This is a genomic window from Sutterella wadsworthensis 2_1_59BFAA (assembly GCF_000297775.1).
Classification (GTDB): Bacteria; Pseudomonadota; Gammaproteobacteria; order Burkholderiales; family Burkholderiaceae_F; genus Sutterella; species Sutterella wadsworthensis_A.
The window spans coordinates 196071-253416 of record NZ_JH815514.1 but is presented as its reverse complement, the minus strand read 5'-3'; the positions used below and the strand labels follow the sequence as shown (position 1 = coordinate 253416).

Annotated in this window: 49 protein-coding genes (2 of these 49 only partly in view); 22 read left to right on the top strand and 27 right to left on the bottom strand. The window is 60.9% G+C overall.

Features of this window, described 5'->3' with window-relative positions:
• A protein-coding gene (locus HMPREF9465_RS03255) for a PTS sugar transporter subunit IIA (RefSeq protein WP_005434101.1) crosses the window boundary here: on the bottom strand, positions 1-50 show its start. It extends 388 nt beyond the left edge of the window; only the first 50 of its 438 coding nucleotides appear in the window; the start codon lies at positions 48-50; the stop codon falls past the left edge of the window.
• A gap of 85 nt (positions 51-135) precedes the next feature.
• On the opposite strand from HMPREF9465_RS03255, the gene HMPREF9465_RS03250 reads away from it, so the two are divergent.
• Positions 136-516: a DUF1840 domain-containing protein gene (locus HMPREF9465_RS03250; RefSeq protein WP_005434100.1), complete on the top strand. Its 381-nt coding sequence runs from the start codon at positions 136-138 to the stop codon at positions 514-516.
• A gap of 33 nt (positions 517-549) precedes the next feature.
• On the opposite strand, the gene HMPREF9465_RS03245 is transcribed toward HMPREF9465_RS03250, so the two are convergent.
• Genes HMPREF9465_RS03245 through fmt form a run of 7 tightly spaced genes read right to left on the bottom strand, consistent with a single transcriptional unit; the run spans position 550 to position 9531 of the window.
• Entirely contained in the window at positions 550-2022 is a 1473-nt protein-coding gene (locus HMPREF9465_RS03245; protein ID WP_005434099.1) for a TrkH family potassium uptake protein, read from the bottom strand.
• Between the two features lie 14 nt (positions 2023-2036).
• Positions 2037-3446 carry a Trk system potassium transporter TrkA gene (trkA, locus tag HMPREF9465_RS03240; RefSeq protein WP_005434098.1) on the bottom strand — a complete coding sequence of 470 codons (1410 nt, stop codon included), beginning with the start codon at positions 3444-3446 and terminating at the stop codon, positions 2037-2039.
• Entirely contained in the window at positions 3443-4351 is a 909-nt protein-coding gene (locus tag HMPREF9465_RS03235) for a response regulator (RefSeq protein ID WP_005434097.1), read from the bottom strand. The genes trkA and HMPREF9465_RS03235 overlap by 4 nt, the downstream gene beginning before the upstream one ends.
• An 8-nt stretch (positions 4352-4359) precedes the next feature.
• Positions 4360-6621, bottom strand: a complete 2262-nt coding sequence (locus tag HMPREF9465_RS03230; RefSeq protein WP_005434096.1) for an ATP-binding protein — start codon at positions 6619-6621, stop codon at positions 4360-4362.
• Between the two features lie 9 nt (positions 6622-6630).
• The gene (locus tag HMPREF9465_RS03225) at positions 6631-7236 is read right to left on the bottom strand and encodes a DUF4390 domain-containing protein (protein ID WP_005434095.1); all 606 of its coding nucleotides are present in this window, start codon (positions 7234-7236) and stop codon (positions 6631-6633) included.
• A gap of 1 nt (position 7237) precedes the next feature.
• Positions 7238-8578 carry a 16S rRNA (cytosine(967)-C(5))-methyltransferase RsmB gene (gene rsmB, locus HMPREF9465_RS03220; RefSeq protein WP_005434094.1) on the bottom strand — a complete coding sequence of 447 codons (1341 nt, stop codon included), beginning with the start codon at positions 8576-8578 and terminating at the stop codon, positions 7238-7240.
• Positions 8575-9531 carry a methionyl-tRNA formyltransferase gene (gene fmt / locus HMPREF9465_RS03215; protein WP_005434093.1) on the bottom strand — a complete coding sequence of 319 codons (957 nt, stop codon included), beginning with the start codon at positions 9529-9531 and terminating at the stop codon, positions 8575-8577. Before fmt ends, rsmB begins: the two co-directional genes overlap by 4 nt.
• A gap of 109 nt (positions 9532-9640) precedes the next feature.
• Here fmt and HMPREF9465_RS03210 point away from each other — a divergent pair, with 109 nt between their 5' ends.
• A complete protein-coding gene (locus HMPREF9465_RS03210) occupies positions 9641-10540 on the top strand; it encodes an alpha/beta fold hydrolase (protein ID WP_005434092.1) in 900 nt (299 codons plus the stop codon).
• Positions 10541-10561: 21 nt separating this feature from the next.
• On the opposite strand, the gene def is transcribed toward HMPREF9465_RS03210, so the two are convergent.
• A complete protein-coding gene (gene def, locus HMPREF9465_RS03205) occupies positions 10562-11074 on the bottom strand; it encodes a peptide deformylase (RefSeq protein ID WP_005434091.1) in 513 nt (170 codons plus the stop codon).
• 101 nt (positions 11075-11175) lie between these two features.
• Between def and HMPREF9465_RS03200 the strand changes: the two genes are divergently transcribed.
• Complete coding sequence (locus tag HMPREF9465_RS03200; RefSeq protein WP_005434090.1) at positions 11176-12072, top strand: DNA-processing protein DprA; 897 nt, start codon at positions 11176-11178, stop codon at positions 12070-12072.
• A gap of 165 nt (positions 12073-12237) precedes the next feature.
• Positions 12238-14796: a DNA topoisomerase III gene (locus HMPREF9465_RS03195; protein WP_005434089.1), complete on the top strand. Its 2559-nt coding sequence runs from the start codon at positions 12238-12240 to the stop codon at positions 14794-14796.
• A gap of 79 nt (positions 14797-14875) precedes the next feature.
• On the opposite strand, the gene HMPREF9465_RS03190 is transcribed toward HMPREF9465_RS03195, so the two are convergent.
• Positions 14876-16207 (bottom strand): hemolysin family protein, encoded by a 1332-nt coding sequence (locus HMPREF9465_RS03190; RefSeq protein WP_005434088.1) that lies wholly within the window; start codon positions 16205-16207, stop codon positions 14876-14878.
• Between the two features lie 294 nt (positions 16208-16501).
• Between HMPREF9465_RS03190 and HMPREF9465_RS03185 the strand changes: the two genes are divergently transcribed.
• The 6 genes from HMPREF9465_RS03185 to HMPREF9465_RS03160 all read left to right on the top strand — a co-directional run bounded on the left by HMPREF9465_RS03185 (position 16502) and on the right by HMPREF9465_RS03160 (position 24457).
• Entirely contained in the window at positions 16502-17524 is a 1023-nt protein-coding gene (locus HMPREF9465_RS03185; RefSeq protein ID WP_005434087.1) for an amino acid ABC transporter substrate-binding protein, read from the top strand.
• Positions 17525-17617: 93 nt separating this feature from the next.
• Complete coding sequence (locus tag HMPREF9465_RS03180) at positions 17618-18793, top strand: amino acid ABC transporter permease (RefSeq protein WP_005434086.1); 1176 nt, start codon at positions 17618-17620, stop codon at positions 18791-18793.
• A 10-nt stretch (positions 18794-18803) separates the two neighbouring features.
• Entirely contained in the window at positions 18804-19898 is a 1095-nt protein-coding gene (locus tag HMPREF9465_RS03175; RefSeq protein ID WP_005434085.1) for an amino acid ABC transporter permease, read from the top strand.
• 42 nt (positions 19899-19940) lie between these two features.
• The gene (locus HMPREF9465_RS03170) at positions 19941-20405 is read left to right on the top strand and encodes an AtaL-like protein (protein WP_005434084.1); all 465 of its coding nucleotides are present in this window, start codon (positions 19941-19943) and stop codon (positions 20403-20405) included.
• Positions 20406-20465: 60 nt separating this feature from the next.
• Positions 20466-22727, top strand: a complete 2262-nt coding sequence (locus HMPREF9465_RS03165) for a Tex family protein (protein ID WP_005434083.1) — start codon at positions 20466-20468, stop codon at positions 22725-22727.
• Positions 22728-22852: 125 nt separating this feature from the next.
• Positions 22853-24457 carry a peptide chain release factor 3 gene (locus HMPREF9465_RS03160; protein ID WP_005434082.1) on the top strand — a complete coding sequence of 535 codons (1605 nt, stop codon included), beginning with the start codon at positions 22853-22855 and terminating at the stop codon, positions 24455-24457.
• Positions 24458-24528: 71 nt separating this feature from the next.
• Here HMPREF9465_RS03160 and hydF read toward each other — a convergent pair whose 3' ends face one another.
• The 8 genes from hydF to HMPREF9465_RS03120 all read right to left on the bottom strand — a co-directional run bounded on the left by hydF (position 24529) and on the right by HMPREF9465_RS03120 (position 35362).
• The gene (gene hydF / locus HMPREF9465_RS03155) at positions 24529-25761 is read right to left on the bottom strand and encodes a [FeFe] hydrogenase H-cluster maturation GTPase HydF (RefSeq protein WP_038006338.1); all 1233 of its coding nucleotides are present in this window, start codon (positions 25759-25761) and stop codon (positions 24529-24531) included.
• Between the two features lie 128 nt (positions 25762-25889).
• On the bottom strand, positions 25890-26558 hold the full coding sequence (locus tag HMPREF9465_RS03150; protein WP_005434078.1) for a cytochrome b/b6 domain-containing protein: 669 nt from the start codon (positions 26556-26558) through the stop codon (positions 25890-25892).
• Complete coding sequence (locus HMPREF9465_RS03145; protein WP_005434077.1) at positions 26551-26907, bottom strand: iron hydrogenase small subunit; 357 nt, start codon at positions 26905-26907, stop codon at positions 26551-26553. The genes HMPREF9465_RS03150 and HMPREF9465_RS03145 overlap by 8 nt, the downstream gene beginning before the upstream one ends.
• 22 nt (positions 26908-26929) lie before the next feature.
• Entirely contained in the window at positions 26930-28288 is a 1359-nt protein-coding gene (locus HMPREF9465_RS03140; protein ID WP_005434075.1) for a [Fe-Fe] hydrogenase large subunit C-terminal domain-containing protein, read from the bottom strand.
• Between the two features lie 464 nt (positions 28289-28752).
• Positions 28753-30069 carry a coproporphyrinogen III oxidase family protein gene (locus HMPREF9465_RS03135; protein WP_005434073.1) on the bottom strand — a complete coding sequence of 439 codons (1317 nt, stop codon included), beginning with the start codon at positions 30067-30069 and terminating at the stop codon, positions 28753-28755.
• Positions 30070-30183: 114 nt separating this feature from the next.
• Positions 30184-32013 carry an AMP-dependent synthetase/ligase gene (locus HMPREF9465_RS03130; protein WP_005434071.1) on the bottom strand — a complete coding sequence of 610 codons (1830 nt, stop codon included), beginning with the start codon at positions 32011-32013 and terminating at the stop codon, positions 30184-30186.
• A gap of 159 nt (positions 32014-32172) precedes the next feature.
• A complete protein-coding gene (locus HMPREF9465_RS03125; protein WP_005434069.1) occupies positions 32173-33999 on the bottom strand; it encodes an ATP-binding cassette domain-containing protein in 1827 nt (608 codons plus the stop codon).
• A 16-nt stretch (positions 34000-34015) separates the two neighbouring features.
• The gene (locus tag HMPREF9465_RS03120; RefSeq protein WP_051008975.1) at positions 34016-35362 is read right to left on the bottom strand and encodes a penicillin-binding protein activator; all 1347 of its coding nucleotides are present in this window, start codon (positions 35360-35362) and stop codon (positions 34016-34018) included.
• A 106-nt stretch (positions 35363-35468) separates the two neighbouring features.
• On the opposite strand from HMPREF9465_RS03120, the gene rsmI reads away from it, so the two are divergent.
• Positions 35469-36368, top strand: coding sequence for a 16S rRNA (cytidine(1402)-2'-O)-methyltransferase (rsmI, locus tag HMPREF9465_RS03115; RefSeq protein WP_005434062.1), 900 nt, complete (start codon positions 35469-35471; stop codon positions 36366-36368).
• A gap of 255 nt (positions 36369-36623) precedes the next feature.
• Here rsmI and HMPREF9465_RS03110 read toward each other — a convergent pair whose 3' ends face one another.
• The 3 genes from HMPREF9465_RS03110 to HMPREF9465_RS03100 form a co-directional block, all read right to left on the bottom strand.
• The gene (locus tag HMPREF9465_RS03110) at positions 36624-37070 is read right to left on the bottom strand and encodes a CBS domain-containing protein (protein ID WP_005434060.1); all 447 of its coding nucleotides are present in this window, start codon (positions 37068-37070) and stop codon (positions 36624-36626) included.
• A gap of 108 nt (positions 37071-37178) precedes the next feature.
• A complete protein-coding gene (ttcA, locus tag HMPREF9465_RS03105) occupies positions 37179-38126 on the bottom strand; it encodes a tRNA 2-thiocytidine(32) synthetase TtcA (RefSeq protein WP_038006336.1) in 948 nt (315 codons plus the stop codon).
• Positions 38127-38130: 4 nt separating this feature from the next.
• Entirely contained in the window at positions 38131-38469 is a 339-nt protein-coding gene (locus HMPREF9465_RS03100; RefSeq protein WP_231289330.1) for a dihydroneopterin aldolase, read from the bottom strand.
• Between the two features lie 114 nt (positions 38470-38583).
• On the opposite strand from HMPREF9465_RS03100, the gene HMPREF9465_RS12675 reads away from it, so the two are divergent.
• Positions 38584-38775, top strand: coding sequence for a DUF2905 domain-containing protein (locus HMPREF9465_RS12675; protein ID WP_005434053.1), 192 nt, complete (start codon positions 38584-38586; stop codon positions 38773-38775).
• Here the strand turns inward: HMPREF9465_RS12675 and HMPREF9465_RS03095 are convergent.
• Entirely contained in the window at positions 38734-39867 is a 1134-nt protein-coding gene (locus HMPREF9465_RS03095; protein ID WP_005434051.1) for a CCA tRNA nucleotidyltransferase, read from the bottom strand. The two genes, HMPREF9465_RS12675 and HMPREF9465_RS03095, sit on opposite strands and share 42 nt — an antisense overlap.
• Before the next feature lie 32 nt (positions 39868-39899).
• A complete protein-coding gene (locus HMPREF9465_RS12190; protein ID WP_196793846.1) occupies positions 39900-41876 on the bottom strand; it encodes a lytic transglycosylase domain-containing protein in 1977 nt (658 codons plus the stop codon).
• A gap of 116 nt (positions 41877-41992) precedes the next feature.
• Here HMPREF9465_RS12190 and HMPREF9465_RS03085 point away from each other — a divergent pair, with 116 nt between their 5' ends.
• Positions 41993-42580 (top strand): 5-formyltetrahydrofolate cyclo-ligase, encoded by a 588-nt coding sequence (locus tag HMPREF9465_RS03085; RefSeq protein ID WP_005434047.1) that lies wholly within the window; start codon positions 41993-41995, stop codon positions 42578-42580.
• 43 nt (positions 42581-42623) lie between these two features.
• Here HMPREF9465_RS03085 and HMPREF9465_RS03080 read toward each other — a convergent pair whose 3' ends face one another.
• Together HMPREF9465_RS03080 and metK are read right to left on the bottom strand one after the other, a co-directional pair.
• A complete protein-coding gene (locus HMPREF9465_RS03080) occupies positions 42624-43922 on the bottom strand; it encodes a tryptophan--tRNA ligase (protein WP_005434034.1) in 1299 nt (432 codons plus the stop codon).
• A gap of 151 nt (positions 43923-44073) precedes the next feature.
• Entirely contained in the window at positions 44074-45255 is a 1182-nt protein-coding gene (gene metK, locus HMPREF9465_RS03075) for a methionine adenosyltransferase (protein WP_005434033.1), read from the bottom strand.
• Between the two features lie 695 nt (positions 45256-45950).
• Between metK and HMPREF9465_RS03070 the strand changes: the two genes are divergently transcribed.
• The 9 genes from HMPREF9465_RS03070 to slmA all read left to right on the top strand — a co-directional run bounded on the left by HMPREF9465_RS03070 (position 45951) and on the right by slmA (position 54745).
• Entirely contained in the window at positions 45951-46823 is an 873-nt protein-coding gene (locus tag HMPREF9465_RS03070; protein ID WP_005434029.1) for a lysophospholipid acyltransferase family protein, read from the top strand.
• On the top strand, positions 46820-47698 hold the full coding sequence (locus HMPREF9465_RS03065; protein WP_005434027.1) for a lysophospholipid acyltransferase family protein: 879 nt from the start codon (positions 46820-46822) through the stop codon (positions 47696-47698). Before HMPREF9465_RS03070 ends, HMPREF9465_RS03065 begins: the two co-directional genes overlap by 4 nt.
• 25 nt (positions 47699-47723) lie before the next feature.
• Positions 47724-48599, top strand: a complete 876-nt coding sequence (dapF, locus tag HMPREF9465_RS03060) for a diaminopimelate epimerase (protein WP_005434026.1) — start codon at positions 47724-47726, stop codon at positions 48597-48599.
• Between the two features lie 3 nt (positions 48600-48602).
• Complete coding sequence (locus HMPREF9465_RS03055) at positions 48603-49826, top strand: class I SAM-dependent rRNA methyltransferase (protein ID WP_005434024.1); 1224 nt, start codon at positions 48603-48605, stop codon at positions 49824-49826.
• A gap of 70 nt (positions 49827-49896) precedes the next feature.
• Positions 49897-50889, top strand: a complete 993-nt coding sequence (locus HMPREF9465_RS03050; RefSeq protein ID WP_038006334.1) for a CobW family GTP-binding protein — start codon at positions 49897-49899, stop codon at positions 50887-50889.
• A 165-nt stretch (positions 50890-51054) separates the two neighbouring features.
• Complete coding sequence (gene dksA / locus HMPREF9465_RS03045) at positions 51055-51474, top strand: RNA polymerase-binding protein DksA (protein ID WP_005434006.1); 420 nt, start codon at positions 51055-51057, stop codon at positions 51472-51474.
• 132 nt (positions 51475-51606) lie between these two features.
• Entirely contained in the window at positions 51607-52347 is a 741-nt protein-coding gene (locus HMPREF9465_RS03040; protein WP_005434004.1) for a pyrimidine 5'-nucleotidase, read from the top strand.
• Entirely contained in the window at positions 52310-54088 is a 1779-nt protein-coding gene (gene sppA / locus HMPREF9465_RS03035; RefSeq protein ID WP_005433998.1) for a signal peptide peptidase SppA, read from the top strand. Before HMPREF9465_RS03040 ends, sppA begins: the two co-directional genes overlap by 38 nt.
• 45 nt (positions 54089-54133) lie before the next feature.
• Entirely contained in the window at positions 54134-54745 is a 612-nt protein-coding gene (slmA, locus tag HMPREF9465_RS03030) for a nucleoid occlusion factor SlmA (protein WP_005433996.1), read from the top strand.
• Positions 54746-54815: 70 nt separating this feature from the next.
• Here the strand turns inward: slmA and HMPREF9465_RS03025 are convergent, their stop codons facing one another.
• Positions 54816-56345, bottom strand: a complete 1530-nt coding sequence (locus HMPREF9465_RS03025; protein ID WP_005433995.1) for a S41 family peptidase — start codon at positions 56343-56345, stop codon at positions 54816-54818.
• Between the two features lie 55 nt (positions 56346-56400).
• A protein-coding gene (locus HMPREF9465_RS03020) for a murein hydrolase activator EnvC family protein (RefSeq protein ID WP_005433994.1) crosses the window boundary here: on the bottom strand, positions 56401-57346 show its 3' portion. The gene runs 317 nt beyond the window's last position; the window shows 946 of its 1263 coding nt (coding positions 318-1263); the start codon falls outside the window, past its right edge — the gene reads right to left on this strand; it ends in the stop codon at positions 56401-56403.

Below are 57346 nucleotides of genomic sequence, written 5' to 3'. Positions count from 1 at the left end.
AATGCGCTGGCCAGCGGCTCGTGGGCGATGATGCAGATCCCTGCAGACACAGAAGGCTCCGTTAGGTACGATAAAATCCAGTGGGTATGTTATGCGAAGTAGTGTAACCCAAGGTTGTGATCGGGAGTGTCTTCTATGTCTCTGGTGCTTTTTTCATGCCGTGCCACAGGGCCGTTCATTATGTTCGAGGAAACGGCCAGGCGGGTCTTCAAGGTGCTCGGCCGCCCGTGGACCGAAACAGGCGCCTTCTCCTGCGACGAGCTGCCCGAAATCCTGAGGATCCTTGATGAGGAGGCCCGCAAGGACAAGGAGCGCCTTGCGCAGATCGAGGCCGAGCGGGAAAGGAAGCTTCGCGAGTCGACCTACGACGAGGAGCTCCGCATGCGCGAGGAGGAGAAGGAGGAGAAGAGGAACTCCGTCGAGAAGATCAATTTCTTTCAGCGCGTCGTGCCTCTCCAGTCGATGATCAAGCGCGCCATCAAGCACGGCGACGCCATCATGTGGGGCCGTCCGTAGGACTGCACGTCGCAGGCGGCCTCACCGCCTGCATCAGATTCGCCAGAAGTTCCGCGTGAAGATCGCGAACACGGTGAAGATCTCCAGGCGCCCGATGAGCATCAGGAAGGAGCAGACGGACAGCTGGATGTCGCTCAGGTCCGCATAGTTTCCCGTCGGGCCGACGCCGCCGAGGCCCGGGCCGATGTTCGAAAGCATGGCCCATGCGGCGCTGATGGCGTCCCCGGGGGGGAGTCCCGCCAGAAGCAGAACGGCTGCGCCGATCACGAAGGACGTGAGCCAGACCATGAAGTAGGCCAGCACGGCGATGCAGACTTTTTCGTCGATCGGCGTCTTGTTGAGCGTGAGCGGAACCACCGCCTTCGGATAAAGCAGCTTCGTCATTTCCCTTCGGATCATGCCGAGGATGATCAGCAGGCGCACCATCTTGATGCCGCCGCCCGTCGAGCCTGCGCACGTCGAGAACGCTGCGGCGACCAGCAGGAGGACGGGCAGGCCGAGCGGCCAGGAGGCGTAGTCGACCGTTGCGTAGCCCGTCGTCGTGATGACGGAGACCACTGAGAAGAGCGCGTGGCGCACGGTTTCGGCCGACGTTTCGTAGACGTGCGCGTCGGCGAGCACGATGATCGTGAGGGCCGACATCAGGGCGGCCGTTGCAATCCAGGCCTTCGCCTCCGCGTCCTGCAGGTAGATCAGGAAGTTCCTGCGCCTCCATACCATGAAGTGGAGGGAGAAGTTGAAGCCGCTGATCAGCATGAAGACGATGGCGACCGCATCGACGGCGGGACTGTTGAAGTATGCGAAGCTTGCGTCATGCGTGCCGATGCCCGAGAGGCTGACGGTCGTCATCATGTGCATGATGGCGTCTTCCCATTCCATGCCTGCCAGATGGTAGGAGATCGCGCAGGCGACGGAGACGCCGAGATAGATGATGTAGAGCGCCTTGGCCGTGTCGGCGATGCGGGGCGTCAGGCGGTGCTCCTTGAGGGGGCCCGTCGTCTCGGCCTTGATGATCTGCGAGCCGCCCACGCCGAGCAGCGGGAGAATGGCCACGGACAGCACGATGAGGCCCATGCCGCCGATCCACGAGAGGAAGCAGCGCCAGCCGTTCAGTGATACGGGAAGCTTGTCGAGTCCCGTGAAGACCGTTGCGCCCGTCGTCGTGAGGCAGGACATCATCTCGAAGTAGAGCTGTGCAAAGCTCATGTCGGGGCGTTCGATGATGAAGGGAATCGTGCCGAAGAGCGGCACGGAGGTCCATATCAGTGTCACGAGAAGAAAGCCGTGCCTTGAAGTCAGCTCCCGCCGCCAGCGACGGGTCAGAAGCATCAGGACCACGCCCGTGGCGAGCGTGATGAGAAAACACGTCAGAAAGCTGTCCGCCGCGCCGTCCTGCTTTGAGACGGAGAGCGTGAACGGAATGAGCAGCGCCGCGGCGAGCCAGATGAAGACGGGCCCAGAGGCATTGAGCACCGGCAGCAGCAGATAGCGGATCGTGTTGAACATGGCGTCAGGCCTCCTTAGAAGAAGCCGACATTGACCGTGAAGAGTCGTTCGATCTTCGGGATGAGCTTCTTGGAGGGCACGAAGACGATCACGTGGTCCTCCGCCTCGATGACGGTGTCCTTGTCGCCCATCAGTACGAGCGCGTTTTCATCGTTGCCGCGGATCAGGGCTCCGATGGCGCAGCCTTCGGGCAGCGAGATGCTGCCAATGCGCCTGCCGACGACCTTGGAGCTTCTGCGGTCGCCGTGGGCGACGATTTCGAGCGCTTCGGCCGCGCCGCGTCTCAGGCTGTAGGCGGCCGCCACGTCGCCGCGGCGCACGTGGCGGATCAGCTCGCCGAGCGCGGCGGTGGTGGTCGACAGCGTGATGTCGATCTGGCTGCCCTGCATGAGGTCGCCGTAGGCCTTGCGGTTGACGAGCGCAATGGTCTTGCCTGCGCCGAGCTTCTTGGCCAGAAGAGCGCCGAGGATGTTGTTCTCGTCGTTTTCGGACACGGCAATGAACAGGTCGCACGTCTCGATGCCTGCGGCGTCAAGCACGTCCTCGCTGGTGAAGTCGCCCTCGATCAGCATGGCGGCATCGCCGAGCTCGCGGGAGAGGCGCTTCACGACGTTGCGGTCATTCTCCAGAATCCTGATGTCGAAGTTGCCGCCCGGACGGTTTTCGCCGGTCTTGAGCATGCGCGCGAGATTGAGGGTGAAGCTGGGCTTTCCCGCAATCATGATGCTGTGCACGGGGCGCTCGCGATGGCGCAGCTCCGCCATGACGCGCCTGGCGTGTCTGGTGTCGCACAGACAGATGACCTCGTCGCCTGCCTCGACAATGGTGGAGGCGTTCACCTCCAGACGGCGGTTGCGGCGGAAGATGGCCACGATGCGTGCGGGAACCTGAGGCAGATGCGTGAAGAGTTCACGGATCGGGCGGCCCACCAGCGGACTGCCCGACTTGGCGCGCACGGCGATGAGGCTTGCAAGCCCTTCTCCGAATTCCTGAACCTGAATGGCTTCGGGAAAGTCAATGAGCTTGATGAGATAGCTCACGAGCGCCTGCTCGGGCCAGATGATGGACGTTGCTTCAAAGCCTTCCTCGCCCAAAATGCGGGGATAGTCTCGAAGCTCGTTGTTGCGGACGCGGGCGATGCGGGTCGGAATGTTGAAGATGCGGGCGCAGAGCATCGTTACGACGAGGTTCGTCTCGTCGCTCGAGGTGACGGCGATCAGCATGTCCGTATCGGCCGCGCCTGCATCGGTCAGCACCTGCGGGCTGGTGGCGTTGCCCACGACGCCGCGCAGGTCGAATCTCGATTGCAGGGATCCGATGCGCTCGGCGTCCTGGTCAACGACGGTGATGTCGTTGGCTTCGGAGACCAGACTCTCGGCGACCGAGCTGCCGATGCGGCCTGCGCCCACAATCAGGATTTTCATGAGTCGTCCGAGCCGTTATTCACGTCGGTGGTTTTCTGATGGATCTGGAAGCACTTCTTGTTGTCGGGAGTGTCCGAGGTCTCCTCGGAAAGATCTTCCATCGTGTCGCCAGCCGCCATGTGATCGGATTCATCCTTTCTGGTGGTTTTCTTGAGCTCCAGGCCGAGCTGGCGAATCTTGCGGTAGAGGTGAGTGCGCTCCAGACCCGCATGCTTGGCAAGCATCGTGACCGAGCCGCCGTAGAACTGGGCGACGCGGGTGATGTAGGCGCGTTCAAGACTGTCGCGAAGCTCACGCAGCGGCAGGTTGAGGTTGAACTCGAAATGGAGTTCGGGAACGTCGATGATCGGCAGGCGGGCCTGAGGACCGATGCGAAGCGGCACGTCCGTGAGAATGAAGTGGTCGCAGAACCTGGACTTGTCGTTGAGGTTGGCGAGCGAAACATTCAGAGGGGAGCAGGAAGCTTTTTTCCAGCCCGCCAGAGCGACGCTGGCGGCCTTGGCCTGTTCGTTTTCGCGGGGACGCGAAACCTTTTCGTGCTCCCAGAACTGGATCATCTGCTTGCACGTCTTCAGAAGCTGCTGCATCGAGATCGGCTTCTCGAGGAAGTCCATTGCACCGAAGCGCGTGGCCTCCATTGCGGTTTCAATGGTGCCGTGGCCTGACATCATCACGATGGGGCACCTGACGGTGTTATGCGAATACCACTCCTTGAGCAGGGAAATGCCGTCCATGTCGGGCATCCAGATGTCAAGGAGAATCAGGTCGAAGTCGTGCTTGCCAACTAGGCTCTGAGCGATTTTGGCATTTTCTGCGGTCAGGACTTGGTAGCCCTCGTCCTCCAGAATCTCTGAAAGGAGCTCGCGGATGCCGTATTCATCGTCAACGATCAAGACTGTATGCATGTTGTGGCTCAGTTGGAAATTGGGTTGTGCTCTAGTCGAGAGACTTTGAAGACAATTTCGACAGATGCGCCGAGAATCTCGCCGGTTTCTTCGTTGCTGCGGTTCTTGAGCTTGATGGCGGCGCCGTGGTCGTCAAGGATCTTCTTCACGATCGGCAGGCCGAGCCCCGTTCCCGTCGGCTTGGTTGTCACATAGGGGTCAAAGGCAGCATTCAGGATTTTATCCGTAAAGCCGGGCCCATTATCCTCAATAGAGAGTTTAACAGCGCCGATTGCGCCTGCATGGTATTGGGATTCCAGCGCTTCCGTTCTGATCGAAATGCGAACGAGCTCACCTTCCGTCACGGCCTCGAGGCTGTTGGAAATCAAATTGTGGAACACCTGCCTGAGTTGGGCGGGGTCCGCGTCGATCTCCGGCAGCCCCTCTCCGGGGACGAAGCTGATGGCGTGACCTGCATCGTGGTAAAGCTGCAGGACGGTTTCCATGAACTCGTTGAGGTTCAGCGGGACAAGGGATGCGGCGGGCATGCGCGCGTACTCCCTGAAGTCGTTGACCATCTGCCTGAGCGTGTCGACCTGCTCGATGATGGTGTTGGTCGTCCTCTGGAGAAGCTGCAGGTCCTTTTCCTCGGTCAGCTTGGCGTGAAGCTTCCAGGCCAGCCTTTCGGCGGAAAGCCTGATGGGCGTGAGCGGATTCTTGATCTCGTGCGCAAGGCGGCGGGCGACCTCGCCCCAGGCGGTGGCTCGCTGCGCCTTCATGAGGGCGGTCACGTCGTCGAAGACGAGCACGGACCCCGTCTGGGTGCCGAGTTGCATGAGCGTAGTTTTCAGGTAGAGCGGAATCGTCACGCCGTTCTGTTCAAGCTCGAAGTCGAGGGGTTCGGGGGCCGTGCCGATGCTCTCCCTGTGCTGATATTCCTCGAGGGTCGAAACGAATTCGGGCAGCGTATCGCGAAGGGAGGCGCCCGTCATCACGTTCTGCTCGCCCATGATGCGGCGTGCCGCCTGATTGGCCGTGACGACCGTGTACCAGTGGTCCACGACCACGACGCCCGACGAAATGTTGCCGAGCACGCGCTCCAGAAACGCCTGGGCCTGCTCGGCCTGCAGGCGCTGCAGCTCGAGGCCGCGTCTGGCTTCGGACACTTCCTTGATCATCGAGTTGAAGGAGCGGGTCAGCACGTTGATTTCGTCGCCGCCCTGGAACTCGCGGATCGGCATGAAGTCGCCCGTGGCCACGCGTCTGGTGCCTTCGGCAAGTTGCATGACGGGCGACGTCGTCCTGCGTGCAAAGGACAGCGCAGCGAGAACGCTCGCGAAGACGGCGAGCAGGACGATGAGCGAGAGCGTCAGCGCGTAAAGCGTGGCCATGGAGCTCTGGCTGTAGGCCAGCTGCTGGTACTCGCGGTAGCCTGCGACGAGCGTGGCCGCATGAAGCCCGATCGTCTTGTCGACGGGCTGGGTCAGCTGCAGGAAGAGCTGCTGGCTGCTGGCGGTCTTGGCAAGCAGTCCCGTGGTCTTGAAGTCGGAGAGGGACGGAGCGTGCAGCGTCGAAATGGGGATGATGACGCGTATGCGTAGGTCGCTTGAGCCGCCTGTCGCTTCAGGAGCCTCGAAAAGCGTGTCGCCGTCGACGATGCTGTAGATGCCCGTCGTCTTGGCGGTCTTGAGCTGGAGCTGCGAGGGCAGGTCGGGCATCAGCACGTTGATGCGGGAGCCTGCAGCCGCCACGGCGGAGCCCGTGCTTGTGAGGACAAGAGCCTCGGTTCCCGAATGCGGCTCCAGAAGCTTGAGCAGGTCGTGTAGCATCAGGGAGTCGGGCGTCCCGGCGAGTGCATCCGCGAAGTCACGTGCCAGCTCCTGCGTGGACTGTTCCTGCTTGGCGAGCATCTCCTGCGTGATGCGAACGCCTGCGTCGAGCGAGGCCTCCACGCGTGGAGAGAAGGAGTCCTGAAGCGAGCGGCTGATGAAGGCCGTGGAGATCGCATAGACAGTCAGCGTCGGCACCACGCTGATGAGGGCCGTCGTGAGCGCAAGCTTCGCCGTCATGTGCGAGCCGTACTGCTTTGAGCGCTGGCGTCTTGCCAGACGCAGGCACAGCGTCGTCACGACGCAAAAAAGGACGGCGGCGATGACGGCGTTCAGGACGAGCAGGAACGGGAAGTACCTGTCGAACAGCTTGGGATTGAAGAGACTGATCGCCAGCCCGAGCATGGCGATGCTCGCAAAGGAGATGGCGATCAGGGTGCTGTAGCGTAACCAGCGGGGCATGGCTGTCTCTTACTCCGCGGGAGCGATGACTTCCGCAGGAATCGGAAGTTCTATCCAGTCGCTGGTGAGCGTCCAGTCGCTACTGCCCGTGTTGACGACCTGCATCGGCTTGGGAAGCTTGTCCGTGTCCAGATAGAAGCGCAGTTCGGCCGCGTAGTCCTCCGCATTGCGCACGGCGTTCGAGGGACCGACGCGCCAGCGCCTGATGTTCTTGATGTAGGGCAGGGCCTGTTCAAGCGTGTCGAAGGAGAGCGAAAGCCCGTTGTAGGAGAGGCGGTAACGGCGCGTGAGCGGATCGAACGCCAGACGGATCATGAAGCGGCAGCGGATCGTGGCCTTGTCGATCCAGTACCACCGCTCCTTGTAGAGCCTGAATTCGTGAACGAAATAGAGCGCAATGCCCCTGTGAAGCGCCTCGGAGAGCGCCTGAGGCAGGTCAAACTCAAAGGAGGAGCTCAGGAAGAGGCCCGACCGCTCGCCAGGTTCGTCAAGCGTGAGCGCGGCGCGCATGAAGGTCGCGTCGGCCGCCCGCGCCTCGGGCGCGGTCATGGACGAAGCGCCGAGCGCCGCGAGCAGCGCAAGTTTCAGGGTCTGGCGTCGGGTCGCTTTGTACATGTCAGGCTTGCTTTTCCAAAAGGGCATAGAAGAAGCCGTCATGCACGGTGGGCAGCTGGGCGTCGGAGCGCCATTCTCCCGATTCCTCGGGCAGAAGAGTCAGCATGCCGTCATTGCCTGCAAACAGGGGAACGAGACGGGCGTCGGGCGTTGCGGCCAGGAATGCCTTCATCTGTCCCGTGCCTTCTTCGGGGAAGATCGAGCACGTGGCGTAGAGCATCCTGCCGCCCTTGCGGAGCAGGGGCCAGAGCGTCTTGAGGAGCCTCTTCTGTTCTGAGGCGAGCTTCTTGATGTCGTCGGGGCGACGGAGCCACGGCGTGTCGGGCTGGCGGCGCACCACGCCGCTTGCCGTGCACGGCGCGTCAAGCAGAATGGCGTCGAAGGGCTTGCCGTCCCACCAGCTTGCCGTGTCGCCGGCGTCAGCCGTTCGAATGTCGGCCTTGAGTTTGAGTCGGTCGAGAGTCTCGCGAACCTTGACGGCTCGGGCGGGATCGATCTCCAGCGCAGTCATGGCGCAGTCCGCGCGCTCGAGAATGTGGGCGGTCTTGCCGCCGGGAGCCGAGCAGGCGTCCAGCACCCGGTCGCCCGCCTTCACGGGCAACAGATGCGCAGCAAGCTGCGTTCCTGCATCTTGAACGGAACTCAGCCCGTCGGCAAAGCCGGGAATGCGGTCGACGGGGACGGGCGTGACGAGTTCGATGGCCTCGGGGCCGACTCGGCGGGCTTCAAGCCCTGCAGCCTTCAGCCGGTCAAGATAGTCTTCGACGGTCATGAGGCGGACGTTGACGCGCAGCGTCATCGGAGGATGACGCGTGCCCAGCTCCAGAATGCGGTCCGCATCCTTTGGATAAATCGTGCGGATGCGGCCAATCCACCAAGCGGGAGCATTGAAGCGGACCTCGTCGCGGGAGGCGATCTTCTTTTCCAGTTCATCCTTCTTGCGCAGATAGCGGCGGAGCACGGCGTTGATGAAGCCTGAGGCGGCACGGGTCTGCGGGTTCGCCTTGGCCGCCGTGACCGTTTCGGACACGACGGTGAAGACTGCGAGCCTGCCGAGCGAGAAGGCGGCGAAGGCGGTCTCGAGCACGGAGAGCACCTCGGCCGAGGGCTGGCGGCTGCAAAGCAGTCCGACGAGTGCGGTCGTTCTCGCGCAGCGGCGCACGCTCTCATAGATGAGCGCCTGTGCGGCGGGACGGCTTTCCAGCGGGACGTTGAGAAGCGCAGGTCGGATGACGGAGTTGAGCGAGGCGCCTGCGCGCAGCTGCGTGCGTGCGGAGGCGACGGCGCTCACGATTTTGGAAAAAGGCGCCTGCTTGTGCGGCGCGGACGCGGCGATGCTCACTTGACGACCTCACCAACGGTAAAGGGCAGGCTCTGAAGGAAGGGACCGAAGGCCATCTTGGGCTTGCCGGGCTTCTGCAGAACCGTGGCGCGAAGAGCGCCTTCGCCGCAGGCGATCACAAGACCATTCGTCGTGTCGAGCACTTCGCCGGGATGACCAGAGAGCTCGAGCGCTTCGGCCTGCCAGATCTTGACGGGGACGCCGTCCTTGTCGAATACAGTTCCCGGGAAGGGATTGAATGCGCGAACCTTGTTGGCGAGGACTTTTGCGGGAAGGGTCCAGTCGATGACGGCTTCCGTCTTCAGAAGCTTCTCGGCATAGGTGACGCCTTCCTCGGGCTGGGGCGTCCAGTCGAGTTCGTCCGGCGTCCTGAGGGATTCGACGAGGAGCTCTGCGCCGAGTTCGGCCAGGCGCATCATGAGCGTGTCGGAGGTGTCCTCCTGCGTGATGGGCGTGCGCACGGTGCGGATCATCGGACCCGTGTCAAGGCCCAGCTCCATCTTCATGAGCACGACGCCGCTTTCCGCATCTCCGGACTCGATGGCGCGCGCAACGGGCGCGGCGCCGCGCCAGCGGGGCAGAAGGCTGCCGTGGATGTTGATGGCGCGGATGTCGCCGTTGCGGCCGATGCCCTTGGCGCAGTCGAGAACAGCCTGCGGAAGAATGAGGCCGTATGCGGCCACGACGAGCAGGTCGGCGCCGACGGCCTTGAGGTCCGCGTGAATGCGGGCGGACTCTTCGGGTGCCTTCTTCAGGCTCAGCGTGACCGGCGTGATGACGGGAATGCCGTGCTCAAGGGCGAGCTTCTTGACGGGCGAGGGAGTGAGCTTCATGCCGCGGCCGCTCGGGCGGTCGGGCTGCGAGAGAACGAGGGCGATCTCGTGTCCCGCGTCAATGAGGTGCTTGAGCGCGACGGCCGCGAAGTCGGGCGTGCCTGCAAAAATGATCTTCATACGTTTGGACTCCGGCGACGCTGGATGGGGAGCGTTTTCAAGTGTCAAAATACAATGATGGTACTAGTGTACGGTACTTTAGGCAGAGAGGCGCAAAGAGAGAAACGACGTGGACGCACTTTATTACAACGGATTCAAGCTGGCCTACCGGCGCTATGGCGCCTCGGATGCGCCCGCCGTCGTGCTGATCATGGGCCTTGGCATGTCGAGCGCCGCTTGGCCGACAAGCCTCATCGCACACCTTGTGCGGGAAGGCTTTCAGGTCATCACGCCCGACAACCGCGACTGCGGGGAGAGCTCCCGCTGCACGGACATGAAGGCGGACGGAAGAAACGTGGCCTCAGCCGTGGCGCAGGCGCTTCTGCGCCGAAAGGTGACGAGCGCCTACGCGCTTGAGGACATGGCGCTCGACGTGGAGCGCCTCCTCAATCACCTGTCGATACGCAGGGCGCACATCGTCGGCATCTCCATGGGCGGCATGATCGCACAGGTGGCGGCCGTGCAATCCCCCAATCGCGTGGCATCGCTCACGTCGATCGCCTCCGCTTCGGGCAACCCGAGAACGGGATTCGGTCGTCTCAATGCGGTCTGGACTCTTCTGAGAAAGCCCGACAATCTGAATACGGAGGAAGGACTGAGGGATTACTTCGCCCGCGTGTTCACCACCCTTTCAGGGCCGGCGTACAAGCCGTCGGGCGAGGAACTCGAGAGCATGCTGGGCATGCTGGGGAGCCTGCACTACGATCCTGACGGAACGGCGCGGCAGCTGCTGGCCATTCTGGCGAGTGGGGACAGGTCCTGGCAGCTCAGGCGTCTGGCGGCGCCCTCGCTGATCATTCACGGCACGGCGGATCCGCTTCTGCCGCTTGCGGCAGGCAGGGAGACCGCAGATCTGATTCCCAACGCACGCTTCGAGGTGATCGAGGGCATGGGGCATCAGCTCCCCGAGGCTCTGGTGCCCGAACTTGGCGCGCTCATCGCGGAGCACTGCCACAGGCATCCTGCCTGACGCGGCCTGCGCCGCTCAGGCTCAGGCCTGCTTGTCGTTCTTGCGAAGCTTGCGCAGCTTCGTCTTGGCGCGGTCCTTCTTGAGGCGGCTGAGATGGTCGATGAAGACCGTGCCGTCAAGGTGGTCAAGCTCATGCTGCAGGCAAACGGCGAGAAGGCCGGTGGCCTCGATTTCGAAAGGTTTGCCGTCAAGGTCTTGGGCGCACACGGTGACGCCATCGGGGCGGCTCACCTTTTCATAAAGTCCCTTGAGGGAAAGGCAGCCTTCTTCGAATTCGGCAAGCTCCTCCGTGTGGGACTTGATGTAGGGATTGACGAGGACGAGAAGGTTGTTCTTCTCGTCGGTGATGTCGATGACCACGATGCGCTTGAGGCTGCCCACCTGATTGGCCGCGAGCCCGACGCCGGGGGCCGCATACATGGTTTCGGCCATGTCGGCGGCAAGCTTGCGGAGCTCGTCGTTGAACTCGGTGACGGGCTCGGCCTTGGCAGCCAGAACGGGATCGGGATATTGGATAATGGGCAGAAGAGCCACGAGACGCTCCTAGAAAGAGTTGAACTTGTAAAACCGTCTATTTTAGATCAGAACTGCCGTCCGGACTCAAGAGGGCGGGCGGATTCACCACGGGAAGGGACATGACGCCTGAAACGGGCCGCGAGGCCGAATGTTGGATCAAGCTTTCTCTGCTTACTGTGCTTTCGGTGCCTGAGATCCTCAGGCTCCTGCAGCAGACGGGCGGCGTCGAGGCGCTTTTCGACGCCTCGTCGGGAACCCTGACGAAGCTTGCCGGCGAGACGGCGGCGCGCGAGATCCGCGAGGTTAATTCGAGCGGAGAGGCGGAACGCATCCTGTCGTGGCTGTCCGAAACGAAGGGAGTCGGCTTCATCACACTGGCCGATCCCCGCTATCCCCGCCTCATGATCGAGGCGGGCGCCGCGCCCGTGCTTCTCTGGTACCGCGGTGACGCGGGCCTTCTCGCCAAGCCCGTGCTTACGGTGGGCGGCAGCACGCACCCCGACAGGGAGGCTCTGTACAATGCGGAGGTTTTCGGCGAGGCGCTCGGAACCCGCAACGAGCTTCTGCTCTCGACGGGGCACTTTCCCGGAACGGAGACGGTGTTTCTCGCAAGCGTGCTCCGCACAGGCGGCAGGGCGCTCGTCTGGCAGCCCTGCGGACCCGACAGGGTCTGGCCGTCCGAGGGACGAGATCTTCTCCACGAGCTTCTGGACAAGGGAGGCCTCATCATGACCGCCGTTGCGCCGGGGTTCGGATTCTCGCCCGAGGGGCGGGAGCTGCAGACGTGCTGCCGCATGGCCTCCGCGCAGGCGCTTCTGGCGCTCAATGCAGGCACGGGCTCCCATCTCTTCAGCCTCGCGAGAACGGCGGCCGACTGGGGCAGGGACGTCATGGCCGTGCCGGGGTCCATCCACTCTCCCTTCGCCAGGGGATGTCACAGGCTGATCCGTCAGGGAGCGAGGCTTGTCGAGTCTTCGGACGACATTCTTGCCGAGCTGCGTCTGGCAGGGAGTTGAGTCCGGCTGCCTGTAGTTGGTACGCTATGAATATTTGCACGAGGGCATTCCCTGCGGCGTCTGTTGCATAATGATGTCCAACGCAGGCGCATGCCGCCATTCATTTGTTTTCAGTTTGCTGTGCCCGCCGGTTCCACGATAACTGCGGTCATGGAGATGCATCGTATGTCCTTATCTCTTGTCATTGCTGAGAAGCCTTCCGTTGCAGGCGATATTGCGCGAGCTCTCGGGGGCTTCACGCGCGACGGCGACTTCTGGGTCCGTGACGACATGGTGATCGGCTCCGCCGTCGGTCATCTGCTCGAAATTACTGCGCCCGAAGAGTTTGATGTCAAGCGCGGCCGCTGGACCTTCAAGAACCTTCCCGTGTTGCCGCCCTACTTCGATCTCAAGCCGATCAAGAAGTCCGAAGAGAAGCTCAAGGCTTTGTCGAAGAAGATCCGAAGCCGTGCCGTGACCGAAGTCATCAACGCATGCGACGCGGGACGCGAGGGTGAACTGATCTTCCGCTACATCATGCAGTCCTGCGGCAGCAAGAAGCCCGTCAAGCGTCTCTGGCTCCAGTCCATGACGAAGAACGCCATTCAGGAGGGCTTCCGTCATCTGCGCACCGACGATGAGATGAAGCCCCTTGAGGCCGCCGCCCGCTGCCGATCCGAAGCCGACTGGCTTGTCGGCATCAACGGCACGCGCGCCATGACCGCCTTTAACTCCAAGGAAGGCGGCTTCTTCCTGACGACCGTCGGCCGGGTTCAGACGCCGACGCTCGCGATCGTCGTCAAGCGTGAGGAGGAGATCAATGCCTTCGTGCCCAAGGGCTACTGGGAGGTTTCCGCCGTGTTCGGCGTCTCCGCGGGCGAATACGAGGGCATCTGGATCGACCCGAACTTCCGCAAGGACAAGGATGATCCCGACCGCAAGGCCGAGCGCCTCTGGACGGAGGACGAGGCCCGCAGGATTGCCGCGGCCTGCCGCAACGGCATGGGCAAGATCGAGGAGACCTCGAAGCGCTCCCGTCAGCTTTCGCCCCTGCTCTTCGACCTGACGAGCCTGCAGCGCGAGGCCAACAGCCGCTTCGGCTATTCCGCCAAGACGACGCTTTCCATCGCGCAGGCGCTCTATGAAAAGCACAAGGTTCTCACCTATCCGCGAACCGACGCCCGCGCGCTTCCCGAAGACTACATGCCGACCGTGCGCGACACGCTCAACGCACTGGGCGGCCTCACGGACTACGCAGCCTTCTCGTCCAAGATCCTGACGCAGAACTGGGTTCGTCCGGACAAGCGCATCTTCGACAACACGAAGATCAGCGACCACTTCGCCATCATTCCGACGGGGCAGCTTCCGAAGACTCTCAATGAGGTCGAGCAGAAGATCTTCGATCTGGTCGTGCGCCGCTTTCTGGCCGTCTTCTATCCTGCGGCCGAGTATGACGTGACGGTCCGCATCACGACCGTCGGCGCCCACCAGTTCAAGACCGAGGGCAAGGTGCTTGCCGAGCCCGGCTGGCTCGAAGTGGCCGGCAAGGGCCGTACCCAGCGCGAGGCGCTTACTCCCGTCAAGCCCGGCGAACCGGCCGCCGTGAAGGACGTCGTCGTTTCCACCATGCAGACCAAGGCTCCCGCCCGCTACACGGAAGCCACGCTCCTGAGCGCTATGGAGACCGCAGGCAAGAAGCTTGAGGACGACGAACTGCGCGGCGCCATGGCCGACAAGGGCCTGGGCACACCTGCCACCCGCGCCTCGATCATCGAGGGCCTGATTGAGCAGAAGTACATGCGCCGTGAGGAGCGCGATCTGCATCCGATGGCTAAGGCCTTCCAGCTCATCACGCTGCTCAAGGGGCTCAAGATCGCCGAACTGAGCGAGCCGCGCCTCACCGCCGAGTGGGAGCAAAAGCTGCGCCTCATCGAGGAGGGCAAGTTCCAGAGCGACGAGTTCATGCGCGAGATCCGACGCCTGACGGAGAATGTCGTCAACATGGCCAAGCAGTACGAGGGCAACAGCGTGCCGCTTGAAAATCCGCGCCGCATTGAGGCGCCCTGTCCGCAGTGCGGCGGCGAGATCGTCGAAAACTACCGCCGCTTCGCCTGCACGACGCCCGGCTGCGAGTTCTCGATTGCCAAGCATCCTTCGGGCCGCATGCTCGAACAGGCTGAGGTTGAAGAGCTCCTCAACACGGGGCGCGTGGGACCGCTTTCCGGCTTCATCAGCAAGCGCGGCTTCCCGTTTGAGGCCGAACTGATTCTCAAAAAGGACGAGACCGACGGCCTCTGGAAGATGCAGTTCGACTTCGGCGAGGAGGAAAAGGCCGAGGTGACGGACGAGGAGATCGAAAGCGCTCCCGTCGTCGGCGTCTGCCCGTGCTGCGGCGCCCGCGTGCTTGAAATGCCCGCAGCCTACCAGTGCGAGAAGAACATTCGCGGCGAAAAGAAGTGCACGTTCCGCATCAGCAAGACCATCCTTTCCCGCGACATCACGTCCGAGGAGGTCACGGAACTCCTTGCCAACAAGCGCACGCAGTTGCTCTCGGGCTTCATCTCGAAGAAGAGCAAGCGCGCCTTCAAGGCCTTCCTCATCGTGAAGGGCAACGGCAGCATCGCGTTTGAGTTCCAGCCGAGCAAGAAGGACGCCGAGGCGACCGAATCCGGCGAGGAGAACTCCGAGGCCAAGCCCCGCAAGACGACCCGTAGGACGACCAAAAAGAAGACGGCGGCCGAATAAGTCCGGACCCGTCTGAAGAAAAAGAAAGAGGAGCCCCGATCAGGGCTCCTCTTTCTTTTCAGGCGGAACGAATGGCGCCTTAGTCGGCCTTGGCAGGCTCTTCCGCGTCGGCGACGGGCGCGGGGCGCTTGTTGCGTGTCACGAGGATCTGGTCGATCTTGTTGTTGTCGACGTCGATCACCTCGAAGGTGTAGCCAGCCCAGACGACCTTGTCGGTCCTCTTGGGGATCTTGCGCAGCATGTACATCATGAAGCCCGCGACCGTCTCGTAGGTCGTGTCCTCGGGGAACTCGTCGATGTCGAGCGCATGCTCGAGGTCGTCGATCGGCGTGGAGCCGTCGACAAGCCACGTGCCGTCCTCACGCTCGACGATCTGAAGTTCGTCAGCGTTGACGACGAGCTCGCCCATCACGGTGCTCATCACGTCGTTGATCGTGATGACGCCGACGACCAGGGCGTACTCGTTGAGAATGACGGCGAAGTCGGCGCGGGAGCGCTGGAAGACGTCGAGCACTTCGGAAAGCGTCAGGCTGTCCGGAATGAAGGGGCAGGTCTGGACGACGCCGGGCTCCTTGAAGGAGATCGGCTTGTTGTTGAGGACCTGTCGCAGGATGTGCATGCTGTCGACGTAGCCGATGATGTGGTCGAGGTCCTTGTCGCAGATGAGGAAGCGGTTGTACGGGACGGAAGAGATCTTGACGCGTACCTCCTCCTCGGGGTCGTCGAGCGTGAAGAAGACGATGTTCTCGCGCGGCGTCATGGCCGAGGGCACGAGGCGGCTTTCAAGGTCGAACACGTTCTGGATGACGGCTTCCTCCTGCGGAGCAAGCACGCCGGCGGCCGTGGCGGCGCCGACGCTCGCGAGAATGTCCTCGGACGTGATCGTGTCCTGACGCTTCGTCGAGAAGCCGAGCGAGCGCATCAGCGCGTCGGAGAACTTTTCAAGCACGAAGACGAGCGGGCGCAGGAGCTTGATCATGACGAAGGTCGGACGGACGACGGTCATGGCCGTTTCCTCGGGCTTGGCGACGGCAAGGCGCTTCGGGAGCAGGTCCGCGAAGATCACGAAGAGAAGCGTGGCGAGTACGAAGGAGATGACGAAGTCGACGCCGTGAATCTGTTCGGGGGTGAACACGAACGAGAGGCACCACTTGAAGAACGGCGAGAAGGCGGCTTCGCCGACGACGCCGCCGAGAAGGGCGAGGGCGTTCGTGCCGATCTGGATGGCGGAGAAGAACTGGCCGGGATGTTCCTGCAGGTCGAGGACGAGTCGGGCGCGGCGGTCGCCGTCGTCCGCAAGTACGTTGAGTCTGGAGCGGCGGGCGGAGGCGAGGGAGATTTCAGCGCAACTCAGAAAGGCGCTGAGACAGACGAGGATGAAAAGGGAAAACAGCTCTGTGTAAACGGACATAAGTCGGAGCGGGAGTTTGAAGAGTCTGCCATTGTAACACGAGGATTTGCCAAACCCTGTGCTTTACAGGCTTTTTGTGAGCGAACGCGTGATTTGGCGACATTTTGAGGTGCGTTTCTAGGCAGAACGAAATAGGTGGGTTGTTCATGATTCGATGTGGGACAAATTTTGCTTGGCGTTTGCAGGAGTGTCTGTAAACTTAAGGTCATTGACGCCCGAAGCCCTGCCGCGACTTTCCCTCGAAGTGCCGGGACACAGGCAGAACAACTCGATCCCGAAAGGAAGGAACTCGAAATGAAGATGAAGCTTTTGTTCGTTGCAGCACTGCTTGCCGCAGGTGCCGTTGCCATGCCTGCCGTCGCTGGCGTCACGCTTGACAACGTCAAGAAGCGCGGCCACGTGCTCTGCGGCGTCAACACGTCCGCTCCGGGCTTTTCCAGCGCCGACAGCCAGGGCAAGTGGCGCGGCCTCGACGTCAACATCTGCCGCTCCGTGGCCGCCGCCGTTCTCGGCGACGCCGACAAGGTCAAGTACGTTCCGCTCAGCTCTCCGCAACGCTTCACCGCCCTGCAGTCCGGCGAAATCGACGTGCTCGCCCGCAACACCACTTGGACGATGACGCGCGACGCCAGCCAGGGTTCCGTATTCGTGGCCGTGTCCTACTATGACGGCCAGGGCTTCATCGTTCCGAAGGAATTCGGCATCAAGACCGCCAAGGAGCTTGACGGCGCCACGGTCTGCGTCCAGTCCGGCACGTCCTCCGAAAAGACGCTGGCCGACTACTTCAACTCCCACAAGATGAGCTACAAGACGGTGGTGTTCGACACGACCGAAGCCACTCAGTCCGCCTTCCTGTCTGGCCGCTGCCAGGTCTACACGACCGACATGTCCGACCTCGCAGGCATGCGTACGCTCGCTCAGGATCCGTCCAAGTACGAGATTCTTTCCGAAGTGATCTCCAAGGAGCCTCTCGGCCCGGCCGTCCGCCGCGGTGACGACGAATGGTTCCAGATCGTCCGCTGGTCCTTCAACACGATGGTCGAGGCCGAAGAACTCGGCATCACGAAGGCCAATGCCGACGAACTGCGCAAGACGAGCGCCAATCCGAACCTCCAGCGCCTGCTTGGTCAGAGCGACGACATGGGTAAGCTGATCGGTCTCGACAAGGAATGGTCGTACCGTATCATTAAGCAGGTCGGCAACTACGGCGAGTCCTGGACCGAGTTCTTCGGTCCGAAGACACCGCTCAACCTGCCCCGCGGTCTGAACCGCTTGTGGACGGACGGCGGCCTGATGTACGCTATGCCGATCCGCTGATCCGCATCCTCGGCTGCCGACCGGCAGCCCGTTGTTTAGTACAGAAGGCTCCAGAGGACGCTCTGGGGCCTTTTGTCAGTCAAAAAAAAAATCATGCTATCCAGGGAATCTTTTGGTATCTACGGCGACGCTGCTTGGAAGGAGCGCGAGAAGGCCAGAAAGCGCCGCGAATATACGATTCAGGCCGTGCTGATCCTCATCCTCGTGGGCTTCCTTGCCGCCGTCTCGATGAACGTGGCGGACAATCTTGCAGAACGCCACATCAACAGCGGCTTTGCCTTCCTCGGCAATCCCGCCGGATTCGACATCGGTGAGGCGCTGATCCCATTCACCAATACGGATCACATGTCCAGAGCCTTCCTGGTGGGTATGCTCAACACGATCAAGGTCTCCGCAGTCTCCATCATCGCGGCGACCGTGCTCGGCGTCGTCGTGGGCCTCATGCGCCTCTCGCGCCATCCGATGCTCCGCTTTCTGGGCACGGCGCACGTCGAGTTCTACCGCAACATTCCGCTTCTGGTCCTGCTCCTTGCCGTCTATCTAGCCGTGACGGAACTCCTGCCTGCCGGCCGCACGGCCCTGCACGTGGGGGACTGGGTCTTCCTCTCGAAGAGCGGCCTTCAGTACGCATCCCCCCTGATGGGCGGATGGGCCATGTGGATCGCCGCAGGTGCGGGCGCCGCATGCGGCTTCGCATCGGCCTTCTTCGCCCGCAGACGCATGACGGGACTGATGGCCAACACGACCGGCATTGCCGTGTTCGCAGGCGTCTTCATCGTCGCCTGGGTGCTCTGCGGCGTCGTCTCGGGATGGGATCATCCCGTGCAGACGCGCTTCGCGCTCAGGGGCGGCAGCCAGATCTCTCCTGAATTCCTCGCGCTCTCGCTCGGCCTCACGCTCTTCACGTCGGCCTCCATTGCGGAGATCGTCCGCGCAGGCGTTCTGGCCGTCAAGGCAGGCCAGTGGGACGCAGGGCTTGCGCTCGGCATGACGATGACCGAGACCGTGAGCTACGTGATCTTCCCGCAGTCCATGCGACTGGTGATTCCGCCGCTTGCAAGCCAGTACATGAACCTCACCAAGAATTCGTCCCTTGCGGTGATGGTCGGCTATCCCGACCTCGTCAACATCGGCAACACCGTGATCAACGTGAGCGCTCAGGCGCTTGAGGTCATCTGCATCATCATGGCCGTCTATCTGACGCTCAATCTCGTCATCTCGGTTGTGATGAATGCTCTCAACGCCCGCATCATGCGGGCCCCGCAGTAAGGAGGCCGGCATGATCACCGAAAGTTCGTTCAGCGGCTCCCTTTCCCAGCGCATCCGCCGCCGTTACTTCTATTCGCCCATGGCGTCCCTGTTCACCGTCGTCGTATCGGCCGTCATTGCGTTCATAGTCGGCAAGCTCGTGCTCTGGGGGCTCGTCAACGCCGTCTGGACGCCGGACGTGCAGGCCTGCGGCCAGAGCAGCGGCGCCTGCTGGGGCTTCGTCGCCGAGAAGTGGCGCCTCATCATCTTCGGACGCTATCCGTACCACCTTCAGTGGCGTGCCGCCGCTGCAACGGGGATTGTGCTTGCCATGCTTGTGGTGAGCTCCTTTCCGTTCATGTGGCGCAAGCCCTATCTGCGCACGCTCGGCATGCTCTGGAGCGCCGCCGTCGTCTTCTTCTTCATTCTGATGCTCGGCGGCGTGTTCGGGCTTGAGAGCATCTCCACCGACATGTGGGGCGGCCTGCCGCTTACGATTGTGCTTACATTGGTGGGCATGGGAGCATCCGTGCCGCTCGGCATTCTGCTCGCGCTCGGGCGACGCAGCAAGATGCCGGCCGTTGCCTCCGTGTCCACGGGCTACATCGAGCTCGTGCGCGGGGTGCCGCTCATTACGGTGCTTTTCGTTGCCGCCTTCATCTTCCCGCTTCTCCTGCCTGCAGGCGTTCGCATTGATCCGTTCTGGCGCATCTCCGTCGCCATTGCGCTCTTTCAGGCGGCCTACATGGCGGAGATCGTTCGCGGCGGCCTTCAGACGATTCCCCGCGGCCAGTTCGACGCGGCCGCCTCGCTCGGCCTTTCCCAGCGACAGGTCTATACGGCGGTGATCCTGCCGCAGGCGCTCGTGGCCATCATTCCGGCCTTCGTCAACAGCCTGCTCTCGTGCTTCATGGACACGTCTCTGGTGACGGTCGTCTCGATGTACGACCTGACGGGCAGCCTGCGCCTCGCTCTGGGTGACGCGCTCTGGCGCGGCTACTTCATTGAGGGCTATGTCTTCATCGCCCTCGTGTACTTCTTCTTCAGCTTCATCGTGTCGCGATACAGCCAGTGGCTCGAAGTCTATCTGACGGGCGAAAAGGACCGCGGACACGCCGCCGAGTGATCCCCGGCGAAACCGGAAAATCAAAAAACAAAGGCAGACAGCATGCGCAAGGTACATGAACACATCATCCAAATCCCGCCGTTCGTGACGCGGGACCAGCTCTGGAACGGTCTTGAGAAGGCCGCCCGTCATCCCGACAGGTTCGTCGAGCACATGGAGGGCTGCAAGCTCCTCAGCGAGAGGCTCATTGAGGGGGCGAGGCATCTTGGCCGCGAGGTGAGCTTCGGCGGCGGCTTCCGCCTTCGCGACAAGGTGATCCTCAGGGAGGGCGAGTCGGTGACGACCGTGGTCGAGGCAGGGGAGTCCTGGCCCGCATCCACCTTTCTCATGAAGATCGAGGAGCCCGAGGCGGGCAGCCTTTTCGTGCGCTTCATCTATGAAGCCGATGAACCCGAAGAGGCGCTCAACCCGATGATCGAACAGCTGCGCCGTCAGGCCTATGAGGCCAAGGACAGGGCCCTGATCGAGCAGGTCCTCAAGAACATTCCGCAGGGCGAACTCTCCTAAAATTGTGAGATCCGCTTCCCGGGGACGCCGCGGCGTCCCCGTTGTTTTGCATGGAAAGCCATGACCACGACTGAACAGATAATTTTCGAGATCATCGCCGCCGACATTCAGGCGCGTCCCGCTCAGGTTGCGGCGGCCGTCGGCCTGCTTGACGACGGCTGCACGGTGCCCTTCGTCGCTCGCTACCGCAAGGAAGTGACGGGCGGCCTCGACGACACGCAGCTTCGACTTCTCGAGGAACGCCTTGGTTATCTGCGCGAGCTTGAAAAGCGTCGCGAGGTGATTCTCGGCAGCATTCGCGACCAGGGCAAGCTCACGCCCGAGCTTGAGGCGAAGATCGTCGCCGCGGACACGAAGCAGGGACTCGAGGACCTTTATCTCCCTTACCGTCCGAAGCGCCGCACGCTTGCCGCCATTGCGCGTGAGGCGGGGCTCGAGCCGCTGGCGCTCAAGCTTTTCGAGAACCCCGGACTGGATCCCGAAACCGAGGCTGTCGCTTTCGTCAGCCCCGAGAAGAATGTTCCCGACGTCAAGGCTGCGCTCAACGGCGCCCGCGACATCCTTGCCGAGAAGATGAGCGAGGACTCCGTGCTGCTCGCCGACATGCGCGCCTGGCTTTGGAATGAGGGCGCCATGACGAGCCGCGTCGTCGAAGGGATGGAAGAGACGGGCGCCAAGTTCCGCGACTACTTCGACTATCGCGAGCCGATTGCCAGAATGCCGTCTCACAGGGCGCTCGCCGCCTTCCGAGGTCAGGCGGAGGGCGTTCTCACGCTGGGTCTCGAAGTTGACGCAGAGCGTCCCGACCAACCTGTGGAGCGCACGGCCGCCTACTTCAACGTGGGAACCCAGAGGCGTCCGGCCGACGCCTGGCTCTGGCAGTGCTGCCGCTGGACCTGGCGCGTCAAGCTCCGCGCCAGTCTCGAGGCCGAGGTTTTTGACAGGTTGCGCGAGGCTGCCGAGGGCGCGGCCATCGACGTCTTCGGCACCAATCTGCGCGATCTGCTTCTTGCGGCGCCTGCAGGCCACAAGCGCGTGCTTGGGCTTGACCCCGGCATTCGCACGGGCGTCAAGACGGCTGCGATCGACGAGACGGGCAAGCTGCTTGCGACGGCGGTTGTATTCCCGTTCGGCTCCAATGAGCGTCGTTCGGATGCGGTTGCAACGATTGCACGACTCATCCGCCAGCACCGGCTCACGCTTGTCTCAATCGGCAACGGCACGGCAAGCCGCGAGACGGTCGAGTTCGTCGAGGAGGTCAAGCGTCTTCATCCGGGGCTTGACTTCACGCACGTGGTCGTGAGCGAGGCGGGAGCGTCCGTCTATTCGGCTTCCGAGCTCGCTGCGGCCGAGTTCCCTGATCTTGACGTGAGCTACCGCGGCGCCGTCTCCATCGCGCGCCGTCTGCAGGATCCGCTCGCGGAACTCGTCAAGATCGAGCCCAAGGCGATCGGCGTGGGTCAGTATCAGCACGACGTTGACCAACAGAAGCTGGCGCATCGCCTCGACGCGGTCGTCGAGGACTGCGTCAACGCCGTCGGCGTCGACGTCAATACGGCCAGCTCCGCGCTTCTGTGCCGCGTTGCCGGCCTTTCGCCCGCACGCGCCAACGCCATTGTCAGCTTCCGCAGCGCCAACGGCGCCTTCCGCACCCGTCGCGATCTTCTGGCCGTGCCCAGGCTGGGCGCCAAGACCTTCGAGCAGGCGGCGGGCTTCCTTCGCATTCCCGACGGCGACGATCCGCTTGACGCCTCCGCCGTGCATCCCGAGGCCTATCCCGTTGTGCTTCGCATCCTGAAGAAGACGGGGCTGGACATCAAGGCGCTGATCGGCAATGCGGCGGTGCTTCGTTCGCTCCATGCCCGCGACTTCGTGGACGAACACTTCGGCATTCCGACCGTGACGGACATTCTTGGCGAACTTCTGAAGCCCGGTCGTGATCCCCGTCCCGAATTCCGCACGGCGAAGTTCGCCGACGGCATCAAGGAGATGAAGGACCTGCAGCCCGGCATGGTGCTCGAGGGAGTGGTGACCAACGTGGCCGCCTTCGGCGCCTTCGTGGACGTCGGCGTGCATCAGGACGGTCTTGTGCACATCTCTCATCTAGCCGATCGGCGCGTGTCCGATCCGCGTGATGTGGTGAAGGTGGGCGACATCGTCAAGGTCAGGGTTCTCGAGGTGGACCTTGCACGCCAGCGCATCAGCCTCAGCATGCGCAGCGAGGGGGCGCGCAGGCAGGCGCCCGCAGCCCGTCGGGACACGCGCTCCGCCGCGCCATCGCAGGGCGCCATGGCCGCTGCGTTTGCCAAGCTCCGCAGGTAGAGGTTCTGGCCGCAATTCGGCTGAAGCATCCTCTGCTCTCTGTTAAAATGATCGGCTTTTCCGTCGAACAGTTCGGCGGAAGAGCCGATTTTCATTGAATTTACGTTAAGAGAACGTTCTCTGTTATGACGAGTCCCAACCCCGCATTGGTCAGCGACGTCGAAATGCGCCGCACCTTTGCCATCATTTCCCATCCTGACGCCGGCAAGACGACGCTCACGGAAAAGCTCCTTCTGTTCGGCGGCGCCATTCAGATGGCCGGCGCCGTCAAGGGCCGCAAGGCTGCCCGTCACGCCACGTCCGACTGGATGGAAGTCGAAAAGCAGCGCGGCATTTCCGTGACGAGTTCGGTGATGCAGTTCCACTATGACAATCACGTCATCAACCTGCTCGACACCCCGGGCCATGAGGACTTCTCTGAAGACACGTACCGAGTGCTGACCGCCGTCGATGCCGCCGTGATGGTGATCGATGCCGCCAAGGGCGTGGAAGCCCAGACGATCAAGCTTCTCGAAGTCTGCCGCATGCGCAAGACGCCGATCATCACGTTCATCAACAAGCTCGACCGCGAAGTGCGCGATCCGCTCGACGTGATCGGCGAAATCGAGAACGTGCTCAAGCTCCAGTGCGTGCCCATCACCTGGCCCATTGGCATGGGCAAGACCTTCCGCGGCGTCTTCTCGCTGCTGAAGAACCGTCTTGTGCGCTTTACGGCCGGCGAGGAGCGTCTCTCGCGTGATCAGGAGATGATCGAAGGGCTCGACAATCCCGAGCTTGACCGTCTCTTCCCGATGGAAATGCCGTACGTGCGCGAGTCCGTCGAACTCGTTCAGGGTGCGACCGAACCGTTCGACATCGAGAAGTTCCTTGCGGGCGAGCAGAGCCCCGTCTTCTTCGGTTCCGGTGTGAACAACTTCGGCGTGCAGGACGTTCTTGACGCTCTCGTGCAGTGGGCTCCGCCGCCGCAGCCGCGTGATGCCGGCGTCCGCAAGATCGAGCCGACCGAGGCGCCGTTCTCGGGCTTCGTCTTCAAGATTCAAGCCAATATGGACCCGCGTCACCGCGACCGCATTGCGTTCTTCCGTGTCTGCTCGGGCCGCTATTCGCAGGGCATGAAGGTCTTCCACGTACGCGAGAATCGCGACATGAAGATCCCGAACGCCCTGACCTTCATGGCTCAGGACCGCGTCGTGATGACGGACGCCGTTGCAGGCGACATCATCGGCATCTACAACCACGGCCAGCTCCACATCGGCGATACACTTACCGAAGGCGAGAAGCTCGGCTTCACGGGCATCCCGAGCTTTGCGCCGGAACTCTTCCGCGCCGCCCGAAGCAAAGACCCGTTCAAGGCCAAGCAGCTTCAGAAGGGCCTGCAGGAACTCGGCGAAGAAGGCGCCATTCAGGTCTTCACCGGCGAGTTCGGCAACATCCTTCTGGGTGCCGTCGGTCAGCTTCAGTTTGAAATCGTGGCCCAGCGCCTTGCCACGGAGTACAAGGTTGACGCCATCTACGAGTCGACCGACGTCTCCACGGCCCGCTGGCTCTCGTTCCCCGACGAGCAGACCCGCAAGGACTTCTGCAAGGAGCAGGACGCCCGTCTTGCGACCGACGTCAACGGCAACACGGTGTACCTTGCCACGTCGATCTACAACCTTGAGACGACGATGAAGCATTGGCCGCAGGTGGTGTTCCACACCACGCGCGAAATGCAGCAGACGTTCGACTGAGTCTGATAGGCACTTGAAAAACAAAACGGCATCCGAATGCATTCGGATGCCGTTTGTTTTTCTGCGGTGCCTTACTTCGTGAGCGCGTCCCTGTAGGCCTTGAGGGCTTCGGGGTGGCAGAGCAGCACGCGCTCGAGCACGCCCTGCAGGTACGAAATGGTGAGGCCGTAGTTCGTCATGGGCACGTTCTGTGCATGTGCGGCGCGCAGACGCATGAGCATGTGGCGTCGCGTGACGACGCAGCCACCGCACTGGATGAGGACCTTGTAGGGCGTCAGGTCGACGGGGAAGTCCTTGCCGACGGCCACTTCGATCTGGAGGTCCTTGCCCGTTTTCTGGCGAAGCCAGCGGGGAATCTTGATGCGGCCGATGTCGTCCTTCTGCGGGTGATGGCTGCAGGTTTCGCAGATGAGCACGCGGTCTCCGTCTTCAAGCGAGGCAAGCGCGGCGGTGCCGCGGGCCATTTCGATGACGTCGGCCTTGGAGTAGGCCATCTGGATCGAGAAGGTGGTGAGCGGAATGTCCTCCGGCGTCTGTGCGGCGACGTCCATGATGACCTGGGAGTCCGCCATGACGAGCTTGGGCGGGTGGCGGAGCTCGGCGATGCTTTCGGCCACGCGGTCTTGCTGTACGACGAGGCACTTGGCATGAGCGTCGAGAAGCTCGCGGATAGCCTGCACCTGCGGCAGGATCAGACGGCCCTTGGGGGCGCCTGTGTCGATCGGCGTGACGAGAACGACGGTGTCGCCCGCCTGAACGAGGTCGCCCACGAGGGCGCGGTCTTTGGGAATGCGGTTTGCGGCGAGGTCGATGATGGCCTTGCGGAGGTCCGCGATGCCTGCTTTCGTTTCAGCGTCGGTCAGCACGACGGGGATGCCGTAGGCGCGCATGCGCGTCATGAAGGCTTCATCGGCAGGGTGGAGGTCGCTCTTGTTGATGACGAGGACGGCGGGTGTGCCGAGCTTGCGCAGGTGTTCGACAAGGTCGCTCTCACACTCATCGAAGTCCCTGGCGTTGGCGACGACAAGCGCGATGTCGACCCATTCGAGCACGGCCCTGGTGCGTTCGACTCGGGCGAGTCCGAGAGCGCCGACATCGTCGACGCCCGCCGTGTCGATGAAGACGACGGGACCGATCGGCGCGAGTTCGCACGCCTTTTCAACGGGGTCGGTCGTGGTGCCGGCGACTTCGGAGACGATAGAGATCTTCTGGTTGGTCAGTGCGTTGATGAGAGAGCTCTTGCCGGCATTGCGCTTGCCGAAGAGGCCGATGTGAAGGCGAAGGCCTTTGGGGGTTTCAACCATGATTTTTTTCAAGTCCGCAGGGGCAAAAAAAGACCGGACAAGCATGCTTATCCGGTCTTGTCGGAGAAGCAGTCCGGAGGACTGCCTTCCGTTATATCACATTGCAGATCAGGCGATCCGCGTGATTTTTACTTTTCAATGTTGGTGCGGATGACGTCACGTTCGAACCAGAGCGGAGCGTGATGTTCAGCAGCTTCAACAGAGATGGTGCCCGGGCCGAGGCGCCAGATGCCCTTGAAGTGCTCCATGGAGAGCAGAGCAAGCGGGATGTGGGCGCAGACGACCAGCACGGAGACGATGATGGAACCCCAGACATGGAAGTAGAACGTCCAGAGGAACACGGCCTTGCCGAGGAGCGGAGCACCGATCCAGAGCATCCAGCCCGTGACCGTCAGGGCGGCAATCATGCCCATGAACAGGAGGTAGGAAGCCTTCTGACCGCCGTTGTAGCGACCCTGCGGCGGAACTTCCACCGGGCCGAACGGGATCTTGAAGAAGCGGCGCGGATAGCCGCCGAAGTTGCGGAACCAGAAGATCGTGTTGCGGTCCCATTCAAGGCAGGCGCGGAGAATGAGGGCAAAACGGTCCGGAGCGAGCACGATGAAGCCCAGAAGGTTGAACGTGAACACGACGCCCAGGATCAGGTGAGCGAGCATCGTGGCTTCAGCGCAGGCGGCTTCCGGTTCGCAGAAGTAGACGTAAACGCCGGTGAAGAGAAGGGCGAACCACGTGATCGCGTTGACCGAGTGGAACACCTTGTCAGGGGCGTGGAAACGAAGAATGCGATTGTTAGCCATGGTTGGCCTCCGTCAGGGACGCGAGCATCGTGCGCGGATAGTAATGGGTGTGGAGCAGTTCGTGCATGTGGTGATCGGTGGGCTTGGCACCGAAGTCCTTGTAGATCTGCATCACGGTCGGGTTCTGGTGGGAGGACGTCAGACCGAGAGCCTGGCAGAGCTTGTCGTCCTTGTAGAGACCAGCCTGACGGGCCTTGATGATCACACCACGACGGGCAACGAGGTCGCCGATGGCGTAGCCGCAGACAGCAACGGCGGCAACGCAGAGACCGGTGACCTTAAGAAAACCGCGGCGACCCAGGATCAAGGCAGCAGGACGCTCGGCGTAGTCGTAATTTTCAGAGAACATTATCTAATTCCTTGCGAAAAAATTAGGCACGCAGCGGGAGCGGAAGCGTCGGGTTGAGCCAAGCGGTGCCGACCGGCTGGACCGGCTGGCCGCCGCCGTTGACACAGCCGCCCGGGCAGTTCATCACTTCGATGAAGTGGTAGCGGTTCTTGTCGAGGCGAACGCGATGGAGGACTTCCTCGAGACCCTGGTTGGCGCCGTTGACAACGCAGATGCGGATGTCGACGGTCTGGCCGCCCTTGGCCTTGATGGGAACGGGGATCGTGGCTTCAACGATGGCGTTGTTGTGGCCGCGGACGATTTCGATGTCGGCGTTCTTGAGCTCTTCGCCGGAGAGGACGAAGTAGGCCGTACGCAGGGCAGCTTCCATAACGCCGCCGGAAACGCCGAAGATCGTGCCGGCGCCGGTGTAGATTTCGAGCGTGCCGCGTTCGCGCTTCTTGTCCATCTTGAGCGGGTTGACGCCCTTGCGACGGAAGAGTTCGGCGAGATCACGAGCCGTAAGGCAGGCGTCGATGTCCTGATAGGACGGAGCGTCGGCCGGGATCATGCCCTGTTCCTTGGCCCAGTGCCAGCCCTGGTTCATTTCCGGACGAGCGGCTTCGAAGATCTTGGCCGTGCACGGCGTGACGGAGACGAAGAAGATCTTGCGCGGGTCGCACTTCCAGAGGAACTTGGCACCCCAGGTCTTGGCAAGGGCGCCGCCCATCTGGAGCGGGGACTTGGCGGTGGAGACGTGCGGGATCAGGTCGGCATGGTTCGTTTCCATGTTCTTGACCCAAGCCGGGCAGCAGGACGTGAAGTGCGGGAACGGATGTTCGGCCATTTCGTTCACTTCTTCGCTGCGTTCGCCGAGGAGCCAGTAGCGGGCCTTCTTGACGAATTCCGTACCTTCTTCAAGGATCGTCTGGTCAGCCGTGCTGTTGCAGTCGTAGACCTGGAAGCCGACGGCTTCGAGGGCGTTGGAAAGCTGTTCCGTAGTGAGTTCGCCGGGCTTGCCGCCGAATTCTTCGCAGATGGAGACGCGGACGGCGGGAGACGGATGGGCGACGCAGAGGCGGGACTTGTCGGCGAGAACCTTTTCGACCTGGTCGACAAAGCTCATCTGTTCGATGGCGTCGAACGGGCAGGCGATCAGGCACTGGCCGCAGTAAAGGCAGGCGTCTTCGATGATGTGGTGCTTGGCACCGAGGCCGCCTTCAATGGCGTTGACAGGGCAGAACTTGGAGCACGTGTCGCAGCCGACGCAGTGTTCCTTGTTGATGTGGATGATGCCGCGGAGTTCTCCCTTTCGGAGATTACCCTGGTAGGCGGGTCCGTCCTCCCCGTAGGCGCCGGCGCCGGGGTTGAACGTACGAACCTTGATCGTATTGTTGGACATTGAAAAACTCTCCAGAATCAGCGGAACTCAGGAAGCTCCTTGCCTTGCACGTCCTTGCCAGAGACTGTGAGACGCAGTGCTCGGGGGATGACAAGAACGGTTTCGGGCGTGCTGAATTTTTTGAAACGAAAGCGACGGGTACAGCAAGACCCGGGCGCTCACGGTGAAACACGCTTCGCATTTTAAGGGGTTAACCGCTAATGTAATCTACCTAAAAGTAGTAGTCGCTAATCCTGATAGGGTAGTTTTTGACGAAAACGTAGGAAAAACCGCAAATCGTTAACATTTGTCAATCGGCGTTCGGTCTTGCTTACACTCAGTCTAATTTAAGCCTTCAAGAGGCCTGTGCCGTGGAGCTTTCGGTCGTTTGAAACAGAAAGGCCCCGAGGGATTTTCATCCTTCGGGGCCTTTGTTCAAAGGGATTCGCGAAGATCGGGCTCTGAGGGCGGCCGATTCAGCCGGATCAGGAGTAGTCCTCTTCCTTCAGGGGCTGGCGCAGTTCGGCGCGAACGTTGTCCATGGCCGAGTAGAAGGCCTTCATCATGACGAGGCCGAGGAACTTGCCGCCGTCGGTCACGATGATGTTGTCCGGATCGTTCGGGTCGTCCTTGATGGCGCCCGCCACGCGCAGCGCGAGCATTTCCTTCATGAGCGTACGGTCGAGATTCACGCCGTGCACTTCGCGGAAGTACTTGCGGGACAAGCGGTGGGAGAACAAGCCGAGCATCAGTCGGTACTGGAGGATCGCGTGCTTGTCGAACTGGCGGCGGCGTTCCACGCCCGTGTTGCCGGCGGCGATTCGCTCGTTGTAGCGGCGCAGGCTGAACGTATTGACGTAGAGGCTGTCGTTGAGGAAGCTGAACGCGCCGGAACCCACGCCGAGGTACTCGTCATAGTCGACCACGTATTCGTCGAAGCCTTCGTCGTGCGTACGGCCGAACGTCCAGGACGTCAGGTGGTTGTAGCGCGAGCCGAGCGTGTCGAGAATGACGCGGTACTGGTCGGCAAGCTGGTTGCCGCTGGCGGCGATGACGTTCTTCACGCTCTTGCGGGTCTGGGACGTGACCATGAGCGGGTAGGTCGTGACCTGACGCGGATTGAGCTTCCAGATCTTCTCCATGTCTTCGTGCAGCATGTCGAGCGTCTGGCCGCGGAAGCCGAACATCATGTCGATGTTGCAGGTCGGGAAGAGTTCCTGGGCATACTGCAGGCGCTCGAAGATCTGTTCGCCTGAGCCGAACTTCTCATAGCGTTCGGAAAGCTTGAGCAGGTCGTCGTTGAAGCTCTGCACGCCGATCGACATGCGGTCGACGAGGCCCTTCAGGTTGCGGAACTGCGGCGTCGTGATGATCTGAGGGTCGGTTTCGCAGGAAATTTCCTTGATCGACGGGAAAAGCTTGCGGGCGTGCTCGAGCGTCTTGATGAGCTCTTCCTCGATGATGGTGGTCGTGCCGCCGCCGACGTACATGGAATGGAAGTCATAGCCGAGGGCCTTGACGTAGTCCATTTCCTTGCGAAGATTCACGAAGTACGCGCGCGCCACATGCTCCTTGAAGAGGAAGCGGTGGAAGGTGCAGTACGAGCACAGGGTGTGGCAGAACGGAATGTGTGCGTACAGCAGGTACTTGTGTCCGTCCTGTGGAGGTGGCGGATTCTTGAGAATGACGGGGTCGCAGTGCAGGTAGCGCTTCGTGTAGAAGTCCATGATGCGGTCCGTCATGCCGATCATCCATTCCGGCAGAAGTTCCCTGGGCTGGGGTTTGTAGCTTGTCGTGCTCATGTGTGTGGGAATAGCTGAAAACTTTGGTTGCGCCATTGTACAAGAGGCGGGGAGGGCGCAGGCTTAAGAGGCGTGCCTGCAAAGCACGCCTCCCGACTGCCGCCGTCTGCAGGATCAGCCGTGCGTGGCGTAGAGCTGCGCGATGACGTTCGCGAATTTCTTTGAGAGCGGACCGCGTTTGAGCTTGAGAGTCGGCGTGATGAGGCCGTTTTCGATCGTCCAAGGCTCCTGCGTGAGCACGACGGCGCGCGGCAGCGCGTAATGCGGGAATTCGCCCGCCGCCGTCTTGGCGCGCTTGAGGGCCGCAGTCTTCACGGAAGGATTGTCGAGGCTGGCGGGATCGGCGGGATCGACGCCGCAGGACTTCGCAAACGAGGCCCATTCATCGGGATTCACGACGGTGATGAGGCTCAGGTACGGACGGTTTTCGCCGATGACGTAGCACTGGGAGAAGAGGGGATCGGTTTCGATCGCGGCCTCAAGGTCGGCGGGCGGCACCTTTTCGCCCGTACTCGTCACGATGATTTCCTTGATGCGTCCCTTGATGCTCAGAAGGCCGAGTTCATTGAAGCCGCCCACGTCGCCCGTACGGAACCAGCCGTCTTCCGTAAAGGCGTCGGCGGTGGCGTCGGGTCGGTTCCAGTAGCCGCGAGTGATGCTCGGCCCCTTGATCTGGATCTCATCCCCCTCGCCGAGGCGAACCTCGACGTTGTTGAAGGGCTTGCCCACAGTGTTGGGCTGATTGAGCGTGCGGTTGTTGCCCGCGATGATCGGGCTCGCTTCCGTCATGCCGTAGCCCTGAATGATGGGAAGGCCGAGGCCGCAGAACGTGCGGGCGACCTTGCTGCTGAGGGCGGCGCCGCCGGAAATGGCAATGCGGAGCCTCCCGCCGAATTGGTCGAGCAGCGTGGACGAGACCTTGCGCACGAGAGGACGCATCAGGCCGTCGAGCCAGGCCCTGCCCGTGTGCTCCACGGGAAGATGATTGCGGCGGCAGAAGTCGCGCCAGCCGATTTCAACGGCCCAGTCGAAGAGGTAGCGGGCCGCAGGCCTGGACTTCTTGAGCTTGTCATGAACGCGAGCGAAGATGCGCTCGTAGACGCGGGGCACGGAGATGATCACCGTCGGGCGGATCGTCTTGAGATCGTCGGCCAGAAGCAGGACCGAGCGGTTGTAGGCGATGGTGCAGCCCGTGGCAAGCGCGAGATAGTAGCCTGCCGTTCGCTCGAACGTGTGAGAAAGCGGCAGAAAGGAGAGGAAGATGTCGCCCACCTGCGGGAAGACGCACTCGAGCGTGGCCTTCACGTTGCTCACGATGTTGCCGTGCGTGAGCATGACGCCCTTGGGGCGGCCCGTGGTGCCCGACGTGTAGACGATGCCCGCGAGGTCGTCCTCCTTCGGGCCTTCAGGCAGCTCGACGACGTGCGTGCCTGCGGCAAGCCACTCGGAGAGGCCTCTGACCATGCCGGTCTCGTCGTCGACCTCGTCTTCGGTGATGATCACGGCCGTCAGGTCCTGAAGGTCGCCGCCTGCGGCCTTGATCTGCTTCCAGCGCGTCAGCTTGTTCGTGACGAGGACCTTCGCCCTGCTGTCGGAAAGAATGAAGGCGCTGGCGCCCGGCGTGTCGATAGCGTGCAGGGGCACGGGAACGAGGCCGTTGGCCAGAGCCGCCTGATCGGCGCAGGCATGGTCGATGCTGTTGGGCATCAGGATGCCGATGCGGGTGCCGCGCTCAAGGTTCATGGCGGCGTAGGCTCTGCGCCACTCCATGACGCGGACCATCAGCTGGGCGTAGCTCAGGCTGTGCCAGCTTTTGGTTTCCTTGTCGAATTGTCGGAGGGCCTCCCGCTCGCCGTATCGCTCCACGCTGTTGACCAGAAGCTGGGGGAGCGTGGTGAAGTTCTCAAGGCCAAAGGACGGCTTGGCAGACGATTGTTCGGGCACGATGGCTTTCTCCTGATGGACGGCCTCTCAGGTGAGGTCTGAAAAAAAATCGCACCCCTAAAAATATCAAAGCGGACGCACGAAAACGCCCCATTAATTTAAGGGATAACCCTTAGATTAATGGGGCGTTGGCAATCGTGCGGCGAAGCGGATCGTCCGTTATTGATTCTCTGCGAGCTGGCGCTTTTCCTCGAGCGCCTCCCAGCGCTCGTAACTGGAAGCGATTTCATCCTCGATCGCCTTGGCGCGTTCGGCGTCCTTGCGAAGCTCCTCAACGGACTTCGTGTGGTAGTCGGGGGCGCTCATCGCCTCCATCAGGGCGGCCTGTTCGGCCTCAAGGTCTTCAATGAGCTTGGGTAGGCGTTCGAGCTCCTGCGTTTCCTTGTAGCTCATTCGAATCTTGTTGTCGCGCGGGCGCGGCTTGGCTGCGGCCTTGGGCTGCGGAGCGGCGGGTGCGGCAGGTTCGACGGGTTCGGGACGTTGCTGAAGCCAGTCCGAATAGCCGCCGACGTATTCGCGCCAGAGGCCATTGCCTTCAGGGGCGAGCACCTCTGTCACGACGTTGTCGAGGAAGCGGCGGTCATGGCTGACGAGAATGATCGTGCCGGGGTAGGTCGCAAGCGTCTGTTCGAGCATCTCCAGAGAGTCGATGTCGAGGTCGTTCGTCGGCTCGTCGAGCACGAGGAGATTGGCGGGCAGGGCGAACAGGCGGGCGAGCAGCAGGCGGTTGCGTTCGCCGCCGGAGAGCGAGCTCACGGGCACGTTCACGCGTCGCGGCGGGAAAAGGAAGTCACCCATGTAGGCGATGATGTGCTTCTTCTGGCCGCCGATCTCCACCCACTCGGAACCTGGGGAGATCGTTTCGGCGACGGTCTTGCTTAAGTCGAGTTGTTCCCTCAGTTGGTCGAAATAAGCGACCTGCAGGTTCGTGCCGAGCTTGATGGAGCCCGAATCAGGCTCGACCTTGCCGAGCAGGAGCTTGATCAGCGTGCTCTTGCCGACGCCGTTGTGACCGATCAGGCCGAGGCGGTCGCCGCGCATGAGCTTGAAGTTGAGGTTGCTGACGATCGAGCGTTCGTCAAAGGACTTGCAGAGGTCCGTCGTTTCGCAGACGATCTTGCCGCTCTTCTCGCCTGCGTCGATCTTGAGGTTGACGCTGCCCATGCGGTCGCGGCGGGCGGCACGCTGTCGGCGGAGTTCTTCGAGGCGTCGCACGCGGCCCTCATTGCGGGTGCGGCGGGCTTCGATGCCCTTGCGGATCCAGACTTCCTCCTGAGCCCAGAACTTGTCGAAGCGGCGGTTGGCCAGCTCTTCGGCCTGAAGCTCTTCCTGCTTGCGGCTTTCGTATTCGGAAAACTTGCCGGGATAGGAGCGGAGGACGCCTCGGTCAAGCTCGATGATGCGGCTCGAGACGTTGTCGAGGAACTGACGGTCGTGAGTGATGACGACAAGCGAGCGCTGGGTGCGGAATTCCGCGTTGACGAGGTTTTCGAGCGTCGTGATGGCGACGATGTCCAGATGGTTCGTCGGCTCGTCGAGAAGCAGAAGATCTGGCTCGAGGGCAAAGGCGAGCGCCAGAGCCGCACGCTTGCGCTCGCCGCCGCTCACGCGGGCGACCGAGCGCTCGGGATCGAGCTCGAACTTCATCAGGCACTCGTCCAGCTTGGCCAGACGACGCCAGTGCTCGCGCTCATCCTCGATTTTGTCAAGCTTCCCGCGCAGGATGAGGCTTTCCTTGACATTGGCTGCCTCAGGCAGGACGGGCTCCTGCTCGACGTACAGCACGCGCAGGCCGTCCTGCACGCGCAGTTCGCCGTCGTCGAGATGCGTGTGGCCCGCAAGGATGGAGAGCAGGGTGCTCTTGCCCGTGCCGTTGCGGCCGATCAGACCGACGCGTTCGCCGGGTTCGATGGAGAGGTCCGCATCGTCAAGAAGCGGAAGGTCGCCCCAGGCGGCGTGGGCGTTCATCAGGGTGATAAGCGGCATTTTCCGTTTGTTCTATTTAAATATTGCTGTTCTGCGTCGTGTCGTCTTCCTGAAGCACTTCGGGCTCGATGGGTTCAGGCGCTCCCATGTTAGGCTCCACTTCTCCTTCGGCGGCCGTTTCATCCGGGACTTCGGAATCGACGGCAGTGTCGACCAGCTCGCCTGAGCGGATCTCGAAGGAGGCGGGGGTGCGAACGACCTGGGCGCTGAGGTCGCGGTGGACGGTCAGCTGGCCGGTTTCGCCGCTGATTTCGAAAGCCTTCCTGCCATGAGCCCAGTCTTCAGCAACCTGATAGGCGTCAAGCCCGAGTGCGAAGAGACGCTTGGCGGGCATGGAATAGGGCAGGGCGGTCTGAAATTTGGCCTCAAAGCTCTCGTTGTCATAGCGCAAAATAAAGGGACATTCTGCAAAAACAACGTGGTTCAGGTCAAAGGCAAGCGCAGAAGCGCTCGAACTTGTCTTCGGATCACCGGGATTGGTGGTCGATGTCGCCCAAACGCTTGTGCGCAAGGGTAAACGACTGCGAACCAGACCGGCATCCCTGGCGTCGAGTGCGAGCAGGACGGAGTGATACGGGGGGGCGGCAACGGCCGCGTGGGCACGCTGCGCCTCGTGGACCTGCTTGCGGGCTCTTTCGCTGTCGGCCGTTGCAGCCATGCGGTTGAACTTGTAGCGTTCCTCCTGGCTCAGTTCGGGACGGCACTTGTCCTGGAGATCCTGCAGGTTATCCATCGTGACCGTGAAGACCTCATACTGGACGCCGGAAAGATTCAGAACCTTCATGTACGCTTCGCTCAGGCGCTTTTCCCACGGCTTGTCCGTCGTGAGGATGAGCACCTTCGGGGGCAGGCCTGCGGCTGTCTCTTCAGGCAGCGCCTTCACAGCCTGACGTGCGATGTACTCGGCTTCAAGGTCAGTCGCGACGGAGAGCATCAGCATGTTGGGCGAAATCTCTTCGTCGGGCGTCGCGGCATAGTTGAGGGTTACGATGGGAATCGGAAGATTCTTTTCCCTGGAGAGCTGTTCCACCTGATCCTTCTGGAGCGGTCCGACGACGACGTCGGCGCCGGAGAAGACGGCGGTGTCTATCATCTCGTTGATGGGAACGCTTTCAGGCGCTTCGATCAACATGATGTTGGCGTTGCGGCCGCTGACACGGCTTGCCGTAAGCAGACCGTTGCCCACAATGCGTGCGGCGGGAAGGAACGGAGATTCGTCGGACGGCATCAGCATGGCGATGGTGACGGGGCGGGTGGCCTCGCCTTCTGTCATGACGGGTGCCGTGCTTTCGACGGGTTCGGCAGGAACCCGGGTGTCGGCCGTTTCGGTGGCGTATGCAGGGCCCAGAGGAAGGACGACCACCCCGGAATCCGTAGCATCAACCGAAGTCGTCGCAGCAACGCTTACAATCGGTAAGCTTATGATTAAAGTTCTGAACAACTGTCGGGCAAATGGAAGGACGGACACGATGAATTCCCTCAATGATTTATGGACATCTAACGCTTTGATTCAGGCGGCGGGCCTGCCTGGGCAGAACTGCCCCGACAGCACGCTTTACATCGTCGGGCTGCCTATCGGCAATCTTGGAGATATTACACTGCGGGCGCTCTGGATACTCGCTCTGGCTGATGTTGTCGCCGCTGAGGATACACGCGAAACCCGCAAGCTTCTGGATAAATTTGGCATTAGTGTAAAACTTCTGTCGGTTAGGGAGCACAACGAAAGGCATGGTGCCGAGCAGATCATCGAGCTTCTTCAGGAAGGCAAAAAGGTGACGCTCGTTACCGATGCGGGCACGCCCTGCGTGTCCGATCCGGGCGCCCGTGCGGTCAAGGCCGTTCGCGAGGCAGGGTTCCGCGTCATTCCCGTTCCCGGCGCCTCCGCCGTCGTGACGGCGCTTTCCGGGGCCGGCCTCGACGGCTCGGGCTTTACGTTCGTGGGTTTCGTCCCGCCGCAGTCCAAGGCGCGCCGCAATGCGCTTGCCTACTGGCTGGCACGTCCTGAGCCCTTTGTTCTCTATGAGGCGCCGCATCGTGTCGTGGATCTGCTTGAAGATCTGGCTGCGGCCATGGAGCCCGAGCGCAGAGTCGTGGTGGCACGTGAGATCACGAAGAAGTTCGAGACCTTCTCCAGTCTTACAGGGGCCGAACTCGCGGAATGGGCCGCTTTGCACGAGCCCCGCGGGGAGTACGTCATTCTTGTGGACGAGGCGCCCGCAAAGGACAATGCCCTCTCCGAGGATGACATCCGATGGCTTCGTGCAATGATGAGCGAGCTTCCGAGTTCGAAGCTGGCCGCCGTCGCCGCCAAGGTGACGGGCAAGCCGCGTGATGAAATCTACCAGTGGCTTTGCGAGCACAAGAACTGATCGGCTTCAACTCGCCCCGTCCTTAAGGAAACGGTCCGTGAAGGTATTCTTCGCTGAGCGTTTTTTCATGCCTGCGGTCTGCTCTCAGGACAATGTTCCACGTGGAACATCGTCATGGAAAATGAAGGAGAGGGAGACTTCTGCAGGATTCACGCAGGATTGTTCCATGTGAAACATCCTGGATCGAAAAAAAAACGGTTCCGAACAACGTTCGGAACCGACAGGGATCATCTTCGATGATGTTCCACGGGAACATCATTCGTCAGAGCGAAGGGCGACTTCTCGAGTCTTCGAGGAGTGAATGTTGCGCACCAGGCTGTCGAGCAGCGAGGAGAGCTCTTCGACGAGATTGGAGTTGGAGATCACGCCGACGAGCTTGCCTTCCTCATCAACGATGGGCAGGCGGCGGACGCCGAATTCACGCATGCGGGCAAGTGCCACGACCATGCTTTCGCTGGGGCCCGCAGTGACGACGGGAGTCGTCATGACGTCGCGGACGGTGAGCTTCATCGGATCCAGATTGCGGGCGACGACTTCGATGGCGATGTCGCGGTCCGTGATCATGCCGAGGGGCGTCTGATCGTCATTGACAACAACAAGGCTGCCGACATGCTCAAGGCGCATCTGCCTTGCACAGTCGCAGATGGTCTTGTCAGCCGTGATCGTGGCGACCTCATGCACGGCCATGTCGATGACTTTCATAGAGCGAGTTCTCATGTTTTCTACCTTTTTCCTGGGACGCTTTCTGCTTTGCGTAATGAATAAATTCTAACCAAACGGTTGGTGCTCGGCTTGGAGGAGGGCTTGAATTTATTCGTCCTCACCCTCGTCGGCAGAAGCCGCAGGCAGAAGTGGGACAAAGTTGTGAAAGTCGTACAGGCGCTTGTCCATCAAGTGCGACGGAGAGACGCGTTGCAGGCTCATGAAGAGGTTGTAGATGCGGCCGGGGAACTCACGGTCCCAGGCCTTGATGAGTTCCTTCACTTCCTGACGCTTGAGGTTTTCACCCGCTCCGCAGATGCCCTTTGAGGTGAGGGGGTACTGGCGGATCTTGGCAAACTTCTCCGTTTCGCTTTCGCGTACGTAGGCAAGCGGGCGGATGACGACGTTGCGCTTGTCGTCGCTTCGCAGAATGGGCGGCATGGCCTTCATGCGGCCGCCGTAGAAGAGATTGAGCAGCAGCGTGCCGACAATGTCGTCCATGTGATGGCCGAGGGCGATCTTGTTGCACTTCATTTCGCCTGCGACGCGGTAGAGAATGCCGCGGCGGAGACGGGCGCAGAGCGAGCAGACGTTGCGGCCTTCAGGGATCAGGCGCTGGATGATGGAGTAGGTGTCCTGATCCTCGATGTGGTATTCGACGTCGATGTCCTTGAAGTACTGCTCGAGTGCTTCACGGGGGAAGTTGGGGATGTGCTGGTCGACATTGACGGCAACGAGATCGAACTTGATCGGCGCGCGCTTCTGGAGCGTCCGGAGGGCATCGAGAAGCACGAAGCTGTCCTTGCCGCCGCTCATGGCGACCATGACGCGGTCACCGTCCTCAATCATGCCGAAGTCGGTGATGGCCTGGGCTGTGAGGCGGATGATTCGCTTCTCAAGCTTTTTGACGGCAACCGACTTCTTATTGCGGTTGCTGGGACCCATGTTGACGCCGTCCTTGCTGTTCTGGAAGATCTCGTTGTCTTCGTTGAGAGGACGAGAGGGGACGTCGGAGACGGGGATGATGGGGATGCTGTTCTTGCTGTCGTTGTTCATGATCTTAAGGGAGTGAGGGGCGTCGGCGCCAGACTTCGATGCCGACGGCGTCGACATGTTCGTAGGCTTCGGTCTTGGCGGAGGAAACGCGGAGCAACTGTACGCCGGGCAGTGTCGCCAGCTTGTCGGCAATGGCGTCCACGAGAGTTTCTTGCAGGTTGAAGTGAGCGGACTGTGCGATGTCCGAGATGGTGCCGACGATCAGGTCGTAGTTGAGCACATCCTGAAGTTCATCGCAGCTGCTCGTGGAGTCCTGAAGCGGAATCCAGACGTCGCATTCAAAGGTGACCTTCTGGGTGCGGTGCTTTTCATGCTCGTATGCGCCGATGTGGCAGTCAAGCACAAGGCCTCGAACGAAAATCTTGCGACATTGGAAGGTCAGAAAGTCTGTAATATGGCTGTTCATGGTGCAACGGCCGGCCGTTGTAGGCAGCTTGAGCTGAAAGGAAACGCGCTGATGCGATGGATTATCTGTATTTTCGTCTTGCTTGTCGTCGTGCTCTCGTGCGTGCCGACGCTCAGACGATGGGGGCTTGGACGCCTTCCCGGGGACATCAACTTCACGGTCATGGGCCGCAAGGTTGAGATCCCCTTGATGAGCACGATTTTACTGACTGCCATCGTGGCCGTGGTTGCCCGCCTTCTCTGAGGCGGCAAAGAGCGGCTGCAGCGCTTCAATGCGGGCGGCACGCACGGCGGCGGGAATGAGTCTGGGGTTGGTCTGAGCCTTGGCAACGGCCCCCGCGTTCACGCCGCACCAAAGCTCTGACGCCTTCAGGAGTTTCTCCACGTTTTTTTGGGACAGCACTTCCCACATGCGGATCATGAGGGCCATGCGTTCAGGTCTGCGAAGTGCATCACCGCGCTCAAGCAGAGCCCCTGCAGTCTGAGCATCAACTGCTTCGGCAAAGAGCGGAAGCAAGGTGCGGAAGCAGCTGCAAAGCTGCTGCAGGGCGACGGGGGTTCGAAGGTTGGCCGCCGTTTGCTGAGCTTCTTCTGCATTTCGGCAGAAGGCCGTCATGAGGGCAAAGCGCGCATCAAGGCACAGGTCTTCAGACACGGCTTTGGAGAGGACTTCGCGCATGGCGGAGTTGTCCGGGTCTACAGGAAAGAGCTTCGTCCACAAGCCGCAGCGGGAAAGCGCGTCAATCATGTTGAGGGGATGGCGCGATGCAAAGCCGCGGCTCACTTCCGCCCAGATTCGTTCGGGCACCAGTGCATCCGCCTCGCCGTTCTCGACCATGAGCGTCATGAGCGCCATGGTTTCCTCGGCGATGCGGAAGTCGCAGAGTTTGGCGCTGAAGCGGGCTACGCGAAGAATGCGGACGGGATCCTCGGAAAATGCTTCGCTTACGTGACGAAGAACGTGGTTCCGAAGATCCTCCATGCCGCCGTACGGGTCGACGATTCGACCGCTGTCGTCCATGGCCATGGCGTTGATCGTCAGGTCACGCCGCTTGAGGTCCTCCTCGAGCGTCACGCCGGGATCTGTGTGAAATACAAACCCATGGTAGCCGCGGGCGGTTTTTCGCTCAGTACGGGCGAGCGCATATTCCTCATGCGTCTTCGGGTGAAGAAATACAGGGAAGTCCGCGCCGACGGGGGTGAAGCCCTTTTCAAGCATTTCCTCGGGCGTGGAGCCCACGACGACCCAGTCACGGTCTCCGCCTGCGGGCACGTCATGGCCCGCCTGACGAAGAAGCATGTCACGCACGTATCCGCCGACGGTATAAATCTGCATAAGTTGAAGCTTGTCCGGTCAGAAAATCCCGATCAGGGAAGATCGGCCTCCTTGGCCGTCGGGTCCGAAGGCGTCACCGTGCCCACGAACGACTTGAAGGAGCCGAGATCCTCCTTCAGCCGATGAGCATACATGAATGTGTTCGAGAGCACGTTCTTTACGTAGTCGCGGGTTTCGAAATAGGGGATGGACTCGATGAAGACGGCGCCCTCCATGGGCTTTTCCAGCGTCTTTCGCCAGATGCGCGCACGGACGGGACCTGCGTTGTAGGCAGCGCTGGAAAGCGCGAAGCTACCGTCGAAGTCCTCGCGAAGCATGTTCAGGTAGGCGGTGCCCAGTGCAACGTTGGTGTTGGGATCGACGAGTGGCTTTCCCTTGAGTTCTTTGAGATCGAGCTTGCGGATGAGCCACTTGGCGGTTTTCGGCATAACCTGCATGAGCCCCTGAGCGCCAACGCCGGAACTTACGCCGGACATGAAGCGGGATTCCTGACGAATGAGGCCGTAGACCCAGGCGTCGGGAAGACCGTGACGGGCGCTCATCGACGTGATGAGCTCCTTGTGAGGCGTGGGATAGAGCAGCTCGGGTTCAAAGAAGTCCTTGCTGGCCTTCTGTCCCGTGTTGATCATGCGGTGGAAGAGACCTTGCTGCTTCGCAAATGTTGCGGCGGCATAGAGCTCCCTGGGCTTCTGATTGCGTAGAGCCCAGTTCCATTCGGCGTGTCCAAGGAAATAGAAGTTGTTCTGGTAAAAGGCGATGGCTCTTCGGATGCTCGGATCGGAGGTCCAGCGACGGATTTCCTCTTCAGTGACTGCTGCGGAAGAGGTTTCAACTGCATAGGGCTTGCCGAGTTCGTCACAGGCAAGCTTTCCGTAGAAGGTTCGGTTTTTCGAGATGGCCTCGTAAAGCGGCTTGGCCTTGGCTGGACGGCCTTGTTCGGCATGAGCACGCGCAAGCCAGTAGGTCCAGGTCTCGTTTTCGCGGGCATCGGCGGACATGCGGCTAATGGCCTTCTCGACGTTTTTCCAGTCTCCGTCACGCATGTAGGCGCGAGCGGCCCATCCTGCCATCAGGTCGGGCTGAACGACGACCGGGTTCTTGTAGACGCGATTCCCTGCACGAGAGAAGAGAGCGGCACCGTCGCCCGTCTGGCTGACGGCGGCTTCGTAGGCGAGCTGTCCCCAGAGGAAGCTCTGCCATTCAGAGGAGAGCTTGGGAGAGAGCTTTTCTGCGAGCTTCTGCGACATCTTGAAGTCGATGCCTCGCATACGCATGATGAAGAAGATCTGCACACGTGCGGGAAGCTTGTCGAAGTTCTTGGCGTTCTTCTTGTACCAGCGCTGCGGATTGTTCAGGATCGCGGTCAGAGTCTTTGCCGAGGCGGGCATGGTCTTGTCGGGCGCATGTTCGACGACGTAGCGCACCTCCTGCCAGCGACGGTTCTGCAGCTGGATCAAAACGGCGGACCAGGCCCACGACGGATTCTGTTCCATCAGGCGGTCGGTCAGCATTCGAAGCGGGCGGCCCTTCACCTTGGAGTCACGCACAAAGGCTTCGATCGTCTTTCGGGGAGTAGTCTCGAAGTTGTACCAGTGGTGCCAGGCAAGAATGTCCGGCTCTTCCTGGTTCCATTGCAGCAGGCTGTAGAGGCGATTGAAGAGCACCGGATTGATTCGATCGGCAGCGGTCATCAGATAGTCGGATGCGGATTGTTCTCCAAGGTACTGCCCCTGATGGCGCTCGATGAACTTGATGAAGCGCAGGTTGGTGTCCGGATCGTCTTTGTTGCGACGGAATTCGAGCAGAAGCTGCCAGAGTTTCGGATAGTCGCCCAAGGGGTGAGCCTCAAGCGTGGCGCCAAGGTTTTCAAGCGTAGCAATCCTGCCCTTCCTGTAAGCCTGCCAGGCCTCATTGAAGCGCTTGTTGGCTTCTGCATCGGCAGCCAGAAGGAGCGCCGCTTCCTGTTCGGTCGGTGTCTGCGGAGCTTCGGTTGCAAATCCGGGAGTCATGCAGGCAAGATATCCCGTCAGGAACAAGCTTGAAAGCAGAAGTTTCGGATTGAAGGCATCAGACGACATTTTCAAGAGCTCCGTAAAAAGCGGAACAAAGGGAAGGAGACGTATAAATGACAGAAGAGACTACAGCAATGTTAACCAAGAAAGGCCTCCGCGCTTCTCTTTTGGCGAGACGGAAACAATTGTTTGAATCTCTTGCGCTCGACAACGGGCTTGCAGAGCGGTTTTTGGAAATGCTGGAACTTGCTCGTCCCAAAAGCGTCGGGCTTTTCTGGCCGATCCGTTCGGAGCCCGGATTGCTGAGTGTTGCTCGGGATTGGCTGAAGCGGACGGGCGGACTGATCTACCTGCCTGAAACTCGTCCGGATTGCATGATCTACAGGCTTTGGCATGAAGGTGCTGAGCTTCGAAAGGACTGCGCGGGCATTCCGTACCCGCAGGGAGAGGAGGCTTCCAAGCCTCCTGCCATGGTTGTGGCGCCGTGCGTGGGTTATGCGGAGTCGTGCAGGCGGCTCGGGTATGGCGGAGGCTATTTCGACAGGTATCTGGCCTCCTACGGCAATCAGCGTCCACTGGCGGTTGGAGTTGCCTTTGATGAGCTTCGGGTGCCCGAAGAGATCTTCGAGTCATTTGACGAGCCGCTTGATGCAGTTGTAACGGAGCGAAGGATCATCCTAAAAGCAAAAGCGCCGCTGTGACATGCACGGCGGCGCTTGAGGCGTCGAAGCTCAAGGACGGAGCTTAGTCTTCGGCAAGAGACTTCAGAAGGGCGACAACGTTGTCGGCGGCAACGCCTTCAGCGAAGTGAACAGGAGCCTCGGCGAGAGAGGCGGGGTCCTTCTTGAGGCGGCCGACCCACTGGCCTGCGTCGCGGCCGGATTCGAGGCCGTCGGAAACGAGCAGTTCGGAGCCTTCGTGCGTGAGCTTGAAGTAGAAGAGGCCGTCGCTTTCACGGTACTGCTTGAAGAGCGTGGCAGGCGCCTTCTTCTTTTGAGCCTTGGTGGCACTAGCCGTCTCGAGTTTCTGGAAGGAGCGCAGGCCGACAGCGTAACGGAGCTTGGCGATGAGATCCGTTGCGTAGACGCGGGCACGGGCTGCGCCCTGCTGAAGAATGGCCTCGATCTGTTCGGGATGAGCCATCAGATCTTCGTAGCGTTGGCGCATCGGGCCGATTTCGGCGTCGATCTTGTCGGCGAGGCGCTTCTTGGCCTCACCCCAGCCAAGACCGTCACGGAGTTCCTGACGGAAGGCGGCGGATTCTTCTTCGGTGGCGAAGGCGTCGTAAATGACGGTGAGCGAGGTGCTGTCGGGATCCTTGGGCTCACCGGGCAGACGGCTGTCGGTGACGATGCGGGAGATCGCTTCGTCAAGCGCCTTGCGGCCGCCCTCAAAGAGCGGGATCACGTTGTTGTAGGACTTGCTCATCTTGCGGCCGTCGAGACCGGGGAGGACTTCAATGGCAGAGCCGCCCGTGGCCTGCGGAAGCACAAAGAAGGACTCGTCGGGCTTGGCGTAGAGATTGTTGAAGCGCGTGGCGACGTCACGGGCCATTTCAAGGTGTTGGATCTGGTCGTGACCGACGGGCACTTCGTTGGCGTTGAACATGAGGATGTCGGCGGCCATGAGGATGGGGTAGCAGAACAGGCCCATCGAGACGTCGGCATCAGGATCCTTGCCTGCGGCAACGGCAGCGTCGGTTGCAGCCTTGTAGGCATGAGCACGGTTCATCTGACCCTTGCTCGTGCAGCAGGTCAGCATCCAGTTGAGGAGCGGAATTTCAGGAATGTCGCTCTGTCGATAGAACACGACGCGTTCAGGATCGAGGCCTGCGGCAAGCCACGTAGCGGCGATCTGCATGCGGCTGCGTTCGATGCGGTCAGGGTCCTGGCACTTGATGAGGGCGTGAAGGTCAGCCATGAAGAAGAAGCTCTGCACGTCCGGATTCTTGCTGTCCTGGATGGCCGGGCGAATGGCGCCGACGTAATTGCCGATGTGGAGGGTGCCGGTCGTGTTGATGCCGGTCAGAACTCGCTTTTTCATGTCTGTGTGTTCCATCAGGTTGGTTGGACGGACGCGCCTCTCGGGAGGGCGCCGTCAAGGCAGTCTTTCAATGATACGCGTTTGTCTGCTAATAAAAAAAACGACCTGCAGAATTCTGCAGGCCGGTTTTCAGTATTGCGGAGTCAGCTGATTAGTGGAGACCAGCGGCATCGCGCAGGGTGGCGGCCTTGTCGGTCTTTTCCCACGTGAATTCCGGTTCTTCGCGACCGAAGTGGCCGTAGGCGGCGGTCTTCGAGTAGATCGGACGGCGCAGGTCGAGCATCTGGATGATGCCGCGCGGACGCAGGTCGAAGTGAGCGCGCACGAGCTTGGCGATCTGTTCGTCGGGGATCACGCCGGTGCCGTTCGTGAACACGGTGATGTTCATCGGTTCGGCAACGCCGATGGCGTAGGCGACCTGAACCTGACACTGAGAGGCGAGACCGGCGGCAACGATGTTCTTGGCGACATAGCGGCAGGCATAGGCTGCGGAGCGGTCAACCTTCGTCGGATCCTTGCCAGAGAAGGCGCCGCCGCCGTGCGGGCAGTAGCCGCCGTACGTGTCGACGATGATCTTGCGACCGGTCAGACCGCAGTCACCCTGCGGACCGCCAACCACGAAGCGGCCGGTCGGGTTGATGAGGAAGCGGGTGTCCTTGAGCCATTCGGCAGGCATGACAGGACGGATGATCTTTTCAATGACTTCGTCAATGAACTCAGCCTTCATGTGCTTGCCCTCGGACATTTCAGGGGCATGCTGCGTGGAGAGCACGATCGTGTCGCAACCGATCGGCTTGCCGTCGCGATAGCGGAGCGTCACCTGGCTCTTGGCGTCAGGGCGCAGCGTCGGGAAGGAGCCGTTCTTGCGCACAATGCTCTGACGCTCGACGAGACGGTGGGCGTAGTAGATCGGTGCGGGCATGAGGGTCGGCGTTTCGTCGCAGGCGTAGCCGAACATCAGGCCCTGGTCGCCAGCACCGAGGTTGAGTTCGTCGTCGGCGGCGCTGTCGACACCCTGAGCGATGTCCTGAGACTGCTTGTCGTAACCAACGAGGACGGAGCAACCCTTATGGTCGATGCCGTATTCGGTGTTGTCATAGCCGATGCGCTTGAGAACGTCGCGGGTGAGGCCGATGTAATCGACGTTGGCACCCGTGGTGATTTCACCAGCGAGAACGACGAGGCCCGTGGTGCAGAGGGTTTCCGCGGCAACGCGGCTCATGGGATCCTGTTCGAGACAGGCGTCGAGGACGGCGTCAGAGATCTGGTCCGCGACCTTGTCGGGATGACCTTCACTGACGGATTCGGAAGTAAAAAGATATTCGCTGGCCATTGCCATACTCCATTAGGAATGAGAAGGACAGCGCCTAACGCAATGAGGTATGTCGACTGCCAGTCGATTGCGCAAGACGCTTTAGCGGTATTTGTCATCGCCCCGCAAGTTGTCTTTGTTAACTCGGCGAACGTCGAATAATACAACCATCAGGATTTCCGTGCCACTGAAGGCACGAATGAATCTGAGCGTGGCATCGTTCGTGACGTGTCCTTATTGTGAATCTGCTTTCTTTTGTCTGGCTGAAGGTCGTCAGGTTCTTTTCTCTGCCTGCAGGAATACTCTCCTCGTGGAGGTTGCCCGATTGTATGTTCCCGACAGTCAAGGTACATCCGGGCGAGCTTCGCACTCTATATTTGGTTCAGACCGTCACGTTTTTGGGAATCGGGCACCGCCTCGCAGCCTAGTCCCGGTGGCGTGATCGTGTCGAAGGACGACGGCTCATGTGCTTGGGTTCGACCTGTTCACGTGCTTGAGAATCGGGTTCCGCCGTGCGGCGGAGTCCCTGTGAGACGAAGTTGATGTTCATCCGTGCCTCGGGCGAGATGAACTTGTCGTCACTGATTTCATGGAAAGTCTGCACTGGGTGATGATGGCTGCATGGGCGGTGGAGGCCCATTGGGTTCATGTCGGGACTGGGACTAAATCCGATAAAATTAATTGTTTGGATTACTTCTCTCGAATGGACGCAAGATATGGACTGGTTGCTGAAGCTCTTTTCAAGGCTCCCTCTGCGTTTTTTGCAGGTCGTGGGGGCGGGCATCGGAGGCCTGACCTTCAAGCTGTCCCCAGCCACCAGGGCCCGGGCTATGGAGAATCTGAAGCTGGCTGGTTATGACGATCCTCATCTGTATGAACGAGTCGGTCGCAATGCGGGCCGACAGGCCATGGAGAGCCTTTGGGTTTGGTACCGTCCTGCCGAGACTGTGCTCAAGCGTGTTCATATCGCGCCGGAAGCCGAGGCAATGGTGCGCGAGGCCGTTGACAGTGGTCGCCCGATTGTTTTTCTGACGCCACACGTCGGTTGCTTTGAGGTGCTTCCCGTGTGGTTTGCCGCCACGTTTTTTGCAAGGACGGGGCGCGGCATTTCCATTCTTTACCGCCCGCCCAAGGTGAGTCTTCTCAGAAAGATCGTGGGCGAGGCGCGTCAGGCTCCCGGCATTCAGGCTTGCCCGACGACGATTGCGGGTGTCAAGAAGATGATCCGCAACCAGAAGCAGGGACATACATTCGGTGCGTTGCCTGATCAGGTTCCTTCCAAGGGGGAGGGCGTCTGGGCCGACTTTTTCGGCAGGCCTGCCTACACGATGACGCTTCCTGTGCGTGTCGCGCATCAGTTCAAGGCTGATCGCTTCTTCGTCTGGGGCGTGAGAAGCGGCGACGGCTGGCGCATTGAGGCTGTGAAGTGGGATGAACCGCTTACAGGCGACACCGAAAAGGACGCCGAGGCGATGAACCGCCAGATCGAGGCCGTCATTCGTCGCATGCCTGAGCAGTATGCCTGGAGCTACAACCGCTACAAGACCCCTGCAGGAGCGCATCCCAAGCAGGCCGGAGACAAAAAGTGAACGTTTTCTTTGCCAAGTTCTGGATCCGTGTGGTTCGGTCGATGAAGAATCTGCCGATGTCCGTGCGCGAAGCTCTTGCGAAAGTCATTGCCAGAATCCTCTGGCTCGCCATTCCGAAGCGTCGCCATGTCATCGAGACGAACCTGAGGCTCTGCTTTCCCGAGCTTTCCGAGTCCGAGCGTCGCTCGCTGGCACATCGTGTCTATGTCCGCCTTGCGCGCGCTGCCGTCGATCACGGCACGCTTTGGGAATCCGACAAGGAGACGATTCAGAAGTTCGTGACCTTTGAGGGGCTTGAAAACCTGCTTGAAAACAAGGGTGAGCCCATCATTGTTGTGGCACCGCATTTCGCAGGTCTCGACGCTGCAGGCATTGCGCTCAACACCTACGTGCGCGGTGTGTCGCTTTATCAGAAGCAGAGCAATCCTGCCTGGGATGAGGCAGTGCTCGCAGGGCGCAAGCGCTTCTCCGACCCTGTCCTCATCGCCAAAAGCAACGAGAGCGATCTGCGCCCCGTGTTGCGCGCCATCAAGGAGGGGCTTCCCTTCTATTACCTGCCCGACATGGACCACGGAATCAAGAACTCGATTTTCGTGCCGTTCTTCGGCGTACAGGCAGCCACGCTGCCGATGGTCTCGCGTCTTGCGCGAGTGACGAGGGCAAAGGTCCTCTGGTGCATTGCCACGATGACCGAAGAGGGCTACCACGTCATCATCTCCAAGCCGTGGGAGAACTTCCCGACGGCCGACTTCGAAGCGGATACCCGAAGGCTCAATGCCGAACTCGAGGAATGGATTCGTGCATATCCCGACCAGTACCTCTGGGTCCACCGCCGCTTCAAGACTCGACCTGAGGGCGAGCAGTCACTCTATTAAAAAACGACTGAAAAGAATACCTGAAATGAGAACGCTGAAGTTTACGAAAATGCAGGGTGCCGGCAATGACTTCGTGATGCTTGACGGCATCCGACAGGACATCGAGCCTACGCCTGCACTCATCCGCTATCTGGCCGACCGTCGCTTCGGCATTGGGGCTGATCAGGTGCTGATGGTCGAGCGTGCCAGGCTTCCCGGTGTTGATTTCCGCTATCGCATCTTCAACTGCGACGGGGACGAGGTCGAACAGTGCGGCAATGGCGCCCGCTGTTTCGCCGTCTTTGTTCGTGAAGAGGGGCTCACCGACAAGACGAGCATTCGCGTTGAGACGATGAAGGCCGTCATCGAGCCCGAAGTGAGGCCTGACGGCCGTGTGACGGTGAACATGGGGCCTGCCCGCAAGGCGCCGGAAGTGTTGCCCTTTGTTCCCGAAGGCCTCGAATCCGGCACGGAAGGTGCCTCGAGGATTTATCATGCGCATCTCTCCTGTTCCGACGTCTGGTTTTCCGCCTTGTCGATGGGCAATCCGCACGCCGTGATCCGCGTCGAGGATGTCGACGCCGCTCCTGTGGCGGAGGTCGGCCCCAGGATGGAATATTTTTCTGCCTTTCCCGCCCGTGTCAACGTGGGCTTTCTGCAGGTCGTCTCCCGTACACGCGGCAAGCTCCGCGTCTGGGAGCGTGGTGCAGGTGAAACGCTCGCCTGCGGCACCGGCGCCTGTGCAGCCGCAGTCGAGGGTATCAGCCGCGGTTGGTTTGACGAAGAGGTGACGCTTCAGGCCCGTGGCGGCGAGCTCACCATCCGTTGGGAAGGCCTCAAGACGCCGGACGCTCCCGTCATGATGACGGGGCCGGCGACGACCGTTTTTAAAGGTGTCATCACTATTCCTGAAGGCATTTAAGTCATGATTGATCTGGTTCTGAAGAAATCCAAGGAGCGCTCCCTTCTGCGCCGCCATCCGTGGGTCTACGACACGGCGGTTCAAAAGGTGGTTCTCGACTCCAAGAAGACTGCTCCCGCAAGCGGCGAGACTGTTCGCGTCGTCTCTTTCGACGGCCGTTTCCTCGCTTGGGCAGCCTATTCGCCCGAATCGACTATCCGCGCACGCTGCTGGTCCTTCAAGGAAGAGGAGGTGATCGATGCCTCTTGGTTCGAGAGGAAGCTTCGTCACGCCGTCGAGGCTCGTGCCTGTCTGCGTGACCGCACGAGTGCCGTGCGTCTCGTTTTCGGCGAGGCGGATGGTCTGCCCGGCCTGATCGTCGACCAGTACGCCGACTGCCTCGTGACTCAGTTCCAGTCTGCAGGCGTTGAGGCTCATCGCGAGCTGATTGCCGACCTGCTGATGGAGATCACGGGTGCGAAGACGATCTTCGACCGATCCGACGCGGCCACGCGCCAGCGTGAGGGTCTGCCGATCCGCAGCGAACTGCTGCGCGGCGAAGAGCCGCCTGCCGCGATTGAAGTCGTGGAAGACGGCGTGCGTTATGGCGTTGACGTGCGCGTCGGTCACAAGACCGGCTTCTATGTCGACCAGCGTGAAAGCCGCCTGACGGCCCAGAAGGTCGCGGAGGAGTTCCGCCGCGTCCACGGCAGGGGCATGCGCGCGCTCAACTGTTTCTGCTATACGGGCGGCTTCTCTCTTGCACTCCTCAAGGGCGGTGCGGCCGAAGTCGTCTCCGTTGACTCCTCTCAGGAGGCCCTCGACATGGCCGCCGCCAATGCCAGGCGCAATGGTTTTGAGGGTGACTGCGCCAAGTTTGTCTGCAAGGACGTCTTCACGTATTTGCGCGAGCTTCGTGATGCGGGCGAAAAGTTCGATCTGGTGATCCTCGATCCTCCGAAGTTCGCCTCGAACCATCGCCATGTCGAACGCGCGGCCCGTGCCTACAAGGACATCAACCTCAACGGTCTGAAGCTCCTTTTGCCCGGCGGCCAGCTCTTCACGTTCTCGTGCTCGGGCGCGGTGGACGTCGATCTCTTCCAGAAGATCGTTGCGGGCGCCGTTTTTGACGCCAAGGTGGATGCCTGGGCCGTCGGCCGCTTCGGCGGCGGCATTGACCACCCGCTTCTGATGACCTACCCCGAAGGCGAATACCTGAAGGGACTTCATCTCCTGGTGAGGCCTTGAGGCGTAGACTGATTGCATGCACAACCACGGGCTCACCCGTGGTTGGTTCGTTATTGACGAGGATAAAAAAATGATGGTTGAAGAACAACAGCCGGACATTCCGGTGACGATTCTTACGGGTTTTCTCGGTGCCGGCAAGACGACGCTGCTGAATCGCATCCTCAGCGAGAACCACAACTACAAGATCGCCATTGTCGAAAATGAATTCGGCAAGGAGAACATCGACACGGATCTGCTTGTTCAGACGGACAGGGAACAGATTGTGAACATGAACAACGGCTGCGTCTGCTGCACGATCCGCGGCGACCTGTCCAAGGTTCTCACTGATCTGCGCCTGCGTCGCAGCAGGGGCGAGATCAAGTTCGACTACGTCGTCATCGAGACTAGCGGCGTTGCCAATCCTGGCCCCGTCGCCCAGACCTTCTTCATGGACGATGCCGTCGCCGCCTTCTTCCGTCTTGACGGCGTGGTGACGGTCGTCGACTGCAAGCACGGTTCCGCCACGCTTGACGAGGAGGCCGCTGCGCGCGATCAGGTCGGCTTTGCAGACCGAATCCTGCTTTCGAAGACGGATCTCTGCACGGCCGAGGAAGTTGCGGCCATGGAGCAGCGTCTTCGTCAGATGAACGCCCGCGCCCCGATCCGCCGCGTCAACATGGGCGAATGCCCTGTTGACGAAGTGCTTAACATCACGGGCTTCAACATGAACGACGTGCTTGATGTTGATCCTGCGTTCTTCAACAACGATCATCACATGCACCATCACAACGACGACATCCACTCGTTTGTGTATGAGTCCGATCGACCGTTCAATCCGATGAAGCTCGAACGCTACATCGCTTCGCTCACGAGCGTCTACGGTCAGGACATGCTTCGCTACAAGGGCGTTCTCTATCTGAGCGGCACCGACCGCCGAGTCGTCTTCCAGGGCGTGCACATGCTTGCCGTGAGCGACGTGCTTGATACGTGGGGAGACCGCAAGCCCTTCTCGAAGATTGTGTTCATCGGGCGCAATCTTCCCGAGGAGGCCATCAAGCGCGGCCTCGCCACCTGTTTGGACTAGAAGCGTGGAGCAGGTGCGGGATTGACTCTCAGGGAAGTTACTGAAATAAAACGGCCTTGGGCAGTTGGCAAAGGGTCTAGTTTTCCTGTATAAAGCCATATTTCTGACGGCCGCACCGCTTTGTTCGGCCACACAATGCCAATCTAAATACAAAGACGAGAAGTTATGGGCACGACTAAACTTTTGACGGTTGACGAGCTCCTGAAGATGTCGGAAGACGACTACATGGATGAGCGCCAGCTTGCATTTTTCAAGAACCGCCTTCAGACGATGGAAGCGGAGCTTCGTGCAAATGCTGATCAGACGACGGTGAATCTTCGCGAAACGACGGTTGTGCCCGATCCGGCCGACCGCGCCACGATCGAAGAGGAGCACGCGCTTGAACTGCGTACCCGTGACCGCGAGCGCAAGCTTCTGAAGAAGGTTCAGGCTGCGATCAAGCGCATCGACGACGGCGAATACGGCTATTGCGAGGAAACCGGTGATCCCATCGGCGTCGCCCGTCTGCTCGCCCGCCCGACCGCCACGCTTTCTCTCGAGGCCCAGCAGCGTCGCGAACTCAAGCAGAAGCTCTACGGAGACTGATGCTGCGGGGAGTCAACCCTGCTGGATGCGCCCGAAACCCGGGCGCTCCCATGAACTCGGCAATCGTTGTCCGTAAAATGACGGACGGTTGCCGAGTTTTTTTGTATTTGCGACTCGAACAGAAGGGAACCTATGCCGAAGTTGTGGCTATTTGATCTCGATGACACGCTCTTTGAGGCGTCGGGCGGCATGCTCCACAAGATTCATCTGCTGATGAACGAATACATGTGCAGAGAGCTCGGCATGGAATGGGAGGAGGCTTCGGCTCTTCGCCGGCACTACTGGAGCGTTTACGGCGCCACGTTCCTGGGGCTCTGGAGGCATCATGGCATCGATCCCCGGGACTTCCTGAGCTTTGCGCACGATTTTGATCCGCGTCTCTACATCCAATTCAGTGGATGTCCCGCAGAGGACGTGAAGAGGCTTCCCGGACGCAAGGTCGTCTTTACGAACGGTCCGCGCAACTATGCCCGGGCCGTGCTTGAAGCGCTGGAGCTTGACCATGTTGTGGACGGCCTGGTGGCCAGCACTGACATGCATGCGCTGGGCCAATGGCGTCCGAAGCCGAGTCGCCTGATGTTTCTGATGACGTGCCGGCGCTGGGGCGTTTCTCCCGCCGACACGGTCTTTGTTGACGACAGTCCGATGAACCTCATGGCTGCGCACGCCGAGGGGATCCGGACGGTCTGGTGCACGGGGTACCGCAAGAAGAACGGCAAGCTTGCCAACCGCATCGTGCGTCCCTGTGCGGACTTTACGATCGGGCACATCAGGGAGCTTTCCCGCCTTCAGTTCGGAACGCCGGACGACAGAATTTTTAGCAATGGGTGTTTGAATGTTCTCACGCATCGCCGCAGCCTATGCGCTGCTTGACGGGGTACGCCGTCTTCTGGTGAACCTTCTCTTTCTCCTGACGCTCGTCACGCTGGCGGTCGTCTTCTGGGTGGCCTCGGAGGCGCCGAACCTGCCCAAGGGAACGCTTCTTCGCATTGACCTGGTCGGAGAAGTGAAGGAGAGCGGTCCTGCAGAGCCGTCGTTCATGCTGTCCATGTTCGGGCAGGATTCCTTTGAAGAGAATACGAGGCTTGCGGACGTCGTTGATGCGCTCGACAGGGCGGCGCATGACGACCGCATCGCGGGCGTCGTGCTTCGTGTCGACGATCTGGCGGGAGCGGGCATGGCCTCCATTCGTGAAATCGGAGCCGCGATTGACCGCTATCGTCAGACGAGCGGGCATCAGGTCTGGACATGGAGTATTTCGTACACGCAACCGCAGTATCTGGTCGCGGCGCATGCCGATCACGTCGGCATTCATCCGATGGGGGATGCCATCGTCAAGGGGCTTTCCGCCACGACGTTCTACTGGGGACCGCTTCTGAACGCTGCGGGGCTTGAGGTCGAGGTGCACAAGGCGGGCGCCTTCAAGAGCGCTCCCGAGATCTTTACGTCGGGCAGGCCTTCGGCGGAAAGTCTTGCAGCCCAGAAGAGTTACATGGACGACGCTTGGGCGGGGCTTGTGAGCCGTCTCGAGGCTCGTCGTGGTCTGGTCAACGGCACGGTCGAGAAGTTCATCGCCGGGATTGCGAAGGACGGAACGGCGGAAAAGTCGCTCTCCGTTTTCTTCAGGGAGGCGGGACTCATCGACGAGCTTGAGACGCGAGATGCCTATCTTCAGAAGCTTGCCGACAAGTATGCAGGCGGTCAGGTGAAGGACCTCAAGGCCATTGACGCCACGGCCTATCTGGCCGCGACAGAGACCGTTTCTGCGGGAGACACAGTGGCCGTCCTCATTGCGGAGGGTGAGATCACGGGCATGCCCGAGCTTGGTGGCATGACGCCCGACGGCATCAATGGCGTGATCGATGAAATTCAGGAGGATCCCAAGGTCAAGGCCCTCGTCGTGCGCGTCAACAGTCTCGGCGGTGATGCGGTTGCGGCGGAACTGATTCGTGCTCGTCTGGTTGAGTACAAGAAGAAGACGGGGAACCCTGTCATCATCTCGATGGGCGACACCGCGGCTTCCGGCGGCTACTGGATCGCCACGGCGGGGGACCGCATTGTGGCGGATCCGCTTTCCATCACGGGCTCGATCGGCGTCTTTGCGATGAGCGTGCACGCCGAGGGACTTCGTGAGGAGCTGAAGGTGGGACGCGGCGGCTACCGCACGACGCCGCTTGCGGACTTCGGCAATCCTGCTGCGGCGCCCGGCGATGTGGAACGCAGACTCATCGAGGGAGGCGTAAGCCGTACGTACGCGGACTTCAAGAAGCTGGTGGCCGAGTCCCGCGGCATGTCCGTTGAGGAGGTCGAGCGCGTCGCCCAAGGCCGCGTCTGGACGGGTGCTCAGGCCGTCAAGTTCGGTCTGGCGGATGCTCAGGGCGGAATGGATGAGGCCCTGAAGCTTGCGTGCCGTGAGGCGAAGCTGCCGGCCGAAACTGCATCCGTGCTGTGGGAGCCTGTCGACACGTCCTGGCGGGGGGCGCTGCGTGCGTTCCTGCAGAGCAGGGCGGGGGCGGCCGTGGGAAAGGTCCTCGAGGTGAGGCAGGCGCTTGATGCGCTTGCCGCTCAGTCGAACCGACCGCTGGCCTGGGCTCCGTTCGAGCCGACGCTGTAAACTTACGCTTTCCCGAGACTTCAGCACTGTAGAAGAAAGAACATCATGACGGATGCCGTCGAAGTTACGCTCTCCCATCGACGCACGAAGGGAGAGCGCCGCCAGAAAGTCCTGCAGCACCTTGCAGGCATGCTCAACGAAGCAACGCTTGAAAAGATCACCACAGCGCGCATTGCCGAGGTGATGGACATCAGCGAGGGCCTTCTTTACCGCTACTTCAAGAACAAGGCGGACATGTTTGACTCACTGATCGATTTTGCCGAGGAAAGCCTGATGGGGCTGACGGGGCAGATCCGTGCGTCGGAGGGCATGTCCGGCCTCGATCAGGTGAGGGCCAGCGTGAATGTGATGCTGCAGTTTGCCGACGCCAATCCCGGCATCACGCGAGTCATGACGGGGCAGGTTCTCATCTACGAGGATCCCAGGCTCATCGAACGCGTCAGCCGACTGCATCTCGCCCTTGAGGCGGGGCTGAAGCTGAGTTACCGCACGGCCGTTGCCGAAGGTGCGCTTCCTGCCGATTTCGATGCGTCCGGCAGGGCGTCCCTCCTGATGGCGTCCGTGCTCGGCCAGTGGCAGCGTTTTGTGCTGACGGGCTTCAAGGTGCGCCCCGGGCTCAAGAGCAGCTCCGATACGGAGCTCTTCTTGAAGCCTTGAGCAGGGAGACAGAAGATGGAAAAAGGAGGTCGCGGATAGTTTCGCGGCCTCCTTTTTTGGTCAGTGCGACTTAGTTTTCGGTCTTGGCGTCTTCAGCTTTGTCAGCTTTGGCGTCCTCGGCCTTCTTCTCCATCTTGGAGGCCTTGGCTCGATCAGCCTTGAGCTTTTCGGCCGCCGCTTCGGCCTTGAGCTTCTTCACCAGGTCGCGGGACTTGCCGCGGTACTTGGATTCGGCCACGGGCTTGTTCTTGAGGAAATTGACGGCCTGCTGGAGCTGCCAGTCCTTGTCGTCGCCGAACATGTACTGGTAGTCGGGGATTTCGCCTTCCTCGTCATCGTAGGGCAGATCCTTGAGCAGGTCCTTCTCATCCTTATTTTCATCCTGATTGATCAGGTGGTGCGTGAGGTCGGCCTCGCGGATCTGGAAGGAGGGGTAGTTGCCCTTCGGAGTGTCGTCGACATAGATGTCGGGGATGATGCCCTTGGCCTGAATCGAGCGGCCCGACGGCGTGTAGTAGCGTGCTGTCGTGAGCTTCACGGCGACGGTCTTGTCTCCGAACTTCATCGGCATGATGGTCTGCACGGAGCCCTTGCCGAAGGAGCGGTCGCCCATGATGGTCGCGCGCTTGTGGTCCTGCAGGGCGCCCGCCACGATTTCGGAGGCGGAGGCGGACGAGGAGTTGATCAGGACGACGATGGGCACCTTCTTTGCGACAGGCGTCAGGCCGGAGAGCGCCCTGACGGCGTTGCCCGCGCGGTAGTCGGCTTCGACCGCCTTGAAGGTGTAGTCGGACTGCGCCTGACGTCCCTTCGTGGAAACAACGTCGGAGCCCTTCGGCAGGAAGGCGGCGGAGACGCCGATGGCTGCCTGGAGCAGGCCGCCCGGGTCGTTGCGCAGGTCAAGCACGAGGCCTTCGAGATGACCGTCCTTGGCCAGTTCGTCGAGATACTTCGAGAGATCCTCGGCCGTGCGCTCCTGGAACTGTGAGATGCGGATGTAGCCCACCTTTTCGTCGAGCTTCTTCATTTTGACGGACTGCGTCTTGATGAGGGCTCGGACGAGCGAGAAGTTGAGCGGCTTGTTGGCGCCTTTGCGGGCCACGACGAGCTCGATCTTGGTGTTGGGCTGACCGCGCATGAGCTTGACGGCCGCATTGAGGGACATGTCCGCTACCGACTTGCCGTCGATGCGCGTGATGATGTCGCCTGCACGCATGCCTGCGCGTGCGGCGGGCGTGTCGTCGATCGGGGAGATGACGCGAACGCCCGCGGGGTCCTTCGTCACTTCAAGCCCGAGGCCGCCGAAGGAGCCCTGAGTGCTTTCAGTCATGTCCTTGTAGCCCTCGACGTCGAGGAAGCTCGAGTGAGGATCGAGACCGCTCACCATGCCGTCGACGGCGGACTGAAGGAGCTTGGCGTCTGAGACGTCGTCAACGTAGAAGTCCTTGATCGCATTGAAGGCGCTCGTGAACTGGCGGATCTCTGCAAGGGGCAGGGGCGCGGCCGACTGTTTTTCGGCGTACGCGGTAATGCCGACGGTGGAGAGGACGCCGGCGCAGATGCCTGCGCACAGCAGGGTGACGGATCGAAGCTTGTGCATGATGATTTTTAGGTGCCCGACTGGAGAGGAGGGCTTCCTCATGGGGCGGGATGGGTTACGGTTTCAGCCAGGGCTGGGGATTGATCGGCTTGCCCTTGTAGCGGAGCTCAAAGTATAAGCCCGGCTCGCCAAGGCCTCCCGAAATGCCTACGGAACTAATTGTTTCGCCTTGTTTGACGGTGTCGCCCACGTTCGTGAAGATCGATTCATTGTTGCCATAAATCGACATATATGTATTGCCGTGGTCGATGATGATGAGGTTGCCGAAGCCGCGAAGCCAGTCGGAGAAGACGACCTTGCCGGCTGCGCAGGCGGAAACCTCCGAGCCTTCCTGTGCCCGGAACTGCATGCCCTGCCAGGTGGTGCCCGGCTGATCCTGACGCTCGGTGCCGAAGCGGCCGACCACGGTGCCCTTGACGGGACGGGTCAGGCGTCCCTTGAGCTTGCCGAAGCTGCCGACCTGCGGCGCATAGGAGGCGTTCTGCTTTTTGGACGGCGGGCGGATGGCCTGCTTTTTGGCGACCTGCTCCGCCTGACGGCGTTCCTTTTCGAGGCGCGCGTCGATTGCGGCCACAAGTGAACTCAGGCGCGCCTGATCCTTCTTGAGCTTGTCGATGCGGGCCTGACGCGACTTGATCTCGGACTGAAGCTTGCCGTAGGCTTGCTGGCGCTCCTGCTTCTCCTTGAGAAGGGACTTGCGCTCCTTTTCCTCCTCCTGTTGGATGCGTGCGAGCTCGTGGTGCTGCTTGAGGTGTTTTTCGGAGAGGTTGCGGATGTTGCTCTGACGCTCTTCAAGATCGTCGATAGCCGCCTGCTGCGTGCGGGCCAGATACTCGAGCTTGCCCTTGTCACTGGCGAGCGTGCTCGGGTTGATGCCTCCGATCAGGTTCTGCCAGTGGCTTCGCCTGCTGTTGATGTACTGAGCCTTGGCGATCTGGGCGACGGTGTTTTCAGCGTCCTTGAGATTGTCGGCCACGTTGTTGCCGCTCTTGCGGAGCTTG

Coding starts and splice junctions, on each gene's coding strand:
- HMPREF9465_RS03175 (WP_005434085.1), top strand. CDS start 18,804: ATGATCACCGAAAGTTCGTTCAGCGGCTCCCTTTCCCAGCGCATCCGC.
- HMPREF9465_RS03230 (WP_005434096.1), bottom strand. CDS start 6,621: ATGCCCCGCTGGTTACGCTACAGCACCCTGATCGCCATCTCCTTTGCG.
- HMPREF9465_RS03235 (WP_005434097.1), bottom strand. CDS start 4,351: ATGCATACAGTCTTGATCGTTGACGATGAATACGGCATCCGCGAGCTC.
- ttcA (WP_038006336.1), bottom strand. CDS start 38,126: ATGAACAACGACAGCAAGAACAGCATCCCCATCATCCCCGTCTCCGAC.
- HMPREF9465_RS03180 (WP_005434086.1), top strand. CDS start 17,618: ATGCTATCCAGGGAATCTTTTGGTATCTACGGCGACGCTGCTTGGAAG.
- HMPREF9465_RS03250 (WP_005434100.1), top strand. CDS start 136: ATGTCTCTGGTGCTTTTTTCATGCCGTGCCACAGGGCCGTTCATTATG.
- HMPREF9465_RS03165 (WP_005434083.1), top strand. CDS start 20,466: ATGACCACGACTGAACAGATAATTTTCGAGATCATCGCCGCCGACATT.
- HMPREF9465_RS03055 (WP_005434024.1), top strand. CDS start 48,603: ATGATTGATCTGGTTCTGAAGAAATCCAAGGAGCGCTCCCTTCTGCGC.
- HMPREF9465_RS12190 (WP_196793846.1), bottom strand. CDS start 41,876: ATGACTCCCGGATTTGCAACCGAAGCTCCGCAGACACCGACCGAACAG.
- HMPREF9465_RS03070 (WP_005434029.1), top strand. CDS start 45,951: ATGGACTGGTTGCTGAAGCTCTTTTCAAGGCTCCCTCTGCGTTTTTTG.
- metK (WP_005434033.1), bottom strand. CDS start 45,255: ATGGCCAGCGAATATCTTTTTACTTCCGAATCCGTCAGTGAAGGTCAT.
- fmt (WP_005434093.1), bottom strand. CDS start 9,531: ATGAAGATCATTTTTGCAGGCACGCCCGACTTCGCGGCCGTCGCGCTC.
- HMPREF9465_RS03025 (WP_005433995.1), bottom strand. CDS start 56,345: ATGCACAAGCTTCGATCCGTCACCCTGCTGTGCGCAGGCATCTGCGCC.
- dksA (WP_005434006.1), top strand. CDS start 51,055: ATGGGCACGACTAAACTTTTGACGGTTGACGAGCTCCTGAAGATGTCG.
- HMPREF9465_RS03145 (WP_005434077.1), bottom strand. CDS start 26,907: ATGTTCTCTGAAAATTACGACTACGCCGAGCGTCCTGCTGCCTTGATC.
- HMPREF9465_RS03170 (WP_005434084.1), top strand. CDS start 19,941: ATGCGCAAGGTACATGAACACATCATCCAAATCCCGCCGTTCGTGACG.
- dapF (WP_005434026.1), top strand. CDS start 47,724: ATGAGAACGCTGAAGTTTACGAAAATGCAGGGTGCCGGCAATGACTTC.
- HMPREF9465_RS03110 (WP_005434060.1), bottom strand. CDS start 37,070: ATGAAAGTCATCGACATGGCCGTGCATGAGGTCGCCACGATCACGGCT.
- HMPREF9465_RS03185 (WP_005434087.1), top strand. CDS start 16,502: ATGAAGATGAAGCTTTTGTTCGTTGCAGCACTGCTTGCCGCAGGTGCC.
- HMPREF9465_RS03080 (WP_005434034.1), bottom strand. CDS start 43,922: ATGAAAAAGCGAGTTCTGACCGGCATCAACACGACCGGCACCCTCCAC.
- HMPREF9465_RS03040 (WP_005434004.1), top strand. CDS start 51,607: ATGCCGAAGTTGTGGCTATTTGATCTCGATGACACGCTCTTTGAGGCG.
- sppA (WP_005433998.1), top strand. CDS start 52,310: ATGTTCTCACGCATCGCCGCAGCCTATGCGCTGCTTGACGGGGTACGC.
- HMPREF9465_RS03050 (WP_038006334.1), top strand. CDS start 49,897: ATGATGGTTGAAGAACAACAGCCGGACATTCCGGTGACGATTCTTACG.
- HMPREF9465_RS03195 (WP_005434089.1), top strand. CDS start 12,238: ATGTCCTTATCTCTTGTCATTGCTGAGAAGCCTTCCGTTGCAGGCGAT.
- HMPREF9465_RS12675 (WP_005434053.1), top strand. CDS start 38,584: ATGCGATGGATTATCTGTATTTTCGTCTTGCTTGTCGTCGTGCTCTCG.
- HMPREF9465_RS03150 (WP_005434078.1), bottom strand. CDS start 26,558: ATGGCTAACAATCGCATTCTTCGTTTCCACGCCCCTGACAAGGTGTTC.
- trkA (WP_005434098.1), bottom strand. CDS start 3,446: ATGAAAATCCTGATTGTGGGCGCAGGCCGCATCGGCAGCTCGGTCGCC.
- HMPREF9465_RS03225 (WP_005434095.1), bottom strand. CDS start 7,236: ATGTACAAAGCGACCCGACGCCAGACCCTGAAACTTGCGCTGCTCGCG.
- slmA (WP_005433996.1), top strand. CDS start 54,134: ATGACGGATGCCGTCGAAGTTACGCTCTCCCATCGACGCACGAAGGGA.
- HMPREF9465_RS03085 (WP_005434047.1), top strand. CDS start 41,993: ATGACAGAAGAGACTACAGCAATGTTAACCAAGAAAGGCCTCCGCGCT.
- HMPREF9465_RS03095 (WP_005434051.1), bottom strand. CDS start 39,867: ATGCAGATTTATACCGTCGGCGGATACGTGCGTGACATGCTTCTTCGT.
- HMPREF9465_RS03190 (WP_005434088.1), bottom strand. CDS start 16,207: ATGTCCGTTTACACAGAGCTGTTTTCCCTTTTCATCCTCGTCTGTCTC.
- HMPREF9465_RS03125 (WP_005434069.1), bottom strand. CDS start 33,999: ATGCCGCTTATCACCCTGATGAACGCCCACGCCGCCTGGGGCGACCTT.
- rsmI (WP_005434062.1), top strand. CDS start 35,469: ATGAATTCCCTCAATGATTTATGGACATCTAACGCTTTGATTCAGGCG.
- HMPREF9465_RS03140 (WP_005434075.1), bottom strand. CDS start 28,288: ATGTCCAACAATACGATCAAGGTTCGTACGTTCAACCCCGGCGCCGGC.
- hydF (WP_038006338.1), bottom strand. CDS start 25,761: ATGGTTGAAACCCCCAAAGGCCTTCGCCTTCACATCGGCCTCTTCGGC.
- HMPREF9465_RS03245 (WP_005434099.1), bottom strand. CDS start 2,022: ATGTTCAACACGATCCGCTATCTGCTGCTGCCGGTGCTCAATGCCTCT.
- HMPREF9465_RS03160 (WP_005434082.1), top strand. CDS start 22,853: ATGACGAGTCCCAACCCCGCATTGGTCAGCGACGTCGAAATGCGCCGC.
- HMPREF9465_RS03135 (WP_005434073.1), bottom strand. CDS start 30,069: ATGAGCACGACAAGCTACAAACCCCAGCCCAGGGAACTTCTGCCGGAA.
- HMPREF9465_RS03200 (WP_005434090.1), top strand. CDS start 11,176: ATGACGCCTGAAACGGGCCGCGAGGCCGAATGTTGGATCAAGCTTTCT.